This is a genomic window from Stutzerimonas frequens (assembly GCF_024448335.1).
GTDB lineage: Bacteria > Pseudomonadota > Gammaproteobacteria > Pseudomonadales > Pseudomonadaceae > Stutzerimonas > Stutzerimonas frequens.
Genome location: NZ_JAMOHM010000008.1, coordinates 1 through 56829, shown reverse-complemented (window position 1 = coordinate 56829; position 56829 = coordinate 1). Strand labels below are relative to the sequence as shown.

At 66.0% G+C, this 56829-nt stretch carries 52 protein-coding genes (1 of these 52 only partly in view); 35 read left to right on the top strand and 17 right to left on the bottom strand.

The features are described 5' to 3' along the window. Window positions 1-592 carry the 5' portion of a GGDEF domain-containing protein gene (locus NAO55_RS12715; RefSeq protein ID WP_102839157.1) on the bottom strand. The gene continues 407 nt to the left of window position 1, outside the view, so only the first 592 of its 999 coding nucleotides appear in the window; its start codon is at window positions 590-592; its stop codon lies off the left edge, out of view. 124 nt (window positions 593-716) lie between these two features. Continuing rightward, window positions 717-1907 carry a delta-9 fatty acid desaturase DesA gene (gene desA, locus NAO55_RS12710; RefSeq protein ID WP_102839156.1) on the bottom strand — a complete coding sequence of 397 codons (1191 nt, stop codon included), beginning with the start codon at window positions 1905-1907 and terminating at the stop codon, window positions 717-719. A gap of 317 nt (window positions 1908-2224) precedes the next feature. Between desA and NAO55_RS12705 the strand changes: the two genes are divergently transcribed. From NAO55_RS12705 to NAO55_RS12660, 10 genes are all read left to right on the top strand, one after another. Continuing rightward, a complete protein-coding gene (locus tag NAO55_RS12705) occupies window positions 2225-5188 on the top strand; it encodes a PAS domain S-box protein (RefSeq protein WP_102839155.1) in 2964 nt (987 codons plus the stop codon). Between the two features lie 46 nt (window positions 5189-5234). After that, window positions 5235-5621 carry a response regulator gene (locus NAO55_RS12700; protein WP_102839154.1) on the top strand — a complete coding sequence of 129 codons (387 nt, stop codon included), beginning with the start codon at window positions 5235-5237 and terminating at the stop codon, window positions 5619-5621. Window positions 5622-5695: 74 nt separating this feature from the next. Then, complete coding sequence (locus tag NAO55_RS12695; RefSeq protein ID WP_102839153.1) at window positions 5696-8107, top strand: ATP-binding protein; 2412 nt, start codon at window positions 5696-5698, stop codon at window positions 8105-8107. Next, window positions 8107-8493, top strand: coding sequence for a response regulator (locus NAO55_RS12690; RefSeq protein ID WP_102839152.1), 387 nt, complete (start codon window positions 8107-8109; stop codon window positions 8491-8493). The genes NAO55_RS12695 and NAO55_RS12690 overlap by 1 nt, the downstream gene beginning before the upstream one ends. Then, complete coding sequence (locus NAO55_RS12685) at window positions 8486-10123, top strand: diguanylate cyclase (RefSeq protein WP_102839151.1); 1638 nt, start codon at window positions 8486-8488, stop codon at window positions 10121-10123. The genes NAO55_RS12690 and NAO55_RS12685 overlap by 8 nt, the downstream gene beginning before the upstream one ends. Window positions 10124-10255: 132 nt before the next feature. Continuing rightward, the gene (locus tag NAO55_RS12680; protein ID WP_102839150.1) at window positions 10256-13135 is read left to right on the top strand and encodes a CHASE3 domain-containing protein; all 2880 of its coding nucleotides are present in this window, start codon (window positions 10256-10258) and stop codon (window positions 13133-13135) included. Beyond that, window positions 13132-13521, top strand: coding sequence for a response regulator transcription factor (locus NAO55_RS12675; protein WP_102839149.1), 390 nt, complete (start codon window positions 13132-13134; stop codon window positions 13519-13521). Before NAO55_RS12680 ends, NAO55_RS12675 begins: the two co-directional genes overlap by 4 nt. Then, entirely contained in the window at window positions 13518-14654 is a 1137-nt protein-coding gene (locus NAO55_RS12670; RefSeq protein WP_102839148.1) for a YaiO family outer membrane beta-barrel protein, read from the top strand. The genes NAO55_RS12675 and NAO55_RS12670 overlap by 4 nt, the downstream gene beginning before the upstream one ends. Then, a complete protein-coding gene (locus NAO55_RS12665) occupies window positions 14644-15768 on the top strand; it encodes a HEAT repeat domain-containing protein (RefSeq protein ID WP_102839147.1) in 1125 nt (374 codons plus the stop codon). The genes NAO55_RS12670 and NAO55_RS12665 overlap by 11 nt, the downstream gene beginning before the upstream one ends. Then, complete coding sequence (locus NAO55_RS12660) at window positions 15765-17168, top strand: glycosyltransferase family 2 protein (RefSeq protein WP_102839146.1); 1404 nt, start codon at window positions 15765-15767, stop codon at window positions 17166-17168. The genes NAO55_RS12665 and NAO55_RS12660 overlap by 4 nt, the downstream gene beginning before the upstream one ends. A gap of 101 nt (window positions 17169-17269) precedes the next feature. Here NAO55_RS12660 and NAO55_RS12655 read toward each other — a convergent pair whose 3' ends face one another. Further along, window positions 17270-18763 (bottom strand): aldehyde dehydrogenase, encoded by a 1494-nt coding sequence (locus tag NAO55_RS12655; RefSeq protein WP_102839145.1) that lies wholly within the window; start codon window positions 18761-18763, stop codon window positions 17270-17272. Between the two features lie 187 nt (window positions 18764-18950). Between NAO55_RS12655 and aptA the strand changes: the two genes are divergently transcribed. After that, a complete protein-coding gene (aptA, locus tag NAO55_RS12650; RefSeq protein ID WP_102839144.1) occupies window positions 18951-20276 on the top strand; it encodes an omega-aminotransferase AptA in 1326 nt (441 codons plus the stop codon). Between the two features lie 133 nt (window positions 20277-20409). Here the strand turns inward: aptA and NAO55_RS12645 are convergent, their stop codons facing one another. Further along, window positions 20410-21450 carry a zinc ABC transporter substrate-binding protein gene (locus NAO55_RS12645; protein WP_256070204.1) on the bottom strand — a complete coding sequence of 347 codons (1041 nt, stop codon included), beginning with the start codon at window positions 21448-21450 and terminating at the stop codon, window positions 20410-20412. Between the two features lie 64 nt (window positions 21451-21514). Here NAO55_RS12645 and zur point away from each other — a divergent pair, with 64 nt between their 5' ends. The 4 genes from zur to NAO55_RS12625 are packed head-to-tail and all read left to right on the top strand — an operon-like array spanning window position 21515 to window position 24062. Continuing rightward, entirely contained in the window at window positions 21515-22000 is a 486-nt protein-coding gene (gene zur, locus NAO55_RS12640; RefSeq protein ID WP_063540294.1) for a zinc uptake transcriptional repressor Zur, read from the top strand. After that, window positions 21997-22767 carry a zinc ABC transporter ATP-binding protein ZnuC gene (znuC, locus tag NAO55_RS12635; RefSeq protein ID WP_102839142.1) on the top strand — a complete coding sequence of 257 codons (771 nt, stop codon included), beginning with the start codon at window positions 21997-21999 and terminating at the stop codon, window positions 22765-22767. Before zur ends, znuC begins: the two co-directional genes overlap by 4 nt. Before the next feature lie 12 nt (window positions 22768-22779). Next, a complete protein-coding gene (znuB, locus tag NAO55_RS12630; protein WP_102839141.1) occupies window positions 22780-23565 on the top strand; it encodes a zinc ABC transporter permease subunit ZnuB in 786 nt (261 codons plus the stop codon). Beyond that, window positions 23565-24062 (top strand): YgjP-like metallopeptidase domain-containing protein, encoded by a 498-nt coding sequence (locus tag NAO55_RS12625; RefSeq protein WP_102839140.1) that lies wholly within the window; start codon window positions 23565-23567, stop codon window positions 24060-24062. Before znuB ends, NAO55_RS12625 begins: the two co-directional genes overlap by 1 nt. Before the next feature lie 240 nt (window positions 24063-24302). On the opposite strand, the gene katE is transcribed toward NAO55_RS12625, so the two are convergent. Beyond that, window positions 24303-26477, bottom strand: a complete 2175-nt coding sequence (gene katE, locus NAO55_RS12620) for a catalase HPII (protein WP_256070210.1) — start codon at window positions 26475-26477, stop codon at window positions 24303-24305. A 224-nt stretch (window positions 26478-26701) separates the two neighbouring features. Here katE and NAO55_RS12615 point away from each other — a divergent pair, with 224 nt between their 5' ends. The 3 genes from NAO55_RS12615 to NAO55_RS12605 are packed head-to-tail and all read left to right on the top strand — an operon-like array spanning window position 26702 to window position 29206. Further along, window positions 26702-27709, top strand: coding sequence for a methionine ABC transporter ATP-binding protein (locus tag NAO55_RS12615; protein WP_102839138.1), 1008 nt, complete (start codon window positions 26702-26704; stop codon window positions 27707-27709). Then, window positions 27709-28374 carry a methionine ABC transporter permease gene (locus tag NAO55_RS12610; protein ID WP_063540288.1) on the top strand — a complete coding sequence of 222 codons (666 nt, stop codon included), beginning with the start codon at window positions 27709-27711 and terminating at the stop codon, window positions 28372-28374. The genes NAO55_RS12615 and NAO55_RS12610 overlap by 1 nt, the downstream gene beginning before the upstream one ends. 58 nt (window positions 28375-28432) lie before the next feature. Beyond that, window positions 28433-29206, top strand: a complete 774-nt coding sequence (locus NAO55_RS12605; protein WP_102839137.1) for a MetQ/NlpA family ABC transporter substrate-binding protein — start codon at window positions 28433-28435, stop codon at window positions 29204-29206. Between the two features lie 64 nt (window positions 29207-29270). Here NAO55_RS12605 and NAO55_RS12600 read toward each other — a convergent pair whose 3' ends face one another. From NAO55_RS12600 to pbpG, 3 genes are all read right to left on the bottom strand, one after another. Next, window positions 29271-29888, bottom strand: coding sequence for an eCIS core domain-containing protein (locus NAO55_RS12600; protein WP_102839136.1), 618 nt, complete (start codon window positions 29886-29888; stop codon window positions 29271-29273). 83 nt (window positions 29889-29971) lie between these two features. Then, the gene (gene treS / locus NAO55_RS12595) at window positions 29972-32041 is read right to left on the bottom strand and encodes a maltose alpha-D-glucosyltransferase (protein ID WP_063540285.1); all 2070 of its coding nucleotides are present in this window, start codon (window positions 32039-32041) and stop codon (window positions 29972-29974) included. Window positions 32042-32457: 416 nt separating this feature from the next. Continuing rightward, on the bottom strand, window positions 32458-33396 hold the full coding sequence (gene pbpG / locus NAO55_RS12585) for a D-alanyl-D-alanine endopeptidase (RefSeq protein ID WP_102839135.1): 939 nt from the start codon (window positions 33394-33396) through the stop codon (window positions 32458-32460). 262 nt (window positions 33397-33658) lie between these two features. Here pbpG and NAO55_RS12580 point away from each other — a divergent pair, with 262 nt between their 5' ends. Both NAO55_RS12580 and NAO55_RS12575 read left to right on the top strand, forming a co-directional pair. Next, the gene (locus NAO55_RS12580; RefSeq protein WP_102839134.1) at window positions 33659-33964 is read left to right on the top strand and encodes an ElaB/YgaM/YqjD family protein; all 306 of its coding nucleotides are present in this window, start codon (window positions 33659-33661) and stop codon (window positions 33962-33964) included. Between the two features lie 13 nt (window positions 33965-33977). After that, window positions 33978-34589, top strand: coding sequence for an NAD(P)-dependent oxidoreductase (locus NAO55_RS12575; protein ID WP_102839133.1), 612 nt, complete (start codon window positions 33978-33980; stop codon window positions 34587-34589). Between the two features lie 78 nt (window positions 34590-34667). Here NAO55_RS12575 and aroE read toward each other — a convergent pair whose 3' ends face one another. Continuing rightward, the gene (aroE, locus tag NAO55_RS12570; protein ID WP_102839132.1) at window positions 34668-35480 is read right to left on the bottom strand and encodes a shikimate dehydrogenase; all 813 of its coding nucleotides are present in this window, start codon (window positions 35478-35480) and stop codon (window positions 34668-34670) included. Between the two features lie 42 nt (window positions 35481-35522). Next, window positions 35523-36440, bottom strand: a complete 918-nt coding sequence (hemF, locus tag NAO55_RS12565; RefSeq protein WP_102839131.1) for an oxygen-dependent coproporphyrinogen oxidase — start codon at window positions 36438-36440, stop codon at window positions 35523-35525. Window positions 36441-36593: 153 nt separating this feature from the next. Between hemF and NAO55_RS12560 the strand changes: the two genes are divergently transcribed. Continuing rightward, entirely contained in the window at window positions 36594-37571 is a 978-nt protein-coding gene (locus NAO55_RS12560) for an NADPH:quinone reductase (RefSeq protein ID WP_102839130.1), read from the top strand. A 54-nt stretch (window positions 37572-37625) separates the two neighbouring features. On the opposite strand, the gene tsaC is transcribed toward NAO55_RS12560, so the two are convergent. From tsaC to NAO55_RS12545, 3 genes are all read right to left on the bottom strand, one after another. Beyond that, entirely contained in the window at window positions 37626-38183 is a 558-nt protein-coding gene (gene tsaC / locus NAO55_RS12555) for an L-threonylcarbamoyladenylate synthase type 1 TsaC (RefSeq protein ID WP_102839129.1), read from the bottom strand. 150 nt (window positions 38184-38333) lie between these two features. Then, a complete protein-coding gene (gene dprA / locus NAO55_RS12550; protein ID WP_102839128.1) occupies window positions 38334-39428 on the bottom strand; it encodes a DNA-processing protein DprA in 1095 nt (364 codons plus the stop codon). A gap of 85 nt (window positions 39429-39513) precedes the next feature. Then, window positions 39514-40539, bottom strand: coding sequence for a LysM peptidoglycan-binding domain-containing protein (locus NAO55_RS12545; protein WP_063540276.1), 1026 nt, complete (start codon window positions 40537-40539; stop codon window positions 39514-39516). 148 nt (window positions 40540-40687) lie between these two features. Between NAO55_RS12545 and def the strand changes: the two genes are divergently transcribed. The 9 genes from def to NAO55_RS12500 all read left to right on the top strand — a co-directional run bounded on the left by def (window position 40688) and on the right by NAO55_RS12500 (window position 48888). Then, entirely contained in the window at window positions 40688-41194 is a 507-nt protein-coding gene (gene def / locus NAO55_RS12540) for a peptide deformylase (protein ID WP_102839127.1), read from the top strand. Between the two features lie 52 nt (window positions 41195-41246). After that, on the top strand, window positions 41247-42191 hold the full coding sequence (gene fmt / locus NAO55_RS12535; RefSeq protein ID WP_102839126.1) for a methionyl-tRNA formyltransferase: 945 nt from the start codon (window positions 41247-41249) through the stop codon (window positions 42189-42191). Then, on the top strand, window positions 42188-43510 hold the full coding sequence (rsmB, locus tag NAO55_RS12530; RefSeq protein ID WP_102839125.1) for a 16S rRNA (cytosine(967)-C(5))-methyltransferase RsmB: 1323 nt from the start codon (window positions 42188-42190) through the stop codon (window positions 43508-43510). The genes fmt and rsmB overlap by 4 nt, the downstream gene beginning before the upstream one ends. A gap of 75 nt (window positions 43511-43585) precedes the next feature. Beyond that, entirely contained in the window at window positions 43586-44959 is a 1374-nt protein-coding gene (gene trkA, locus NAO55_RS12525) for a Trk system potassium transporter TrkA (protein WP_102839124.1), read from the top strand. A 337-nt stretch (window positions 44960-45296) separates the two neighbouring features. Then, window positions 45297-46154 (top strand): ectoine/hydroxyectoine ABC transporter substrate-binding protein EhuB, encoded by an 858-nt coding sequence (ehuB, locus tag NAO55_RS12520; protein ID WP_063540272.1) that lies wholly within the window; start codon window positions 45297-45299, stop codon window positions 46152-46154. Between the two features lie 121 nt (window positions 46155-46275). Beyond that, window positions 46276-46935, top strand: coding sequence for an ectoine/hydroxyectoine ABC transporter permease subunit EhuC (ehuC, locus tag NAO55_RS12515; protein WP_102839123.1), 660 nt, complete (start codon window positions 46276-46278; stop codon window positions 46933-46935). Next, entirely contained in the window at window positions 46932-47591 is a 660-nt protein-coding gene (ehuD, locus tag NAO55_RS12510) for an ectoine/hydroxyectoine ABC transporter permease subunit EhuD (protein ID WP_102839122.1), read from the top strand. Before ehuC ends, ehuD begins: the two co-directional genes overlap by 4 nt. Then, window positions 47588-48424 (top strand): ectoine/hydroxyectoine ABC transporter ATP-binding protein EhuA, encoded by an 837-nt coding sequence (gene ehuA / locus NAO55_RS12505; RefSeq protein ID WP_102839121.1) that lies wholly within the window; start codon window positions 47588-47590, stop codon window positions 48422-48424. Before ehuD ends, ehuA begins: the two co-directional genes overlap by 4 nt. A 146-nt stretch (window positions 48425-48570) precedes the next feature. Next, complete coding sequence (locus NAO55_RS12500) at window positions 48571-48888, top strand: tetratricopeptide repeat protein (RefSeq protein WP_063540268.1); 318 nt, start codon at window positions 48571-48573, stop codon at window positions 48886-48888. Between the two features lie 7 nt (window positions 48889-48895). On the opposite strand, the gene NAO55_RS12495 is transcribed toward NAO55_RS12500, so the two are convergent. From NAO55_RS12495 to NAO55_RS12485, 3 genes are all read right to left on the bottom strand, one after another. Next, the gene (locus tag NAO55_RS12495) at window positions 48896-49162 is read right to left on the bottom strand and encodes a PilZ domain-containing protein (protein ID WP_063540267.1); all 267 of its coding nucleotides are present in this window, start codon (window positions 49160-49162) and stop codon (window positions 48896-48898) included. Between the two features lie 33 nt (window positions 49163-49195). Beyond that, window positions 49196-50083: a lysophospholipid acyltransferase gene (locus NAO55_RS12490; protein ID WP_102839120.1), complete on the bottom strand. Its 888-nt coding sequence runs from the start codon at window positions 50081-50083 to the stop codon at window positions 49196-49198. A gap of 108 nt (window positions 50084-50191) precedes the next feature. Then, a complete protein-coding gene (locus NAO55_RS12485; protein ID WP_102839119.1) occupies window positions 50192-50749 on the bottom strand; it encodes a DNA-3-methyladenine glycosylase I in 558 nt (185 codons plus the stop codon). Between the two features lie 108 nt (window positions 50750-50857). Between NAO55_RS12485 and glyQ the strand changes: the two genes are divergently transcribed. The 5 genes from glyQ to NAO55_RS12460 are packed head-to-tail and all read left to right on the top strand — an operon-like array spanning window position 50858 to window position 56567. Further along, window positions 50858-51805 (top strand): glycine--tRNA ligase subunit alpha, encoded by a 948-nt coding sequence (gene glyQ, locus NAO55_RS12480; protein WP_003284253.1) that lies wholly within the window; start codon window positions 50858-50860, stop codon window positions 51803-51805. Continuing rightward, window positions 51802-53856 carry a glycine--tRNA ligase subunit beta gene (gene glyS, locus NAO55_RS12475; RefSeq protein ID WP_063540264.1) on the top strand — a complete coding sequence of 685 codons (2055 nt, stop codon included), beginning with the start codon at window positions 51802-51804 and terminating at the stop codon, window positions 53854-53856. Before glyQ ends, glyS begins: the two co-directional genes overlap by 4 nt. A gap of 4 nt (window positions 53857-53860) precedes the next feature. Then, window positions 53861-54403 (top strand): D-glycero-beta-D-manno-heptose 1,7-bisphosphate 7-phosphatase, encoded by a 543-nt coding sequence (gene gmhB / locus NAO55_RS12470; protein ID WP_102839118.1) that lies wholly within the window; start codon window positions 53861-53863, stop codon window positions 54401-54403. Next, a complete protein-coding gene (locus NAO55_RS12465) occupies window positions 54400-55149 on the top strand; it encodes a lysophospholipid acyltransferase family protein (protein ID WP_102839117.1) in 750 nt (249 codons plus the stop codon). Before gmhB ends, NAO55_RS12465 begins: the two co-directional genes overlap by 4 nt. 47 nt (window positions 55150-55196) lie before the next feature. Then, entirely contained in the window at window positions 55197-56567 is a 1371-nt protein-coding gene (locus tag NAO55_RS12460) for a GGDEF domain-containing protein (protein WP_102839116.1), read from the top strand. Between the two features lie 67 nt (window positions 56568-56634). Here the strand turns inward: NAO55_RS12460 and NAO55_RS12455 are convergent. Then, the coding region (locus tag NAO55_RS12455; protein WP_256070202.1) for an FAD-dependent oxidoreductase at window positions 56635-56829 on the bottom strand (195 nt) is incomplete at its 5' end.

The following is a 56829-nucleotide window of genomic DNA, read 5'->3' as shown; positions in this document are numbered from 1 at the left end:
ACTGCCGGGCACGCTCGAACTCGGTTCGCGCGCACTCGAAGAAGTGCCGGCGGTTGCTGCTCTGGGTCAGTACGTCGGTCGTGGCCAGACGCTGCAGTTCGCCCTCGAGCTGCTTCTTCTCGGTGATGTCCTCGGCGATGCCGACGATGATCGGGCCGTGGCCATGCTCGGCGCGGCGGCCGAGGAAACACTTGTCGCTCAGCCAGCGCAGCTGACCGTCGCCGCGGATGATGCGGTACTCGCGTGTCTCCACGGCACCCTCATCGAGCACGGCAAGCATCGACTTCTGCGCATACTCGACATCGTCCGGGTAGATCGCGTTGCGCCACTCACCGTAGTCGGCCAGCAGCAGCGCTGGCGAGCGGCCGAAGATGCGCTCGTAGGCCGGGCTGACATAGATCATCCGCTGCGCCTGCCAGTCGAATGCCCAGAGCACCGCGTTGACGCCGCCCAGCAGCGTGCTGAACAACTGCTCTCGCTCGCCCAGACGCTCCGCCTCCGCGCGCGCGTGCATCAACGCCAGCAGCGTCTGCGCATCACTACCCGGCAGCATGCTCATTCTCGAATCACCCTGGTTGCTCGCCAGCTGCATAGCCTTCTTCCTGAAACGACCGCCACCCAGGTGGCGGTACTGCAATGTAAGAGTGCTGTTCAGAGAGCTTGCAGCAGGCAAAGTTCCGGGCGCCGCTACGCCCCGGGCTTGAGCCGATCGAAGGTCATGCCGGGACGACAGATGGCCGCAGCGAATAGGTCCGCAGGTGCTCGGCGAACTCACGCAGCGACTGGATGCCGCTGGCCTCGGCCTCGTGCACCCACTGCTTGATCGCGGCGAGCATGTCGTGGCCGTTGGCGCTGGTCTTGCTCCAGATCTGCTGCAGCGCCAGGCGCTTCTCGTAGATCACCTTGAGCGCCTGACTTTGCGCGAGCATGACATCGATATGCGCCTGCTGCTCCTGCTGCAGCAGGCTCGGCTCGCGGGTCAGCAGGCGCTTGGCACGGCGCAGCTGGTGCCGCAGCGTCGCGTCGGCTCGGCCGAGCTCCTGGCGCACCAGCGGCACGATCACCAGCTTGCGGTACTGCGCCATGATCTGGAAGCGGTTGTTGAGGATCGCCATGGCGCTGTCCATGTCCAGATGCCGCTTGCCTTCGACTCGATGGGCGATGGGTGCGGTACGGTTGACCTTGGCCAGACCGAGCATGCTGAACAGACGTATCCAGGCCCAGCCCATGTCGAACTCCCACTTGCGCACCGAGAGCTTGGCCGAGTTCGGGTAGGTGTGGTGGTTGTTGTGCAGTTCTTCGCCGCCGATGAGGATGCCCCAGGGTACGAGATTGGTCGCGGCGTCACGGCATTCGAAGTTGCGATAACCGACCGCGTGACCGAGACCGTTGACCACGCCGGCGGCCCAGAACGGGATCCAGATCATCTGCACGGCCCACACGGTGAGGCCGAGCGCGCCGAACAGCGCCAGGTCGATCAGCAGCATCAGCACGATGCCGGTATTGGGAAAGCGCGAATAGAGGTTGCGCTCGATCCAGTCGTCCGGACAGTTCTTGCCGTAGATGCGCAGGGTCTCCTCGTTCTTCGCCTCGGCCATGTACAGCTCGGCGCCCTTGCGCACGACGGTCAGCAGCCCCTTGTGCACCGGGCTGTGCGGGTCATCGGGGGTCTCGCATTTGGCGTGATGCTTGCGGTGGATGGCGGTCCACTCGCGGGTGTTCATCGCCGTGGTCAGCCATAGCCAGAAACGAAAGAAGTGTTTGAGCGACGGATGCAGTTCCAGCGAACGGTGCGCCGAGTAACGGTGCAGGTAGACCGTGACGCTAACGATGGTGACGTGAGTCAGCAGCAGCGTGGTCGCAATGAGTTGCCAGACCGACAGGTCGAGTAAACCGGTGTGCCACATAATAACGGGGTGCCTCTTGCATAACGGTGCGCCAGCGACCTCCGCTGGCGTCCACCTGCCTTCAGCCTAACACCAGGTGTCGGCGAGTCTAGGAAACGGCCCGACCGACCGTCTAAAAGCTGGTGATTTTTTAGCCAGATTCGGCTGCAATCGCTACGCTTTGGGCACGTAGCGCCATGCTGACGTGCATTCCCGAAAGACGCTATCGGCCATACTGGCATAGAGCTATCATTGTTTCTTTTTTGCCCTGGAAAGTTGCGGCTCATGCAAACGTCGTACGTCGAGCGCAGCACCTCGCGCCTCTGGCCGGCCCGCCGATGACGAACGCCGGCATCACCACACCCCACTGGATCTTCACGCTCGGCAGCCTGCTGCTCGTGCTGCTGTTCGGTAGCCTGGCATTCAATGACTACCGCGCGCGCGATGCCGCCTGGCACCTGGAAATCGACACCCACGGCGAACTGCAGAGCCTGGCACTGCAGAGCGCGCAGCTCAATCAGCGGCGGCAGGCCGACATGGTCGCCACGGCGCTGGCCGGCAATGCCGAAGTGCTGCGCCAGGTGCGCCAGATCGATACGGTGCTGCGCGATGGCCGGGCCATGGACGACGCGCGTATCGAACTGGCACGCCAGCGTCTGCGCGCCGCGTTGAGCCCGGCCTGGAGCGCCATGCAACGCCACGGCGCGCTGCAGTTGCAGATCTTCTGGAGCGACGCCGGGGTCGCCCTGCTGCGCATGCAGCAACCGGAGCGCTTCGGTGACGCAATGGCGGCGCAGCGCCCGATGCTGCGCCGCGCGATGAGCGAAGGCAGCATGCAGTACGGCATGGAGGTCAATGCGCTCGGCGCCAGCAGTCGCGCCATCGTTCCTTTGCGTGCCACCGACAGCGAGTCCGGCGAGATCATCGGCGCCCTGGAAGTCGGCTACAACGTGCTGCCGGAATTGCCCGAGCTGGGCGATCAGCTGGCTGCCGGACTGGCGCTGGTGGTCAATCGCCAGGCACTGCAGGCGGCAGACGTGGAAGCCCCCAGCGGCGTGCAACTGCGCAGCGACGGCGACTGGCTGCTGATCGAACATTCGGCGACACAGATTCTGCACTGGGCGCAGCAGAGCATGCTGCCCGAGCCGGAGAGCGGCCTGGCCTTGCGCCTGCTGAGTGCCGACGGCCGCACCTATATGCTCAATCAGATTCCCCTGCACAGCGACCGTCGGGCCCAGCCATCGGCGCCGCTGCTGGCAGCGGCGCTGGTCTGGCGCGACATCACCGCGATGCAGCAGGAGCACCAACAGGCCGAGCGCCGGCTGCTGATCAAATGGAGTCTGGCCTGGCTGATCGCCGAGGCGCTGCTGTTGACCCTGGCGGTACTGCTGCAACGGCGCATCGGCGCGCAGCTGCAGCATCAGTTCAGCCAGCAACAGCAGGGCCGACGCCGCCAGCGCCTGCTCGACCGCGCACAGAAGATCGCCAGCCTGCTGCCCGGTGTGGTTTTCCAGCTCAAGCGCTTCGCCAACGGCCGCTATGCCTTTCTCTATGCCAGCGAGGGCGCACGCGACCTCTACGGCATCGACCCGCAGCGGCTACTGGAAGATGCTTCCCAGGCCCTGGTGCACGTTCACCCGCAGGACCTGCCACGCCTGAAAGCCGCGCTGCTGCGTGTGGCTGCTGGGTCGACAACCGGCTCGGTGGAGTTCCGCATCCAGCATCCGCAACGCGGTCTGCTCTGGGCCGAGGGACGTGCCACCGCCGAGCGACGTCCTGACGGCACCGTGCTCTGGCACGGCTTCGTCACCGAGATCACCGAACTGATGGAAGCCACCCGCGCGCTGCAGAAGAGCGAGAGCCGTTACCGCGCCATGGTCAGCAACCTCCCGGGCGTGGTCTACCGCTGCCGCAACGACGGCCGCCGGCGCATGAGCTACCTGAGCGACGGCATCGAACGCCTGACCGGCTACCCGGCCAGCGATTTCGTCGGCGACCGCGTGCGCAGCTACGCCAGCCTGATCCACCCAGACGACCTCGAGCTGGCCCGGCAACACGCCGAGCAGGACACCTTCGAGGGCATCTACCGACTCACCAATGCCGAAGGCCGCACCGTCTACGTGCGGGAAAAAGCCCGCGTCCTGCACGAGCGTGACGACCCGGTGGGCTGGTGCGACGGTTTCATCTGGGATGTCACCGATCAGGCGCTGGCCAAGGAAGAGATGCAGGAGCGCGAGCGCTACCTGAGCATGCTGATCGACAACGTGATCGACGCCATCATCATCATCGACGCCCGCGGCATCATCGAAACCTTCAACCATGCCGCCGAACAGATCTTCGGCTACAGCGCCGCGGAGGTCATCGGCCGCAACCTGTCGATGCTCATGCCCGAACCGGACCGCTCCGCCCACGACGGCTATCTGGAGACCTACGAAAGACGCGGCATTCCTCGCGCGCTGGAACAGAACCGCGAACTCACCGCCCTGCGGCGTACCGGCGAAACCTTCACCATCGAGTTGCGCGTGTCGCAGATCAACCACCACGGCGAGCGCCGATTCATCGGCCTGGTGCGCGACATCACCGAACGCAAGCGCATCGAGCGGATGAAGAGCGAACTGGTGTCCATCGTCAGCCACGAGCTGCGTACGCCACTGACCTCGATCTCCGGTGCCCTCGGCCTGATCGTCGGCGGTGCCTTGGGCGAACCCTCGCCAAACATGGGCCAGATGATCAGCATCGCCCACCAGAACAGCCTGCGCCTGGGGCGCCTGGTGGACGACCTGCTGGACATGGACAAGCTGGTCGCCGGCAAGATGACCCTCGACCTGCGCGCGCATGCGCTGCCGACGCAGCTGCAACAGGCAATCGCCGCCAATCAGGGCTACGCCAGCAAGCATGGCGTCACGCTGGAGCTGCTGCCCGCGCAGGACGTGCAGCTGATGGCAGACGACGACCGGTTGCAGCAGGTACTGGCCAATCTCATCTCCAATGCGGTCAAATTCTCGCCGCAGGGTGGCACCGTTACGCTCGGCAGCGAGCGACGCGATGACTGGGTGCGAATCTCGGTACGAGATCAGGGACCGGGCATCGCCCCTGAATTCCACACACGAATCTTCCAGAAATTCTCCCAGGCCGATTCCTCCGACAGCCGCCAGAAGGAAGGCACCGGCCTGGGCCTGGCCATCAGCAAGGAACTGATCGAACACATGCACGGCCGGATCGGTTTCGATTCCGAGCCTGACGAAGGCGCCTGTTTCTGGTGCGAATTACCAGTCGCGCCGCTGGCGCAAGATCGATCCTGATGCTTCCGTTAAGCGGACGCGCACGCAAACGACCCCCGGAGGCACAATGGCCGAGCTAAGGCGCATCCTGCACGTTGAAGACGATCCGTCGATTCAGGCGGTGACCAAACTGGCCCTGGAGGCCGTTGGCGGATACGAGGTGCTGTCCTGCTCCTCTGGCGCACAGGCGCTGGAGGAAGTCGAAGCCTTCGCCCCCGACTTCATCCTGCTCGACGTGATGATGCCCGGCATGGACGGCCCGCAGACGCTGCTCAGGCTGCGCGAGCGAATCGACCTGGAGCGGATTCCGGTAACATTCATGACCGCCAAGGTGCAGCCGAGCGAGATCGAACACCTGCGCAAGCTCGGCGCCCGCGATGTGATCGTCAAGCCCTTCGACCCGATGCTGCTGGCCGAGCAGATTCGCAGCATCTGGCTGAGTGGCCGATACTAGGCAGAACTGCTTAATCCCCCGGTCGTGAAACGCTGCCGACCGGACGCCCCCCACCGAACCAGCAAGGCGCGACGATGGAGTCACCGCAACAAAGCACGACGCCGATGCCATCCACCGCCCAGCCGCGCGAGCTGTCACGCCTGGCAGCGTTGCTGCGCTACGAAATCCTCGACACCCCCGAAGACAGTGCATTCGATGACTTCACCGCGCTTGCCGCGCAGATGTGCGACACGCCTATCGCGCTGATCTCGCTGGTCGACGACCGCCGTCAGTGGTTCAAGAGCCGGGTCGGCCTCGACGTCAGCGAGACCTCGCGGGAGATCTCCTTCTGCACCTACACCATCGCCGGCGACGAGATCTTCGAGGTACCGGATACGCTGCAGGACCCGCGTTTTTGCAACAACCCGCTGGTGCTCGGCGACCCGCAGATCCGCTTCTACGCCGGCACGCCGCTGACCTCGCCTGATGGCTACAACCTCGGCACCCTGTGCGTGATCGACCGCCAGCCACGCCGCCTCAGCGCGGAGCAGCGCGAAACCCTGGAGCGCCTCGGACGCCAGGTGATCCGCCTGTTCGAGCAGCATCTGCTGGCGCACCGCCACGCCGAGCAGGCGGCACTGCAACAGGCCATCCTCGACAGCGCCTCCAGCGCCGTGCTGGTGACCCGCCCCGACGGCGTGGTCACCAGCGTCAACCCGACCGCCGAGCGTCTGCTCGGCTACAGCGAACAGGCGCTGGTCGGCCATCCGTTGACCGCCGCGCTGTTCCGCCCGGAGGCGCTGCAGCGCCGGGCACTGCTGCTTTCCAGCGAATTGCAGATGCCGGTCGAGGCCGATTTCTCGGTGCTGACCGCGCCGCTGCACCGCGGGCGGCGCGACATGTCCGAATGGCGCCTGCGCCACCAGAACGGCAACGAGGTGCCGGTGCTGCTGGGCATGACCGCGATCCATGACGAGCAGGAGCACCTGCGCGGCTACCTGGTCAACGCCTACGACCTGGCCTATCAGGAGCAGTTGCAACTGCGCCTGCAGCAGATCGCCGCGCAGGTCCCGGGCATGCTCTTCCAGTTCCATTGGCGCGCCGATGGACCGGCGTGCTTTCCCTATGTCAGTGAAGGGGTCGAGCAGATCTACGGGCTCAGCCCGGCGCAGCTGGCCAGCAGCTTTGCGCCGATCGTCGGCCGGGTCCACGGCCCCGACCGCAGCGCCCTGTTGCTCAGCATCCGCCAGGCGGCTCGTGAACTCACGCCCTGGCACAGCGAGCACCGTGTCGAGCACCCGCACAAGGGGCTGATCTGGGTCGAGGCGCGGGCAACCCCGCTGCAGCAGGTCGACGGCTCGGTGCTCTGGCACGGCTTCGTTACCGATATCACCGCGCGCAAGGCCGAGCAGCTGGAGCTGGACAAACAGCAGGAGATGAACCGGCGCCTGCTCGAGGCGCTGAGTGAAGCGGTGATCGCCTGCGATGCCGAAGGCAATCTGACCCTGTTCAACGAGAAGGCCAAGCAGTGGCATGGCGCCGATGTCGCCCCGTTATCGCCGAGCGAATGGGCCCGCCATTACCGGCTGTACCGCGCCGATGGCGTCACCCCGCTGGAACCCGAAGAGATTCCCCTGCGCCGCGCCCTCAATGGCGAGCACGTCATCGACCACGAGATGGTGCTGCTGAGCAATGGCGCACCGCGGCACGTACTGTCCAACGCCGACCCGCTGTACACCTCCGATGGCCAGCGAATGGGAGCGGTCGTCGTGCTGCACGACATCACCGAACGCATGCGCATCGAACGCCTGCAGCGCGAGTTCATCTCCACCGTCAGTCATGAGCTGCGCACGCCGCTGACGTCCATCACCGGCGCGCTGGCGCTGATCTGCTCGAATGTCATGGGCGAGGTCCCCGAGTCGATGCACGAACTGCTGGAGATCGCCCAGCAGAACAGCCAGCGCCTGAGCGCGCTGATCGACGACCTGCTGGACATGGACAAGCTGCACGCCGGCAAGATGCGCTTCGACATGCTCGAACAAGCGCTGCAACCCCAGCTGGAGCTGGCCCTGCGCAGCAACGGCAGCTACGCCGAACGGCATGGCGTGCAGCTGCACCTCGGCGCCTGCCCGGCAGTGAGCGTGACGGTCGATGCCATGCGCCTGCAGCAGGTATTGAGCAACCTGCTGTCCAATGCAGCGAAGTTTTCCCCTGCCGGAGAACGGGTCGATCTGTCGGCGCGGGTCAGTGACGGCAAGGTTCGGGTCAGCGTCCGAGACCAGGGCCCGGGAATTTCCGATGAATTTCGTGCGCGGGTATTCCAGAAGTTCGCCCAGGCAGACTCGTCCGACAGCCGCCAGCAAGGCGGAACCGGGCTGGGCCTGGCGATCACCAAGGAGCTGATCGAGCACATGGGCGGGCAGATCGGCTTCGAATCCGAGCCCGGCCAGGGCGCCTGCTTCTGGTTCGAACTACCCGCACAAGACCAGGCCAAGGAGAGCCCGTGATGAGACAGCTCAAGCGCATCCTGCACGTCGAAGACGTACCGTCCATCCAGGTGGTGACCCGCATTGCTCTGGAAAAGCTCGGCGGCTTCGAAGTGCTCAGCTGTCAGTCCGGCCAGGCCGCGCTCGACCAGGTGCAGGCCTTCGCTCCGGACCTGATCCTGCTCGATGTGATGCTGCCGCAGATGGACGGCATCGAGCTGGTTCGCCAACTGGCCGATCTGGTCGATCTGCAGCAGACGCCCGTGGTGTTTCTCACCGGCCACCTGCAGCCCGAACGGCTGCAGGAGCTGCGCCAGCTCGGCGTGCGCCAGGTGCTGGGCAAGCCCTTCGACCCGCTGCAACTTGCCACCCAGTTGCGGCAGATCTGGGAGGCCGAGCATGGATGATCGCACCCGCCTGGCGCTGCAAGAGCAGCTGGCGCAGCTGGAACAGCAGTTCGGCGAGCGCCTGCAGGCCGACCTGACCGACCTCGCCACGCTCGCCCAGGATCTGCAGCAGACCCGTGCCACCGCCAGCCGCCGGCTGGTGATGCTGAGCATCCGCGAGCGCCTGCATCGGCTGGCCGGCGCCGCCGGCACCTTCGGCTTCGCCAAGCTCGGGGAGCGCGCCAGGCAGTTGGAGCAGCGGGCTGACCGCTGGCTGGATTCGGCCAAGCCGGGCAGCCGCGCCGCCGAGGCCTTCGCCCGCGCGGTGCTGCAGTTGGCCGGCGAAACCCCTGGCCAGGAACGCGACGGCGCGGCGGAACTGCCGGAGCACCACGAGGAGCCTGCACCCGGCTGTCGCATCTACCTGATGAAGGCCGATCCGGTCGCGGGCGCCAGCATGGCGGTGACCCTGCGCAACTTCGGTTATCTGGTCAGCCAGTGGCCCAACTTCGCCGCACTGCAAGCGGCCGTGGCCGATGAACTGCCCGACGCGCTGATCGTCAGCGTGCAGCAGGACAGCGATTTCGACGCGCTCGCCGCTCTGCAGCAAGGCCTCGAGCAGCCACTGCCGCTGCTGGTCATCCATGACCGGGCCGATTTCGCCAGCCAGCTGGCCGCGGTGCGTGCCGGCGCCCAGGGCTTCTTCGTCCGCCCGCTGGATATCACCCAGCTGGAGAACAGCCTGGAGCGCTGCCTTGATCGGCAGCAGGGCGAACCCTTCCGCGTGCTGATCGTCGATGACGACGCCGAGCTGGCCGCACGCTACAGCCTGGTGCTGCGCAACGCGCAGATGCAGGTGCAGATCCTTACCGAACCGACCCGCGTACTGGAGACCATGCGCAGCTTCAACCCCGAGGTACTGCTGCTGGACGTCAACATGCCGGACTGCTCGGGGCCAGAGCTGGCGCAGATGATCCGCCTGCATGACGAATGGCTGCGGGTGACCATCATCTACCTGTCCGCCGAGACCGATACCCACCGGCAGATGGCGGCGCTGCTCAAGGCCGGCGACGATTTCATCACCAAGCCGATCAGCGATACCGCGCTGGTGGCCGCGGTGTATTCCCACGCCCAGCGTGCGCGCTCGCTGAGTACGGCGCTGGCCCGCGACAGCCTGACCGGCCTGCTCAAGCACGCCGATATCAAGGAACAGCTGGCGTTGGAAGTGCAGCGCACCACCCGCACCGGCAAACCCGCCAGCGTGGTGATGCTCGACCTCGATCATTTCAAGCAGATCAACGACACCTATGGGCATGCCGCCGGCGACAATGTGATCCGCGCCCTGGCCAACCTGCTGCGCCAGCGCTTGCGGCGTATCGACAGCCTCGGCCGCTACGGGGGCGAGGAGTTCGTCGCCGTGTTGCCCGAATGCTCGGCCCTGCAGGCCCGACGCATTTTCGACGAAATCCGCGTGCGCTTCGCTGCGCTGAGCTTCAATGCCGGCGACCAGGAGTTCCGCGTGACCTTCAGTGCCGGCATCTGCGAGACCGACAGCCACAGCGCCTCCGGCCTGCTGCTCGAGCATGCCGACCAGGCGCTGTACGTGGCCAAGCACAACGGCCGCAACCAGGTGCAGATCGCCCAGCGCTGAGCGCCCGGCCCTTTCGGCGGCGAACCGCTGTGGTTCGTGCAGGTCTGACTACACTGAGTTCATCCCGGTGACCACGCGGTAGCGAGGCAACTGGGGATTCTGTGCAGTCATCCCCGGCGGAAGGAGTCCGATTTGCCCGCAAGACTCGCGATCGGTTGGCATTCAGTCGCCTTTCTCGCTGCGTTCCTGCTGCTCGCCGCGCTTGGCTGGCAAGGCAAGCGCACGCAGGAAGCGCTGCTGCAGACCAATCGCTCGGTCAGTCACAGCTTGGAGATCATCACCTCGGTCCAGGCCATCCTTTCTTCCCTGCAGGACATCGAAACCGGTTCGCGCGGTTTTATCCTCACCAGCGACCCCACCTATCTCGAACCCTACGAGCGCGGTCTCAGGCAGCTGGAAGGCAACCGGCGCAGCCTGCAGCGCCAGGTCGAGGGTCGTGACTTTCCCGACCGGCGCTGGTTCCAGGCCCTCGATGCGACCATCGCCGACCGCCTCGAAGTTGCCGCCCGCAACATGCAGACCCGCCGCGAGGCCGGGCTGCAGGCTGCCGTGGAGCGTCTGCGCGAGGCCGGCGGGCACCTGCTGATGGACCGCCTGCGCGCACTGCTCAACGCCGTCGAGCAGCACGAGCGCAGCCAGCTGGCTGCTGCCAGCGAAGCGGTAGCACACACCACCGAACGCGCGCAGCAACTGGCACTGATCGGCACGCTGGTGGTGATCGGGCTGTTTCTGGCGGCCTTCTGGGCCTTGCAGCGGAATCTGCAGATTCGCCAGCAGCTCGCCCGCAGCGCCCAGGCCGGCGAAGCACGCCTCGGGGCGCTGCTGCAGGCCATCCCGGACCATCTCTACGCCGTCGATGAGCGGCAGCAGGTGTCGAGCATTTCGCGTGGCACCCCGCGCCGCGCGCCGCCACCGGAAGCGATCGAACCCTTGCTCATCGAGCTGCTCAACCAGACCGACGAGGGCGCGCTGCGGCAGAAAACCTGGTGCGAGGTGCAGACCCAGCGCACCTTCGAGGTTCGCCTGATGCCCACCGGCCTGGGTGACCATCTGGCGATCGCACGGGATGTCAGCGAACTGCAGCGCAGCCGCGACAGCTTGCACGACCAGCAGATGTTCCTGCGCCGAGTGGTCGATACCGACGACAACCTGATCTTCGTCCGTGACGTGCAGGGCCGCTTCCTGCTCTGCAATACCGCGCTGGCTTCGCTGCTCGGCGCCCGTCCGCAGGACATCGAACAGCGCCGCGCGGACGCGCTGCCGTCCTCGCAGCTGCTGCAGCCACTGCTTTCGGGTGATGAGGAACTCGCCGAGCTGGCGACCGGCAGCAGTGAGCTGCGCACCACCGAGGTCGCGTTGACCGACGCCCAGGGTGCGGAGCGCTGGTACCAGGTGGTCAAGCGGCCGCTGCGCATCTCGCCACGCACCTGCCATGTGGTGACGGTGGCCGTGGATATCTCGCTGCGCCGGCGCATGGAGCAGATGAAGACCGAGTTCATCTCCACCGTCAGCCACGAGCTGCGCACGCCGCTGACCGCCATTCGCGGCGCGCTCGGCATGCTGACTGGCGGCATCGGCGGGCAGATCAGCGACGAGGCCCGCCCGCTGCTCGGCATCGCGCACAAGAACAGCGAACGGCTGGTGCGCCTGATCAACGACATTCTCGACATCGAAAAGCTCGAAGCCGGCCGCCTGGCCTTCAACTTCGGTCGCCACGACGTACGCGCGCTGGTGCAGCAGGCGCTGTCGGACATCACGCCATACGGCCAGGACTACGGCGTCAGCCTGGAATTTCTGGATGATCCAGAGCTGCCGACCAGCGAGGCGACCCTGGACCCCGACCGCTTCGCCCAGGTGATGGCCAACCTGCTGTCCAATGCGATCAAGCACTCGCCAGCCGGCGGCTGCGTGACGGTGGAGCTGCGCCACAGCGGCGAAATGCTGGAGATTGGTGTGCAGGATCGCGGGCCGGGCATTCCGGAAGCCTTTCGCTCGCGCATCTTCGAGCGTTTCGCCCAGGCCGACTCCTCCGACGCCCGCCAACGCGGCGGCACCGGGCTGGGGCTGGCCATCACCCGCTCGCTGGTGCAACAGATGCACGGGCAGATCGGCTTCGACTCACAACCCGGTCAGGGCAGCCGCTTCTGGCTGCAACTGCCGCTGGAGAGCAACGAACAGGCGGCTCGGCCACAGGCCCCGGTTCAGCCAGTCGGCGCGGCGTCGCCAGCGGAGCAGGCCACGCTGATCCTGATTCTCGAACCCGACAGCCATGCCGCCGAGCAGCTGGCCGAGGCGCTGCACCAGCACGGCTATGCCACGCTGATCGCACACGCTGCCGCCGAAGCACGCGAGCTGCTCGATCGACACCGAGTGCAGGCGCTGACCCTCAGCCCGGCGCTGCACGACGAGAACAGCGTGGCCTTCCTGCAGAGCCTGCGCAGCCAGCACCACTACCGCAATCTGCCAGTGCTCATCGTCAGCCTGCAGCCGCAGCGCCGGGACGAGGATGACGGCCTGCTGCGCGGCGGTGCGGTGGGCATGATCGACTGGCTGCACAAGCCGATCGACCCGTCGCGGGTCATGGAAGTGATCCGCGCCTGCTTGCAGCTCGGCGGGTCGAAGCCGCGCATTCTGCACGTGGAGGATGACGACGATCTGCGCGTGCTGCTTGCTCGGCAAATCGCCATGCTGGACGTCGAGCTGGTCGGAGCGGCTACGCTGCATGAGGCCCGCCAGCTGATCGCAGCGCAGCCGTTCGATCTCGCGGTGATAGACCTGATGCTGCCGGATGGCGAGGGCACCGAACTGTTCGATCAACTGGCATCGAGCGTTCCGCCGCCCCCGGTCATCATCTTTTCTGCACTCGACACCCCGATTCAGGACAACCGCCTGGCGCTGCGCCAGCTGGTGAAATCCCGTCATGACGGCGACGAACTGGCCAGGCTGATCCAGCACCTGTTGCAACACTGGCCGCCGGGGCAAACTCACGAAACCGACGAGGCTCATCTATGAGCGAATCTGCCAGCAAACGCATTCTCATGGTGGAAGACGAAGAGGACATCGCCTTCCTCATCCGTTACATGCTCGAACGCCACGGCTTCGTCGTCGAGCATGCCGCCGATGGCCGCCAGGCCCTGGAGCACTTCGCCCAGGCCGAGCCGCCGGACCTGACCCTGATGGACATCATGCTGCCCTACCACGACGGCCTCGAGCTGATCGAACGGCTGCGGGCGCAACCCGGCTGGGACAGCGTGCCGGTGCTGATGCTGACTGCCAAGGCGCGCGAGGTGGACATCGTCCGCGCTTTGGAACTGGGCGCCGACGACTACGTGACCAAGCCCTTCCAGCCGGAGGAACTGCTGGCACGTATCCGTCGCCTGCTGAGGGGCCGCCGATGAAGCGAGCGGTCATGCTGCTTGCCCTGGCGCTGCCTTGCGGTACGGCGCTGGCGGATGTCGCCACCGCCGAGCGGCAGGTCCAGGCGCAGCAACTGGACGCGGCCGAAGCAACCCTGCGCGCGCACCTGGCGCAGCGCCCGGATGACGCCGAAGCACAGTTCCTGCTGGCCCGCGTGTTGAGCTGGCAGGGCCGGCCGGAACAAGCCTTGCCGATCTATCGGCGATTGCTGCGCCAGCAGCCGGACAATGCCGACTACCTGCTCGGCAAGGGTCAGGCGCTGCTTTGGGCCGGTCATCCGCAACGCGCGCTGGTCTCGCTGGAGCGTGCCGCGACGCTCGCGCCGGACTATGTCGAGGTGCAGCAGGTGATCCAGCAGGCCCGCGCCGCGCTGACCGTGCCCAGCACCGCGGCGGCGCCCGTGCCGGTGGTCGACGCCGCGACCAGGCGCCGTCACGAGCTGGAGATCTCGGCGCGTCAGGACTGGCTCGATAGCGGCTTCGACAACTGGCGCAGCCAGCGCCTGGACTACGCCTCGACGAAGCCGGAGAGCCTTGGCTGGTATGGTGCGCTCACCCGCGAGCAGCGTTTCGGCGAGTGGGACGAGGGCGTCGAAGCCGGTGCGGTGATTCCGCTCGACGACAACTGGACGCTGCAGCCAGAGGTCGGCTATCAGCCTTCACCCTATTTCCTGCCCGAGTGGCATGCCGATCTGCGCCTGCAACGGCGCCTGCCGGACGGCTACCTCGGTGCCGTCAGCGTTCGCCGCACCGAGTACGAGACCACCCGCGTCGACCGCCTTGCGCTGAGCGCCGAGCGTTACTGGAACGCCTGGCGCGCCGGCTACACCCTGAACGTGACCGACGTGGCCAACGCCGGCACGCCGATCGGCCACGACCTGGCGCTGGACTACTACTACCGAGGGCTGAGCTACGCCGGCCTGCGCCTGACCGTGGGCGAGGAAGAGGCGGTGGAAGAGCAGCAGCTGATCACCAGCGACGTGCGCGCCGTCAGCCTGCAGGGTCGTCACTGGTTCGACAGCCGCTGGGCGCTGAGCTGGGAAGTCGGCTATCACCAGCAGGGCAGCTACTACGACCGACAGTGGCTGCAGATCGGCCTGCGCCATGCGTTCTGACCTGCTGACCGGCTGCCCTCCCTGGCTGTGCGAGGCGCCCGCCCGGCTCTGGCTGCACGTCTGGCCTGAGGACCGCATGTTGCAGCTGGCGCTGTACTGCGCCTTCGGCCTCGGGGCGTTGACGCTGCTGGTGCTGCTGCAGGTGCTGCTGCTCGGCGAACTGTCGCGCCGGCGTGCGGTGCGCCGGCAGCAGTTCAACGAACAGTGGCGCCCCTACTTCGCCCTCTGCAGCCTCAGCGATGACGTGCCGACATCCCACGCGTCGCTGCCGCGGCGGCATCAGCTCTGGTTTCTGCTGCAGTGGAACCGCACCCAGCTGCAGTTGCGCGGCGCCGGCCGCGAGCGCATGAACCGCGCACTGGCCGCCCTGGGGATGGATCGTCAGGCGCTGCTCCTGTTACGGGGGCGGGTGCGCAGCAAGCTGATCGGCCTCACCTGCCTGCGCCATCTGGCCGACCCCACCCATTGGGACGCGGTGCAGCCGCTATTGCTCAGCCGCAACGCCATCGTCGCCCTGGCCGCCGCGCAGACGCTGGTGGCCATGGACCCGGCAAAGGCCATGCAGCTGATCCTGCCGGCGGCGGTGGAACGCCCCGACTGGGCGTTGCCGCGCCTGGTCAGCCTGTGCCAGCAGGCCGGTGAGCAGGCAGTGACCACGCCGCTACTGATCGTGCTGTCCAGCTCGCCAGACCCGCGCCGCGAGCGACTGGTCGGCCTGCTGGTGCATGGCGACCCGCGCCATGCCGCGCCCTGGGCGCGGGCACGGCTGGACCAGGGGGCGCCTGTCGAGCAGCTGCAGGTGGCGCTGCGCTGCCTCAGCGAGCTTGGCGACCCACGCGACCGCCCACGCCTGCTGCGCGCCCTCGGCCACGAGCAGGAGGGCGTGCGCCTGGCCGCCCTGCTGGCGCTGCACAAGCAGGCACGCCGGGAAGACAGCGAGCTGTTCCTGCCGCTGCTCGCCGACCGCAGCTGGTGGGTGCGCCAGGCCGCCGCCGATAGCCTGGCGACGTTGCCCGGCGCATCCCCGGACGCGCTGCAGCAGCTGCTCGAGCAGGTGCACGACCGCTACGGCAGGGACGCCCTGCGCCGGGCCATCGCGGAGGTGCGCCGGTGACGGTCGACTGGCTGTGGTGGCTGCAGGTCGCCTTCATCCTCTATTTCCTGCTGCTCAACGGCATGTACCTGCTGCTCAACCTGCTGTCGATGGGCAGCCTGATGGGTTACATCCGCCAGCGCGCAGAAACCGGCGAGCTGGCGCCTTATCTCGGCGTCGAACCGCCGGTGTCGGTGCTCATGCCGGCCTTCAACGAAGAGGCGACGATCCGCACCTCGGTGCGCTCGATGCTGCAGCTGCAGTACCCCGAATTCGAGATCGTGGTGATCAACGACGGTTCGAAGGACCGCACCCTGGCCGTGCTGATCGAGGAATTCGACCTGGTGCCGCACCCCGAGCCGTTGCGCCAGGCTGTCGCCCACCAACCGGTGCAGGCCATCTATCGCTCGCGGCGCTACGCCAACCTGCGCGTGGTCGACAAGGCCAACGGCGGCAAGGCCGATGCGTTGAATGCCGGTATCAATGCCGCGCGCTACGGCCTGTTCTGTGGCGTCGACGCCGACTCCATCCTGCAGCGCGACAGCCTGCTGCGCGTGGTCCAGCCCTTCCTCGAGGACGAGCGCACCATTGCCGCCGGCGGCACGGTGCGCATCGCCAATGGCTCGCAAGTGCGCGGCGGCTTCCTGATCCAGGCCGGGCTACCACGCAACTGGCTGGCGCGCTTCCAGATCGTCGAGTACCTGCGTGCCTTTCTGTTCGGCCGTCTCGGCTGGTCGCCGCTCAATGCCGTGCTGATCATCTCCGGCGCCTTTGGCCTGTTCGACCGCGAACGGGTGATGGCGGTCGGCGGCTATCGCACCGATACCGTTGGCGAGGACATGGAGCTGGTGGTGCGGCTGCACCGTTATCACCGCGAGAAGCGCATTCCCTACCGCATCCGCTACCTGCCGGACCCGATCTGCTGGACCGAATGCCCGGAAGACCTCGGCACCCTCGGCCGCCAGCGCAGCCGTTGGCAACGCGGCCTGGCGGAAAGCCTGAGCCGGCATGCACGGCTGGCCTTCAGCCTGCGTGGCGGCACGCCGGGCTGGCTGGCCTGGCCGTTCATGGCGCTGTTCGAATGGATCGGCCCGCTGATCGAACTGGTCGGCTACGGCTTCATGCTGGCGGGCTTCGCCTTCGGCGCGGTGTCCTACGCGGCGCTGGCGGCCTTCCTGCTGGTGGCGATCGGCATGGGCATCCTGCTGTCGGTCAACGGCCTGCTGCTGGAGACCATGTCCTTCCGCGTCTACAGCCGCCGGCGCGACATGCTGCAGCTGTTTCTGATGGCCGTGCTGGAGAACTTCGGCTACCGCCAGCTCAACACCCTCTGGCGCTGCCGCGGTCTCTGGCAGTGGTTCTCCCGGCGTAAACACCAGTGGGGGGTGATGCGCCGCAGCGGGCAGTGGGGGCAAAGCTAGCTGAACGCTCAAAAGACCGTAGGGTGGATCACGCTTCATCGGTCCACCATGGCTGTGCAACAAGGTGGATGTAAAAGGCGACATCCACCCTACGGATGCCGTTAGAGCTGAATCCAGGTCGCCTTGAGCTCGGTGTACTTGTCGAAGGCATGCAGTGACTTGTCACGACCGTTGCCGGACTGCTTGAAGCCGCCGAACGGCGCGGTCATGTCGCCGCCGTCGTACTGGTTGACCCACACACTGCCGGCGCGCAGCGCCCGCGCGGTGCGGTGCGCCTTGGACAGGTCGGCGGTCCACACCGCGGCAGCGAGGCCGTAGGGCGTGTCGTTGGCGATCGCCACCGCTTCCTCGGCGCTGTCGAAGCTGATCACCGAGAGCACCGGGCCAAAGATTTCCTCCTGAGCGATCTTCATCGCATTGTCGACGCCATCGAAGATGGTCGGCTCGACGTACAGCCCGCCGGTTTCCTCCAGCGTCCGCTGGCCGCCGATCAGCACCTGCGCGCCGGCCTGGCGCCCGGCGTCGATGTAGCCCAGCACGGTATTGAGCTGCTGGGTGTCCACCAGGGCGCCGACGTTGGTCGAAGGGTCCAGCGGGTTGCCCGGCTTCCAGCCCTTGAGCGCCTCCACCACCATGGGCAGGAAGCGCTCCTTGATCGATCGCTCCACCAGCAGCCGCGAACCGGCAGTGCAGACCTCGCCCTGATTGAAGGCGATCGCACCAGCCGCCGCCTGGGCAGCCGCCTGCAGGTCGGGCGCATCGGCGAAGACGATGTTCGGGCTCTTGCCGCCCGCCTCCAGCCAGACGCGCTTCATGTTCGACTCGCCGGCGTAGATCATCAGCTGCTTGGCCACCCGCGTGGAGCCGGTAAAGACCAGGGTGTCGACGTCCATGTGCAGCGCCAGCGCCTTGCCGACGGTGTGGCCGTAGCCTGGCAGGACATTGAGCACGCCGGCCGGAATGCCGGCGTCGATCGCCAGCTGGGCGATGCGGATGGCGGTCAGCGGCGACTTCTCGGACGGCTTGAGCACCACCGAGTTGCCTGTGGCCAGTGCCGGGCCGAGCTTCCAGCAGGCCATCATCAGCGGGAAATTCCACGGCACGATGGCCGCCACCACGCCGACCGGCTCGCGGGTGACCAGGCCCAGCTGGTCGTGGGGCGTTGCCGCCACCTCGTCGTAGATCTTGTCTATCGCCTCGCCGCTCCAGCGCAGCGCCCGCGCGGCGCCTGGGATGTCCACCGTCAGCGAGTCGCCGATCGGTTTGCCCATGTCGAGGGTTTCCAGCAGGGCCAGTTCTTCGCGGTTGGCTTCCAGCAGGTCGGCGAAGCGGATCAGCACTGCCTTGCGCTTGGCCGGTGCCAGGCGCGCCCAGCTGCCGGCCTCGAATGCGGCACGGGCACTGGCCACCGCCCGCTCGGCGTCGGCCTGGTCGCAGCTCGCGACCTGCGCCAGCACCCGCCCGTCCACCGGGCTGATGCAGTCGAAACGGTCGCCAGCCTGCGCCTCGGTGTATTCGCCCTGAATGAAAGCGCGACCTTCGATACGCAGGTCACGGGCACGCTGTTGCCAATCGGCGAAAGTCAGGCTGGGCATGGTGCTTCCTCTCTCTCAGGTCTTCGGGTTGTGGAAAAGGCACCCTAAACCAGCGGCGCGGACCCTATCAATATTTTTTACGAACGGCCGGTAAATCGCCTTGTTTTGTTCGTTTTATTAAACATAGACTCGAGCAAAACGCTGCGGCGCCGCTGCAGCATAGTCGCTCGCCGCCGGAGCCAGCCCCATGTCACAGGATTTCCATCCCAACGCCTCGCCTGATCACTTCTGGATGCCCTTCACCGCCAACCGCCAGTTCAAGGCCACCCCGCGCCTGCTGGAGAGTGCCGAAGGCATGTACTACACGGCGAGCGACGGCCGCCAGGTGCTCGACGGCACCGCCGGCCTCTGGTGCTGCAACGCCGGCCATGGGCGACGCGAGATCAGCGAAGCGGTGAGCAAGCAGATCGCCAAGATGGATTTTGCTCCGACCTTTCAGATGGGCCACCCGCTGCCCTTTGAACTGGCGGAAAAACTCGCCGCCATCAGCCCCGAAGGCCTGAACCGGGTGTTCTTCACCAACTCCGGATCGGAGTCGGCGGATACCGCGCTGAAGATCGCCCTGGCCTACCAGCGCGCCATCGGTCAGGGCTCACGCACGCGGCTGATTGGCCGCGAGCTGGCCTATCACGGCGTCGGTTTCGGCGGCATGTCGGTCGGCGGCATGGCCAACAACCGTCGCGCCTTCGGCCCGATGCTGCCAGGTGTCGATCACCTGCCGCACACCCTCGATCTGCAGCGCAATGCCTTCAGCCGCGGCCTGCCGGAGCACGGCGTGGAGCGCGCCGATGAACTGGAACGGCTGGTGACGCTGCATGGTGCGGAGAACATCGCTGCGGTGATCGTCGAGCCGATGTCCGGCTCGGCCGGGGTGATCCTGCCGCCGGTGGGCTATCTGCAACGGCTGCGCGAGATTACCGCCTGGCACGGCATCCTGCTGATCTTCGACGAGGTCATCACCGGCTTCGGTCGCGTCGGCGAGGCCTTCGCCGCGCAGCGCTGGGGCGTCACGCCGGACATCCTGACCTGCGCCAAGGGCCTGACCAACGGCGCGATCCCCATGGGTGCGGTGCTGGTCGCCGATCGACTGTACGACGCGTTCATGAAAGGGCCGGAAAGCGTCATCGAGTTCTTCCACGGCTACACCTACTCAGGGCATCCGGTGGCCTGCGCGGCGGCACTGGCGACCCAGCAGATCTATCAGCAGGAAAACCTGTTCCAGAAGGCCATCGATCTGGAGCCCTACTGGCAGGAAGCACTGTTCAGCCTCAGGGACCTGCCCAACGTGATCGACATCCGCACGGTCGGGCTGGTCGCGGGTATCCAGTTCGCCGCCCATGCCGATGGCGTCGGCAAGCGCGGTTACGAAGTGTTCCGCGAGTGTTTCGAGAAGGGCCTGCTGGTACGCGCCAGCGGCGACACCATTGCGCTGTCGCCGGCGCTGATCGTCGAGAAGGCCGAGATCGACCAGATGATGGAGTTGCTCGCCGACGGTATACGTAAGGCCGGCTGAGGCTTATCCGGCCTGACGGGCCGTTCTCGCCGTATTTGCAGGGAAAACCGGTGGGCTGAAGCCCACCCTACAGGGGCGGCGGTGGCGTTCGGTAGGGTGGGCTTCAGCCCACCAATGCCATTGCGGCCCGGTCTCAGAGCGATTCCAGGCAGTCGGCCAGGGTATCACCGAGACCTTCCAGCAGCTTCTCGTAGCCCTGCGCATCGGTCGCCAGGCCTACGCCCAGCACGTCCAGTTCCGCCATCTTCACCGGCAAGCCGGCGGTCAGCGTCTCGACCAGACGCGGACGCGCCGGCGGTTCGCTGAACACGCAGCTCGGACCAGCCTGCTGCAGGCGCTCGCGCATGGCCGCCACATGCCGCGCGCCGGGTTGCGACTCGCCACCGGCACTGAACACGCCGGCATGGCGCAGGCCGTAGGCCGCCTCGAAGTAGTCATAGGCCTCGTGGAAAACGAAGAACGGCTTGTTCTGCACCTTGCTGAAGCGCTGCTTGAGGCGGGCGTCGAGCGCCTCGATGCGCTGGGCGAAGGCCGCCGAGTTGGCCTGGTAGCGCTGTGCGTTGGCCGGGTCGGCGGCGGCCAGGTCAGCGGCCATGCGCTCGGCGATAATCAGGGCGTTGGCCGGCAGCAGCCACAGGTGCGCATCGAGCGTGCCCGGGCGATGGTCGTGGTCGTGCTCGTCGGCATGGGCAGGCTCGTGCGCGGCCTCGTCATGCTCATGAGCATCATGGTCATGGCCGTCGTGATCGTCGTGATCGTCGTGATCGTCGTGATCGTCGTGATCGTCGTGATCGTCGTGATCGTGATGTTCAGCCTCGTCGTGCGCGTGCGCATCACCAAAACGACGCAGCGTCAGCTTCGGCAGGTCCTGCACCGCCACGGTCGTGCCTTCGCGAGCGCTCAGTGCGCGCGGCAGGAAGCTCTCCAGATCCGGACCGATCCAGTAGAACAGCTGCGCATCGCGGATACGCCGTACATCGGACGGACGCAGCGAATAATGATGCGCCGAAGCGCTGGCCGGCAGCAGCACATCGGGTTGGCCGACGCCATCCTGCACCGCCGCGGCGATCAGCTGCAGCGGCTTGATGCTGGTCAGAACGCGCACTTCGGCCTGGGCGGACGCAGCGACAGCGAGCAGCGCCGCCAGCAACGGAAGGGAGAAAAGACGATTCACGGGCATCACTCGAAGGGGTTGAATTGGTACATAATAACGTCTCTCCCCCAACACGTCGCCGCCCATGTCCAAGACCCCGCTGGCCTGTACGCCTCACGATCACGACCACTGCGTCAGCCACGCGCTGGCCGAAGCCGACAGCCTCTGCGCGCGCCAGGGTGTGCGCCTGACCGCACTGCGCAAGCGCGTGCTGGAGCTGGTCTGGCAGAGCCACAAGCCGCTCGGCGCCTATGACATCCTCGCCGTGCTGAGCGAGCAGGACGGCCGCCGCGCCGCGCCACCCACCGTCTATCGTGCGCTGGACTTCCTCTTGGAGAACGGCCTGGTCCACCGCATCGCCTCGCTCAATGCCTTCGTTGGCTGCAATCATCCGGAGCATCCGCACCAGGGCCAGTTCCTCATCTGCCGTCTCTGCCACACCGCCATCGAACTGGAGCGTCCGGCCATCGCCGAGGCCATCGACAGCGCCGCCAGTAGTGTCGGCTTCACCGTCGAAGGTCAGACCGTGGAAGTCGTCGGGCTCTGCTCGAACTGCCGGAACGCCGCATGAGCGAGGTACTGCTGCGGCTGGATGACATCCACGTGCGCTTCGCCAACCAGAATGTGCTGGAAGGCGCGCACTTGCAGGTGCATCGCGGCGAGATCGTCACCCTGATCGGCCCCAACGGTGCCGGCAAGACCACCCTGGTGCGCGCCGTGCTCGGCCTGCTCAAGCCCGATCGCGGCCAGGTCTGGCGCAAGCCGAAGCTGCGCGTCGGCTACATGCCGCAGAAGCTGCACGTCGACCCCACCCTGCCCTTGTCGGTGCTGCGCTTCCTGCGCCTGGTACCCGGTGTCGACCGCGCCCGTGCCCTCGCAGCGCTGGGTGAAGTCGGTGCCGAGCATGTCATCGACAGCCCGCTGCAGAAGATTTCCGGCGGCGAGATGCAGCGCGTGCTGCTCGCCCGCGCGCTGCTGCGCGAGCCGGAGTTGCTGGTACTCGACGAGCCGGTGCAGGGCGTCGACGTCGCCGGCCAAGCCGAGCTGTACCGGTTGATCGGTGTATTGCGCGACCGCTACGGCTGCGGCGTGCTGATGGTCTCCCACGACCTGCATCTGGTGATGAGTGCCACCGATCAGGTGGTCTGCCTGAACCGCCACGTCTGCTGCTCGGGGCATCCGGAACAGGTCAGCAGCGACCCGGCCTTCGTCGAGCTGTTCGGCCAGGATGCGCGCAGCCTGGCGATCTACCACCACCAGCACGATCACAGCCACGACCTGCACGGCAGCGTGGTGATCGGCAAACCCCACGTCCACGGCCCGGACTGCAAGCACTAGACAGAGCATCAGATGCCCGATTTCCTTCTCAACGCCCTGCTCGCCGGCCTGGCCCTGGCGCTGGTCGCCGGCCCGCTCGGCTCCTTCGTCGTCTGGCGGCGCATGGCCTATTTTGGCGACACGCTGTCCCACGCCGCGCTGTTCGGCGTCGCCCTCGGGCTGATGCTGGACGTCAACCTGACGCTGGCGGTGGCCGTCGGCTGCGTGCTGCTCGCCCTGCTGCTGGTGACCCTGCAACAGCGCCAGCCGCTGGCCTCCGACACCCTGCTCGGCATCCTCGCGCACAGCACGCTGTCGCTCGGCCTGGTGTCGCTGAGCTTCATGGATGACGTGCGCATCGACCTGATGGGCTATCTGTTCGGCGATCTGCTCGCCGTCGGGCCGAGCGATCTGGCCTGGATCATCGGCGGCAGCGCCCTGGTGCTGCTGATGCTGATTCCGCTGTGGCGGCCGCTGCTGGCGATCACCGTGCACGAGGAGCTGGCCAAGGTCGAAGGCCTGCCAGTGGCCGGCATCCGCCTGGCGCTGATGCTGCTGATCGCCGTGGTGATCGCCGTGGCGATGAAGATCGTCGGCGTGCTGCTGATCACCTCGCTGCTGATCATTCCCGCCGCCGCGGCCCAGCGCCATGCGCGCACGCCGGAGCAGATGGCCCTTGGCGCCAGCGTGCTGGGTATCGTCGCGGTATGCCTGGGCCTGACGCTGTCCTGGTACGAAGACACCCCGGCTGGGCCGTCCATCGTGGTCAGCGCCGCCGCGCTTTTCCTGCTCAGCTTCGCCTGGCCGAAACGCGCCTGATGACCGATCTCAAGTACCTGCGCGGCTACCCCGAGCCGCTGCTGGCTCAGGTGCGCCAGCTGATCGCCGAGGACCGTCTGGGCGATTACCTGCAGCGGCGCTATCCCGGCCGGCATCAGGTGCAGAGCGACAAGGCGCTGTACGGCTACGTGCAGACGCTCAAGCAGGAGTACCTGAAAAGCACGCCGCCGATCGACAAGGTGCTCTACGACAATCGGCTGGACCTGACCCATCGCGCGCTGGGCCTGCATACCGCGGTGTCACGGGTGCAGGGCGGCAAGCTCAAGGCAAAGAAGGAAATCCGCGTCGCCGCACTGTTTCGCGAGGCGGCGCCGGAGTTTCTGCAGATGATCGTGGTGCACGAGCTCGCCCATCTGCGTGAAAGCGAGCACAACCGTGCCTTCTACAAGCTCTGCGAGCACATGCTGCCGGGTTACGGGCAGATCGAGTTCGACCTGCGGCTGTTCCTGCATTGGCGGGAGCTGCAGAGCGGCTGACGAGGCGCCCGGCGTGGATGGCTGCGGCCATCCACCCTGCGTATGACCCGGATTGGTCGTATGCGGAGCACAGACAGGCCGGCGATCTGACCGAAAACCGCGCCACGCTGGGCTGAAGCCGCCCTACAGGTGCAGCCCTCGACCGTAGGGTGCGCTTCAGCCCACCACCCCCGCTGCCACGCCAGGCGACGTACCCGGCACCGAGTGGATGGCTTCGGCCATCCACCCTACGCTGATCCTTTACGCCGGGATCGTTGCCGCTGCGGCCTCGCGGGCCCAGACCCGATGCTGGCCGAGCGCCTGGGCGAAGTTGCCGAACACCCCATCCACATCATCGCCTTCCAGCAACCCGGCATCCGGAGTGAGGTTCAGCGACGCCAGTAGCGGCCGTGCCGCACCGAGCACCACGATGGGTTTCAGATGCTTGTAGGTCTCCAGCAGGTAATGCTTGGCCTCGCCGGACTTGGCCATGGCCGCCGCCGCATCGGCACCCCCGGGGACGAACACCGCGTCGAACATCACCGACGGCATGCCATCCATCGCGGCATCGACCGGCAGCATCTGGCCGTCCGCGGTTTTTACCGGGGCCGGCGACGGGCCGATGACCTTGGCCAGCGCGCCCTGCTCGGCCAGCTTGGCCTTGAACGCATCGATCGCCGCACCATCGACGCCGTTGGCCACCAGGATCGCCACCTTGCGCGACTTGATATTGCCCGGTACGTGATTCATCAGGCTCAGCGCCGGCGAACTCTGCGGGGTTGGCGTCTTCGGCGTCACGGTCGGCGCGCTCGGCACCGGCAGGCCGAGGTTCTCGGCGACGCGGCGGGCCAGCTCCAGGTCGATGTTGGCGAGGATTTCATTGACCTGCCGCTCGCGGATGAACACCCGCTCCACCTTGCCCAGCTCGAAAGTGTAGGCGCCGATGATGTGCTCCTTCTCCGGCTCGCTCATGCTATTCCAGAACAGCGTGGCCTGGGAGAAATGGTCGCCGAAGGATTCGCTGCGGTTGCGGATCTTGTGCCCCTCGACCCGCTCGGGATAGCTCTCGAAGCCGCCGCCCTGGGCCGCCGGCGGGGTTTCCTTGGGCCAGCCGCTGTCGATCGAGTTGGGCTCGTAGTTGGCGCGGCCCTTGTTGATCGTCTGGCGATGGAAGGCGTCGCGCTGGTTGTTGTGGAACGGGCACAGCGGGCGGTTGATCGGGATCTCGTGGAAGTTCGGCCCACCGAGACGCAGCAGCTGGGTGTCGGTGTAGGAGAACAGCCGGCCCTGCAGCAGCGGGTCATTGGTGAAGTCGATGCCCGGCACGATATGGCCGATGTGGAAGGCGGCCTGCTCGGTCTCGGCGAAGAAGTTGTCCGGATTACGGTTGAGGGTCATCTTGCCGAGCTTCTGCACCGGCACCAGCTCCTCGGGGATGATCTTGGTCGGGTCGAGCAGGTCGAAGTCGAACTTGTGCTCGTCGGCCTCCTCGACCACCTGCACGCCCAGCTCCCACTCGAAGTAGTCGCCCATCTCGATGGACTCCCACATGTCGCGGCGGTTGAAGTCCGGGTCCTTGCCGGCGATCTTCAGCGTCTCGTCCCAGACCAGCGAGAAGGCGCCGGCCACCGGCTTCCAGTGGAACTTGACGAAGCGGCTGACGCCCTCGGCATTGATCAGGCGGAAGGTGTGCACGCCGAAGCCTTCCATCGCCCGATAGCTGCGCGGCAGGGCGCGGTCGGACATGGTCCAGAGCACCATGTGTGCGGACTCAGGCGTCAGCGAGACGAAATCCCAGAAGCTGTCGTGGGCCGATTGCGCCTGCGGGATCTCGTTGTGCGGCTCGGGTTTGACCGCATGGACGAAGTCCGGAAACTTGATCGCGTCCTGAATGAAGAACACCGGCATGTTGTTGCCGACCAGGTCGAAATTGCCCTCGTCGGTGTAGAACTTGGTGGCGAAGCCGCGCACGTCGCGCACGGTGTCCGCCGAGCCGCGCGAGCCCTGCACGGTGGAGAAGCGCACGAATACCGGCGTCTCCTTGCCTTCGGCAGCGAGAAAAGAGGCCTTGGTCAGCCAGCTGTGGTCGGCGTAGCTCTGGAACACGCCGTGCGCCGCGGCACCGCGCGCGTGCACGATGCGCTCGGGAATGCGCTCGTGGTCGAAGTGGGTGAGCTTCTCGCGCATGATGAAGTCTTCGAGCAGCGAGGGCCCACGGCCGCCGGCCTTGAGTGTGTTCTGGTTGTCGGCGATCTTCACGCCCTGATTGGTGCGCAGCGCCTCGCCAGAGGCGTCGCTGCGAAACGCTTCCAGCTGGTCGAGCTTGGCATTGTGATTGGCGCGGTCGACGGTGTCGGTACCGGCCAGCTCGCTCTGTTGCGGGGTCTTGTCGGTCATGGTGGGCCTCCGTTTGCGGTGAGCGGTACCGCGAACGATCGGCCCGGAACGCGGGCAGACACATGATCGATTCACGGCGTACCGGTTAGTGACCCCATTGATCGCTGCAAGGTTGCCGCCTGCGACGATTTGCTTTGCCTATCAGCGCCATGGATTTGCTCAATCGCAGCGGCGCAGGCGAGCGACGTCGCCGGCAAACGGGTAGAATGCCGGGCTTTCGCCGATCATCCCGGCAACAAACGTCGCACCCACAAGGTTCGCCCGTGATCGAATTCCATCAAGTCCATAAAACCTATCGGACCGCCGGCCGCGATATTCCCGCGCTGCAACCGACGCAGCTGGAAATCGCCTCCGGTGAAGTGTTCGGTCTGATCGGCCATTCCGGCGCCGGCAAGAGCACGCTGCTGCGCCTGATCAACCGCCTCGAGGAGCCCTCCGGCGGACGCATCCTGGTCAACGGCGAGGACGTCACCGCGCTGGATGCCGACGGCCTGCGGCGCTTCCGCCAGCGCGTCGGGATGATCTTTCAGCACTTCAACCTGCTGATGTCCAAGACGGTGGCCGACAACGTCGCCATGCCGCTGCGCCTGGCCGGCGTCCGCTCGCGCAGCGAGATCGACGCCCGCGTCGCCAGCCTGCTCGAACGCGTCGGGCTCAAGGACCATGCACGCAAGTACCCGGCACAGCTCTCCGGCGGCCAGAAGCAGCGCGTCGGCATCGCCCGCGCGCTGGCCACCGAGCCGAGCATCCTGCTCTGCGACGAGGCCACCAGCGCGCTGGACCCGCAGACCACTGCCTCGGTGCTGCAACTGCTGGCCGAGATCAACCGCGAGCTGAAGCTGACCATCGTGCTGATCACCCACGAGATGGACGTGATCCGCCGCGTCTGCGACCGCGTGGCGGTGATGGATGCCGGTGCCATCGTCGAACAGGGGCCGGTCACTGAGGTGTTCCTGCACCCGAAGCACCCGACCACCCAGCGCTTCGTGCTGGAAGACGAGGCGATGGACGAAGGCGAGTTGCACGACGATTTCGCCCATGTGCCGGGCCGCATCCTGCGCCTGACCTTCCAGGGCGACGCCACCTACAAGCCGCTGCTAGGCACCGTCGCCCGTGAAACCGGGGTCGACTACAGCATCCTGTCCGGGCGCATCGACCGCATCAAGGACACCCCCTACGGCCAGCTCACCCTGGCGCTGATCGGCGGTGACATGAGCGCGGCGATGAGCCGCCTGCAGGCGGCCGACGTGCACGTGGAGGTACTGCGCTGATGGATGCTCTGTTCACCAACGTAGATTGGTACGAAATCTGGCTGGCCACGCTGGACACCCTGCTGATGCTCGGCGGCTCGCTGCTGTTCACCATTCTGCTCGGCCTGCCGCTGGGCGTGCTGCTGTTTCTCAGCGGTCCGCGCCAGCTGTTCGAGAACGGCCCGCTGTACGCCGCGCTGTCGTTCGTGGTCAACGTGCTGCGCTCGCTGCCGTTCATCATTCTGCTGATCGTGATGATTCCCTTCACCGTGCTGATCACTGGCACCTCGCTGGGCGTGGCCGGAGCCATCCCGCCGCTGGTGGTAGGTGCCGCGCCGTTCTTCGCGCGGCTGGTGGAGACCGCGCTGCGCGAGGTCGACCGCGGCATCATCGAGGCGACCCAGGCGATGGGCGCGACGACGCGGCAGATCATCTTCAGCGCATTGCTGCCGGAAGCGCGTCCGGGCATCATCGCCGCCATTACCGTCACGGCCATCACCCTGGTGTCCTACACCGCGATGGCCGGTGTGGTGGGTGCCGGCGGCCTCGGCGATCTGGCCATCCGCTTCGGCTACCAGCGTTTCCAGACCGACGTGATGGTGGTCACCGTGGTCCTGCTGCTGGTACTGGTGCAGGTGCTGCAAAGCGTCGGCGACAGGCTGGTCACCCACTTTTCGCGCAAATGAACCGCAACCAGGGCGAGCGAACCTTCGCACCCCGCTCAACTCCTGAAGGAACCGAACGATGAAGAAACTGATTGCCGCCCTGGCCACCGTCGCCGCATTTTCCGCCCAGGCCGCCGAAACCCTGACCGTCGCCGCCACCGCCGTGCCGCACGCCGAGCTGCTGGAATTCGTCAAGCCGCAGCTGGCCGAGCAGGGCGTCGAACTGAACGTGAAGGTCTTCACCGACTACGTGCAGCCAAACATCCAGGTCGCCGAGAAACGTCTGGACGCCAACTTCTTCCAGCACCAGCCGTATCTGGATGAGTTCAACAAGGGCAAGGGCACCAATCTGGTCAGCGTCGCTGGCGTGCACATCGAGCCCTTCGGCGCCTACTCGAGCAAGGTCAAGTCGCTGGACGAGCTGGCCAACGGCGCCACCGTAGTCATCCCCAACGACGCCACCAACGGCGGTCGCGCCCTGCTGCTGCTGGCCAAGGCCGGCGTGATCACGCTGAAAGACGGCGCCGGCATCACCGCCACGCCGAAGGACATCGCCGAGAACCCGAAGAACATCAAGATCCGCGAACTGGAAGCCGCGACCCTGCCGCGCGTGCTGACCCAGGTCGACCTGGCGCTGATCAACACCAACTACGCGCTGGAAGCCAAGTTGAATCCGACCCAGGACGCCCTGGTCATCGAAGGCAGCGACTCGCCGTACGTGAACATCCTGGTCGCCCGTCCGGACAACAAGGACAGCGATGCCATGCAGAAGCTGGCCGCCGCGCTGCATAGCGAGCAAGTGCGCCAGTTCATCAAGGAGAAGTACAAGGGCGCCGTCGTCCCGGCGTTCTGAGCCTGACCGCGCAAGCTGCGTCAGAAACCCCGCCTCGGCGGGGTTTTTCATTTCCGGACGGATGTTATTGCTGGGGTGAGCGCCGCGCTCCCGACTCGCGCAAGGCCTCTTCCACCTCACGCTCCAGCGCATAGGCCGGGCGCTCCACGGCACGGAAATCCTGCGTATAGCGCCGGGCGAATTCGGCGACGCCCCAGTCCAGATATTGCTCGACGTGCTTGAGCTCATGGGCCCAGAGCGCGACGTTGTCCCGGGCATCTTCCTCGTGGCGGAAGACGATGACGTCGATCAGTGTCACGGCATTGACGTCCGGGTTGCGCAGCAGGGTGTTGCCGGCATTCAGCACCACCTCATCGCCGACGCGAAAATGCGCACTCTCCAGCACGGCAAGATCGAAATACGGCTCGAGCTGCGAGCGGATGTGCAGCGGTATCGGCTCGACACCACCGGCCACCAGGCGGTCGCGCGACTGCTGGATCCAGCTCTGCAGGCCCAGCGTGGCCATGCGCTGCACCCGGTCGTAGACGGCCTGAGGATCGCTGGCGGCGGCGGGCATGCAGAGGCAGGCGCCGCTCAGGCAGATTGGCTGCTGCCCGGGCGGGCAAGCGGTTTGTGCCCATACGGGCAGGGCAAGCAGCGCCAACTGCAGCAGCGCAAGGCGCAAAAGCGAAGTGAACGACACGGAATGGTCTCGGCGGCGAGGGCGATGCGCGCCCCAGGCGCTGCGCACTATAGCCGTGCGGCCGGGGCACGCGAAGAGGGCGCTCAGATCACCGGCGGCGCGGCGCTCACCACACGCAGGGCGAGGCCCTCGTACGGGTCGAGATTGATCTGCAGCTCGCAATCGTCGCTGAGGTCACCCTCCACGCTCTCATGGATGATGTCCACCACCGCGCCGGGCGCCACGCCGGGCAGGCAGATGGTCTCGCTGATCGGCTCGGCGCCGAAGTTCAGCGCGGTGAGCTGTACGCCCCTGCCGGCAGGCAGCTCGTGAACCATCACCAGGAGTCCTGGTGCCTGCACATCGGGAATCAGGATCTGCTTGCTGGCAGCGATGTCGTAGGCCTGGCGCACGCTGAGGATGCGCTTGAGCTGGCAGGCGAAGGAGCCTGGCCGCTGCAGCTGCTCGGCCAGGCTGCCGTACAGCGAGCGGGCCTTGGGCAGGCCTTCGGCGGAGACCGACGCCTCCGGCGCCAGATCGGCGAGGTCATAGCCGCCGCGATTGATCCAGCGGGTATCGCCGTCGCCCATCAGGTGTTCGACCTGCTCGGGCGCCAGCGGCAGGGCGCCGACCAGGTCCCAGCCGGAAAGGGCGAACACGCCGGGCTGCATGGCATTGAACATCACCAGCAGGATGTGCAGACGCTGGATCTGCTCCACCTCGGCCGGGCCGATGGCGTCCAGGTCGCGAATGTTCAGCGCCGCGGCGATCACGCTGGCGGTGGTGCAGGAAACCCCGTTGGTGACGAACTTGAGGTTGTACGGCGCGTGCTCGCCGGTCAGCCGCTCGTACATTTCCTCGCGGATATGTTCGCGCAGGTGGCCGCCGGGCAGGGTCTGGCCCTTGTAGTGGTAATGGTCGTAGGCGTGCAGCGTCCAGAAGTGCACCAGCTCCAGGGTCAGTTCGTCATGGTTCTGCAGCGCATGGATCAGCGACGCCGGGTCGATGCCGAAGGCGTGCACCTCGCGCAGCATCATGCGCAGGAATTCGGTATCGCCGGTGAGCAGCGCGTGGTGATAGGCCGGGCGGGTGATGAAGTCATAGGACAGATCGGCCCCGCCGTGGGACATGGCGGCGATGTCGTCGATGGTCAGGTTCAGCTCCTGGAAGCTGAAGCCGCCGGCCTTGCGGATCGCCCCGGCAAGCAGCTGGTTGCCGGTGACGGACAGCGGGTGGCCCTCCGACCAGGCAGTGCCCTCGGCACGCCGCTCGACGCCAAGGAAACCGTTGGCATCCAGGCGCAGCACCCGCGCCCCAGCGACGTCGATGGCATGCAGCGCATCGCCGATGATCAGCTGCTGGGCGGCGAAGGTCGGGTCGAGCCAGTTCAGCGACGGCTGGCCCTCCTTGAAGTAGTGCAGATAGACCCAGCGACGCACCTTGCCGTCGACCCCGGTGACCTCGCCGGTGACGCTCCAGTCGGTGTCCTTGATGCCCGGCTCGAAGAAGATCACTCGCTGCAGCTGGCCGACGATGTAGTGCTTTTCCTTGAGCCGGTCGACCACCGGCGGCAGCAGGTTGACCGAATCACGCCCGGCCGGCACCTCGGGCAGCAGCTCCCAGTCCTCCTCGCGGATTTCCACCATGTGGTACAGCCCGGGGTAGTCGCCATAGGCCATTTCCGCGAGGCGAAAGTCGGCACCCTTGCCGGTGTGTGCCGGCACGATGTCGTCGATGACGATGGCGTTGTGCGCCGCGGCCACCCGGCTGAGCTGCAGCATCTGCTCCTCGGTCCCCAGGCTCGGGTCGATATCGAAGCTGATGCGGTCGAAGTTGCCGTCGATGGTCGGGGTGAACTCGCGTCCGCGCAGGCCACCGGAACGCTTCATCGGCCCGTTGTGGATGCCCTGCACGCCGAGTTCGGAGAGCGCACTCCAGAGGCGATCGTCACCGAGGGCCTCGAGTACCGTGCCGCCTTCCGGCGTGATGATGGCCGCCGGATAGGCGGTGAACCACACCGAGGCGATGGCGCTGGCATCGCGCGGGCGGGCCTGGGCGTAGGGCCGCTGCCAGAGCCGCGCCTGGCCGGCGTAATGGCGCGACCGCTCGCGCGCCGCGTGCAGCATGGACTGGTCCACCAGCCATTGGATATAGCTATCGTCTGGGGTGCTCATTCGACGTCGGTTCCCACTCTGCTAAGGGAAATGTAGTCGTTTGAGTCAGCTGCACCGTCATCGTTGCATCGGATCGTCTGTCGAGGCTATTCGCTCCAGCTGGGACGGCCGGGCATTCCGCGCGACCCGTGACCTGACGCGCCGTGGCCGAGCACGCAGGCGCCGCCAGCCCGGCAGCACACCACTGAAGGCAATTACCAGCAGGCCGGCGCTGAACGCCAGCAGCAGTGCTGACCAGGCGGGGAACGACGGCATCGTCATCGGCGACCCGATCAGGCGCAGGTGCGAATGGCGTTCATGACAGGAACGACGCTCAGCAAAAAAGAGTTGAGCAAACTCAAGAATGCTCGCCGATCGTCAGGTCAGTCGGTCAGGTTCGCTGCGCGACGCCATCGTCACGCAGCGAACGGCGGACCTCAGCGGGCGTCGAGCAGCGCCTGCGCCGCATCGGCGGGCTGGCCGGCCAGCTGGCGCTGCGCCTGCTTCTGCTGCTTGTAGGCCAGCGCCGCGGCAGGTACCGGCGTCACGGTGCCGGTTTCCAGCCACTTCTTCAGCCGGTTGGCGTCGGCCATGTGGGTGTACTTGCCGAACGCGTCGAGCACCACGAAGGCCACCGGGCGCTGCTTCATGGTGGTGTTCATCACCAGGCAATGGCCGGCAGCATTGGTGAAGCCGGTCTTGCTCAGCTGGATGTCCCAGTTGTTCTTGCGCACCAGGGCGTTGGTGTTGCGAAAGCCCAGGGTGTAGTTGGGCTTACGGAAAGCCACGGTCTTCTCGCCGGTGGTGCTGAACTGCTGGATCAGCGGGTACTGGCGGCTGGCGCGGATCAGCTTGACCAGGTCGTTGGCACTGGAGACATTGCGTTCGGAAAGGCCGGTGGGCTCGACGTAGTGCGTGCGGGTCATGCCCAGCGCCCGCGCCTTGGCATTCATCGCCTGGATGAAGGCCGAGTAGCCGCCCGGGTAGTGGTGGGCGAGGCTCGCCGCCGCGCGGTTCTCGGAGGACATCAGGGTCAGCAGCAGCATTTCGCGGCGGCTGATCTCGCTGCCGATGCGCACGCGCGAGAACACGCCCTGCATTTCCTTGGCCTCGCGGATGGTCACCGGCAACTCCTGGTCCAGCGGCAGCTTGGCATCGAGCACGACCATGGCGGTCATCAGCTTGGTCACCGAGGCGATCGGCACAACCATGTCCGGATTGCTGGAATAGAGCACTTCGTTGGTCTTCAGATCGACCAGCAGGGCGCTGCCGGAAGCGAGCTCCTGCATGGCCGGCTTGGCGGCCTGGACATGGGCGAGCGGCAACGTGGCCAGGCAGGTGAACAACAGGCTGGCCAACGTACGATGAAATTTCACGATTGGTTTCCCCGCGATGAAGGGGCACGGGACGCGGAATGCGCCGCAGTAGACGACCCCCTGTGGACAATGTGACGCAGTATAGGGAATCGCCTGGCGACTCGCCTGCAGCCGATGAACGATTCGTCGGAAGCAGTACCGGTGTAACGGCCGAACCGAGACACCTTGTCGCGCCATTCGGGCTGCCGGGCCAAGGTCCCGGGCCGCACCTCTGCGGATTCTCGAGGTCAAACGCTCACACTTACCGAGGGGAGGTCCCGCCATGTTCAGCCACAAGCCCACCACCCGAGAAGAAGTCCAACGCGAGATCGACAGCCTGATGCGTGCGCTCGACGAGCTCAAGCACGATGCCAGCCGCGACTCCCGTCATCGCCTCAACACCCTGCGCTCGCGCGCCGAGTCGCTCTGGCACGACCAGCACTGGGACGAGCACTATGCCGACCTGTCCCGGCGCACCCGTGAAGCCAGCCGCGCCGCGCGCGACTGTGCCAAGGAGCATCCGCTGGGCACCCTGGCCCTGGCCGCTGGCGCCTTCGCCCTGATCGGCTACCTAGTCAGCCGCCGCTGACCGGCCACGCGCCATGCTCAACGCCGAAACGCCACGGCTCAAGTTCGCCGTCTACGGTGCGCATGACAATCTCGGCAGCGCGCTGCTGGTCGAGCTGCTCAGCCGCCAGCACGAGGCCGTGGCGCTATTGGACGATCTCAACTCCTTATCCGCCCGGCCGGGTCTGCGGACCAAGCCGGGCGACCTGTTCGATCCACTGAGCGTCAGCGAAAGCGTGGCAGGGATGGATGCGGTGATCTGCCTGTACCACACGCCGCGCCTGCCCAGCACCGATGCCATCACCGGCGAGTCGCCGCGGCGCGATTTCTACCAGGCGGTGGAGGCATTACTGCTCGGGCTGCAGCGGGTCGGCGTCGAGCGGCTGCTGCTGATCGCCGACTTTCCGGCCATCGAGCGGCAACCGGAAGTCGAGGCCGCCCTGCAGCGACTCGCTGCCCACCCCCTCGACTGGACACTGGTGGATGCGCCGCCGGCCGGCAACCAGCTGACCGTCGAGGCACTAGCCGAGGCCGCTGGCAAGGGCGAGGCCAATCCCTACCGCGACTTGCAGCGCATCGCCGCCGGCATCGTCGACGAGCTGGAACGTCCGCAGCACCTGCACCAGCGCATCCATTTCCGCAGCTAGCGGCCGTTCTGTCAGTTGCTCATGGTCCAGGATTGAGCAGCGCAACGGTCAGCGAGACGTGACCGCGCCAAAAGTTCTTCAGCCCAACTGCCGCCGTAGTTCGGCCAGTACCGGCGAGGTATTCGGGCGCACGCCACGCCAGAGCTCGAAGGCTTCCGCCGCCTGCTCCACCAGCATGCCCAACCCGTCGCGGGTGGTCGCGCCCAGCGCCGCGGCCCAGCGGCAGAACGGCGTCGGCTCGGCGCTGTACATCATGTCGTAACAGAAGGTCCGGCCGGTATTGATCAGGCTGTCGGCCAGCGGTGGCAGCTCGCCGCCAAGGCTGGCCGACGTGCCGTTGACGATCAAATCGACCGGTTCGGCAAGTTCGGTGAAGCCGCGGGCGGACAACGGCCCGAGTTCGGCGAACTCCTGCACCAGCTGCTCGGCCTTGCTCGTCGTGCGGTTGGCAATGATCAATTCAGCCGGCCGATGCGCCAGCAGCGGTGCCAGCACGCCGCGCACCGCTCCACCGGCGCCGAGCAGCAGGATGCGCTGCCCGCTCAGGGCCAGGCCGGCATTGAGCAGGTCGGCGACCAGCCCGGCGCCATCGGTGTTGTCTCCGAGCAGGCGCCCATCCTCCAGCTTCTTCAGGGTGTTCACCGCACCGGCGCGGCGGGCGCGCTCGGTCAGCTCATCGGCCATGCGATAGGCCTGCTCCTTGAACGGTACGGTCACGTTAGCGCCCAAACCGTCGCGAAAGAACGCCCGAGCGTACGCCGGGAAGTCATCTAGCGGCGCCAGCAGCGGCTCATAGCTCAGCTCCTGGCCGGTCTGCGCGGCGAACAGCGTGTGAATCTGCGGTGACTTGCTGTGGCCGATGGGGTTGCCGAAGACGCCGTAGCGGTCCATGGGTGAATCCTTGCTGTGTGGGGTGCAGGTAGCAGTCGAAGGTCAGGGCTGCTCGGCCAGCCAGTCGCGGTCCTTGAGGAAATACTCGGTCAGCCGCGCTTCCGGCGAACCCGGCTCGGGGTGCTTGTCATAGCCCCAGGCCACCTGCGGCGGCAACGACATCAGGATGGATTCGGTGCGCCCGCCGGACTGCAGGCCGAACAGCGTGCCGCGGTCGTAGACCAGGTTGTATTCGACGTAGCGGCCGCGGCGCAGCAGCTGGAACTGTCGCTCGCGCTCGCCGAACGGCGTGGCCTTGCGCCGCTGGACGATGGGCAGGTAGGCGTCGAGATAGGCATCACCGACCGCGCGCATGAAGGCGAAGCTGGTGTCGAAATCCCACTGGTTCAGGTCGTCGAAGAACAACCCGCCGACGCCGCGCGGCTCATGGCGGTGCTTGATGTGGAAATAGCGATCGCACCATTCCTTGTAGCGCGGATAGACATCCGCACCGAACGGCGCGCAGGCGTCCCGCGCGACCCGGTGCCAGTGCACGCAGTCTTCTTCGGCGCCGTAGTAGGGCGTCAGGTCGAAGCCACCGCCGAACCACCAGACAGGTTCCTCGCCTTCCTTCTCGGCGATGAAGAAGCGCACGTTGGCATGGGACGTGGGCACATACGGATTGTGCGGGTGGATCACCAGCGACACACCAAGCGCCTCGAAGCCGCGCCCGGCCAGCTCCGGGCGATGGGCACTGGCCGAAGGCGGCAGGCTGTCGCCATGCACATGGGAGAAGTTCACTCCGCCTTTCTCGATCAGCGCGCCATTCTCGATCACCCGCGTCCGGCCGCCACCGCCACCAGGCCGCGTCCAGGCATCCTCGACGAAGCGCGCACCACCGTCTTCGGCCTCCAGGGCGGCACAGATTCGGTCCTGCAGATCGAGCAGATAGGCTTTGACGGCTTCGGTCCTGTCGTTCACGAAATCACCTTGCGAATGACCGCACGCAGCCAGCGGCGCATGGCTGAGCGGTGCTTGAAACGGGGGTCGGCCGGCAAGCATAGCATCAGCCCGATTGACGAACGCAGCCCCGGCGGGTTGGATAGGCGCTCTTTCAACGTCCAGGAGCCAGACATGTCCCAGCGCATCCAATTCAGCCAGCACGGCGGTCCCGAAGTCCTGGAACAGGTCGATGTGCCTCTCGGCGCGCCGGCTGCGGGCGAGGTACGGGTGCGCAATCACGCCATCGGCCTGAACTTCATCGACACCTATTTCCGCAGCGGCCTGTACCAGCCGCCGAGCCTGCCGTCCGGCCTGGGCACCGAGGGTGCCGGCGTGGTCGACGCGGTGGGCGAGGGCGTGCAGCACCTGCAGCCCGGCGACCGGGTCGCCTATGCCACCGGCCCGCTGGGTGCCTATGGCGAGTACCACACGCTGCCGGCTCGGCACCTGGTCAAACTGCCGGACGCAATCAGCTACGAGCAGGCGGCCGCGGCCATGCTCAAGGGCCTGACCTGCCAGTATCTGCTGCGCCAGGTTCACCCGCTGCAGGCCGGCGAGACCGTGCTGTTCCATGCCGCCGCTGGCGGGGTCGGCTCCATCGCTTGCCAATGGGCGCGTGCCCTCGGGGCCCGGCTGATCGGCGTAGTGGGTTCCGCGGAGAAGGCCGAGCGAGCCAAGGCCCTCGGCGCCTGGGCCACCATCGACCGCAGCCGCGAGGACGTGGTGCAGCGCGTGCTGGAGCTGACCGAAGGCAGGAAGTGCCCGGTGGTCTACGACTCGGTGGGCAAGGACAGCTGGGAAATCTCCCTGGACTGCGTCGCCCCCCGCGGCCTGCTGGTCAGCTTCGGCAACGCCTCCGGGGCCGTCACCGGGGTGAACCTGGGTGTGCTGGCGCAGAAGGGCTCGCTGTTCGTCACCCGGCCGATCCTGGCCGGCTACGCCGACACCCCGGAACGCCTGCAGGCCATGGCCGATGAACTGTTCGAGATGATCGGCGGCGGCAAGATCCAGGTCGAGATCGGCCAGCGCTATCCGCTCAGCGAAGCGGCCGAAGCCCAGCGCAAACTGGCGGCGGGGGAAACCACCGGATCGACCATTCTGCTGCCCTGACGCCGCGCCGGCTGCCCTTATAGGGGCAGCCGCTCAGCGGGTTTCAGCGCCGGTTCAGGCCGGACGAATCACCTCGCCGGTGCGCAGATCGCGAATGACGCTGGGGTTGCGCCGTCCACCCAGCGGGCCGCTGAACACGGCATCGAGCTGACGCGGGAAATATTGCTCGACCCGCAGCCGCGAGCGCGCCGCGGGCCGACCGGCCGGGTTGGCCGAGGTCGACACCAGCGGACCGGTCAGCGCGCAGAGACGCTTGACCAGCGGATGATCGGTAACGCGAAGGGCGACGCTGTCATGCCGCCCGGTGATCCACTCGGGCAAGCGGCCACGATGCGGTACCAACCAGGTATTCGGCCCCGGCCAGGTTCCGGCCAGGCGATCGAGCCAACGCTCGGGTAGATCGTCCAGCAAGAAATCGAACTGCTCGACGGTATCGGCGATCAGGATCAGGCCTTTCTCCACCGGCCGCTCCTTGAGCGCCAGCAAGCGCAGCACGGCGTCTTCGTCCCAGGGATCACAACCCACACCCCAGACCGCTTCGGTCGGGTAGGCGATCACCCCGCCGGCCCGCACCACCCGCGCCACCTGCTGCACACGCCAATCGCCAATCATGCCGACCTCTGCCTGGATGAAAAGCCGGCAGTGTACCCAACGCGCCTTGTACCGAGCAGGGGGCGCCTGAACTGTTTCGCAACAAGCTGCAACTGGCAGGCCGCACCTGAACCAGCAAATGGATCAGGCCGCACCCATCGCTACGAAGGGTTAGTGCACAAGCACTGACCAGAGGCCGTTGTCGCAAGCGACCCGGCCTTCCACCTCGAGTTCGGTCAGCTGCGCCAGCAACTGGCCCAGCGGCTGATCGAGCGCCATGGCCAATGCTTCGCTGCTACGCGGCGCGGCCAGTAGCTCGCGTAACAGCGGGTTGTCCGGTGTCGGCGCTGGGTCTGCGGCGGCAGGCAACTCGACGCGCTGCCAGCCACGCAGGGCTTCGAGCACATCGTCGACCGACTCTACCAGCGCGGCACCCTGGCGGATCAGCTGATGGCAACCACGGGCGCCGGGATGATGGATCGAACCGGGAATCGCATAGACTTCACGGCCCTGCTCGGCAGCGAGCCGCGCGGTGATCAGCGAACCACTGGACGGACTCGCCTCGACCACCAGCACACCCAGCGAAAGGCCGCTGATGATGCGATTGCGCCGCGGAAAGTTGCTTGCCTGCGGTGGGCAGTCCAGCGGCAACTCGGACACCAGCGCACCACCTCCGTCGAGGATCTGCTGGGCAAGGCCGACGTGACGCTGCGGATACAGCCGTTCGAGGCCGGTACCGAGCACCGCGACGGTCTTGCCGCCCGCTTCCAGCGCGCCCTGGTGCGCGGCGCCGTCGATGCCCAGCGCCAGACCGCTGGTGATGACGAAGCCACCAGCAGCCAGACTGCGTGCGAACGCCCGGGCATTGTCCAGACCGTGGCGCGAGGCGCGACGACTACCCACCATCGCCAGCTGTGGCCGATCGAGCAATGCCGCATGTCCGGCGATGAACAGCAGGGGTGGCGCATCCGGCAATTCAGCCAGCAGGGCAGGGTAGTTGGGATCGTCCCAACAGAGCAGATGCTGGTCCGGCTGCTCCAGCCAGGCGAGGGCGGCACTGGCGCGCTCGCGAATCTCACTGCTGCGGCGCGGTTCGGCGCAGCTGGCCGGCAGGCCCAGCGAGCGCCAGGCGCTAGCCGGTGCGCTGAGTGCCGAAGCGGCATCGGGAAAGGCGCTCAGCAACTTGCGCAAACGACGCGGTCCCAGCTCGGGCAGCAGATGCAGACGCAGCCGAGCTTCCAGCTCGGCAGGGGATATGGCAGGCATGGTGAACACTCCTTGTCTCGTTGCACCGCATCCATGCGGTGTTGGCACAGCATGAAAAAGCCCCGCTTTCGCGGGGCTCTCTTGTTCAGGGGTTACGAACCTTGTCGCTCACCGCCAGTGAGCGGGTGGCCTGCAATATCAGGCCGTAGCTGAGCTTGTCGTAGGTGCGGAACACCATCAGCAGACCGGAACGCTCGTCCGGAATCTTCACGTTTTCGCCGGTCACGCGATCGCGCACGGTTTCGCCGGTCTTGTACACCGCCAGCACGTTGCCGTCCTGCAGACCGTCACGAGCACCCTTGTTCAGCGTGACCACGTCGAACTGGCCGATCTGGGTGACGCCACGCGGTACATCGAGAATTACACCTTCGACCTGGGTGGACGGGGCGCTCGGCATGAAGGTGGAGTTGACCGCACGCTCCTCGCCGGGGAACAGGCGATCACCGATGCGCGCTTCCTGGGTGGTACGGGTCAGCTGCATGGTGGCGATGTCGCCTTCGATCTCGAGGATCTCGACGGAGCCGACATCGTCGGCGTTGATGCCGAGGAACTCGCCGGTTTCCGGATCGAGGTAGGTCTTGCCCTGGCGGAAGATGCCGTAGGCCGGCATGTTCGCCTCGAATGCGCCGCGGCCGTAGATGCGATCACCGGCACCGCTGATCACCCGCTCGGCATTGCCGGCGACGATGTACGGCGCGCCCTGGAACTGCTCGGCAGTGTCGACGATGCGGTTGCTCAGCAGGAAGCTGTTGATCGCCTCCAGTGGAATGGTCGGGATGGCTTCGGCCATTGGCGTGGTGCGCACGGTGGGCGACAGTTTGATGGTGCCGCGCGAGGCGCCGCGGTCCAGAACCAGTCGCGGCTGGCCGTCAACGTAGACCAGGCTCAGGGTGTCGCCGGGATAGATCAGATGAGGGTTGGCGATCTGCGGGTTGGCATGCCACAGCTCTGGCCATTTCCACGGCTCGCGCAGGAAGCGGCCGGAGATGTCCCAGAGTGTGTCGCCCTTCACCACGGTATAGCGCTCCGGATGATTGTCCTTGAGCTGCACCGCGGCCTGCGCGAGCCCGCCGACGGCCACCAGGAGCAGGGCGAGTAGTGATTTCCTCATGTGGTGAATCCCTTTATTATGTGCCTTCACGTAAAGCGCCCTAGCGCCGCGGAACCCTTGTGGATCGCGGCATTAAGCCGTTTTCCATGCTGCTCGGCATCTTAGCAGCGGCTTTTGACTTTATTCCATAAGTGCATCACAAACGCATATGGCCATTCTGAACATCCTTGAATTTCCCGATCCGCGGCTGCGCACCATCGCCAAACCGGTGGATGTGGTCGATGACGAGATCCGTCAGCTGATCGATGACATGTTCGAGACCATGTACGAGGCTCCGGGCATCGGCCTGGCCGCGACGCAGGTCAATGTGCACAAGCGCGTGGTGGTGATGGACCTGTCCGAAGACCGGTCCGAGCCGCGGGTTTTCATCAATCCCGAATTCGAATCGCTGACCGACGAGATGGACCAGTATCAGGAAGGCTGTCTGTCGGTCCCGGGCTTCTACGAGAACGTCGATCGTCCGCAGAAGGTGCGCATCAAGGCACTGGATCGCGACGGCAAGCCCTACGAGCTGGCCGCCGAAGGCCTGCTTGCGGTGTGCATCCAGCACGAATGCGATCACCTCAACGGCAAACTGTTCGTCGACTACCTGTCCAGCCTCAAGCGCGACCGGATCAAGAAGAAGCTGGAAAAGATCCACCGCCAGCAGGCTTGATTCCCGAACCTCGAAGGCTTGCTACGGCAAGCCTTTTTCTTAGCGAGCCTCCATGACCCAGCCCTTGCGCATCGTTTTCGCCGGCACCCCGGAATTCGCCGCCCAGCACCTGCAGGCCCTGCTCGATGCGGGCAAGTCGATCGTTGCCGTCTACACCCAGCCGGATCGCCCCGCCGGTCGCGGCCAGAAGCTGATGCCCAGCCCGGTCAAGCAGCTCGCGGTGCAGCACGACATCCCGGTATTCCAGCCGCAGACGCTGCGTGACCCGGCTGCGCAGGCACAGCTGGCAACCCTGCAGGCGGACCTGATGGTGGTGGTCGCCTACGGCCTGATCCTGCCGCAGGCGGTGCTCGACCTGCCGCGCCTGGGCTGCATCAACAGCCATGCCTCGCTGTTGCCGCGCTGGCGTGGTGCCGCGCCGATCCAGCGCGCCATCGAGACCGGTGACAGCGAATCCGGCGTCACCGTGATGCAGATGGAAGCGGGCCTGGACACCGGTCCGATGCTGCTCAAGGTCAGCACGCCGATCGGTGACGACGACACCGGCGGCTCGCTGCACGACCGTCTCGCCTTGCTCGGCTCGCAAGCCGTGGTGCAGGCCGTCGACGCCCTGGCCGCTGGCACCCTGACGCCCGACGTACAGGACGACAGTCTGGCCACCTATGCGCACAAGCTGAGCAAGGACGAGGCGCGCATCGACTGGACGCGCCCGGCCGTCGAGCTGGAGCGGCTGATCCGCGCCTTTCATCCCTGGCCGATCTGCCACAGCACGCTGGCCGGCGAAACGCTGAAGATTCACGCGGCGCGGCTCGGCGAAGGCCGCGGCGAGCCCGGCCGCATCCTCGAAGCGAGCAAGGAAGGACTGACGGTTGCCTGCGGCAGCGGCGCCCTGCGCCTGACCCGCCTGCAGCTGCCTGGCGGCAAACCGCTAGGCTTCGCCGACCTGTACAACAGCCGCCGCGAGCAGTTCGCCGCCGGCCAGGTCCTCGGCCAATGAATCCGCGCCTGGCGGCGGCCCGTGCGCTGAGCGTCGTGCTGTCGGGCAAGGCCTCGCTGGGCAGCAGCCTGCCCGAGGTGCTCGGCAAGGTCGATGCGCGCGATCGCGGCCTGACCCAGGAGCTGGCCTTCGGCACTGCACGCTGGCAACTGCGGCTGGCCGGGCTGGCCAACAAGCTGTTGCAGAAGCCGTTCAAGGCCGCCGACCGCGATGTCGAAGCATTGCTGCTGGTCGGCCTCTATCAGCTGTTGCATACCCGCATCCCAGCCCATGCCGCCATCGGCGAAACCGTCGGTTGCGTCGACAAGCTGAAGAAGCCCTGGGCCAAGGGCCTGCTCAATGCCGTGCTGCGCCGCGCGCAGCGCGAAGGCGAAGCGCTGCTGGTAGAACTGGAACACGACCCGGTGATTCGCGTCGCCCATCCGCGCTGGTTGCAGAAGGCGCTCAAGGCGCACTGGCCCGAGCACTGGGAAGCCATCTGCGCGGCCAATAACGCGCACCCGCCGATGATGCTGCGGGTCAATCGCCGGCAGGTCAGCCGGGACGCCTATCTGGCTGAATTGCAGGCCGCTGGAATCGAGGCCCATTCGTGCGAGTTCAGTGAGGACGGCATCCGTCTGGCCGCGCCGTGCGATGTACACCAACTGCCGGGCTTCGCCGAAGGACGGGTCAGCGTGCAGGACGAGGCCGCCCAGCTGGCCGCCGGGCTGCTCGATCTGGCGCCCGGCCAGCGCGTGCTGGACGCCTGCTGCGCGCCGGGCGGCAAGACCTGCCACCTGCTTGAGCGCGAGCCGCAGTTGGCCGGACTGATCGCTCTGGATCTCGAGCCCAAGCGTCTGGCACGGGTGCAGGAGAATCTCGCGCGCCTGCAGCTCGATGCCGAGCTGGTCGCCGCCGATGCCCGCGCTACCGCGCAGTGGTGGGATGGCAAGCCATTCCAGCGCATCCTGCTCGATGCGCCGTGCTCGGCCACCGGCGTGATCCGCCGACATCCGGATATCAAGCTGACCCGCCAGGCCGAGGACATCGCCCCGCTGGCCGCCCTGCAGGGCGAGATGCTCGATGCGCTGTGGCCGACGTTGGAGGTCGGCGGCGTGCTGCTCTACGCCACCTGCTCGGTGCTGCCGACCGAGAACCGCGAGGTGATCGGCGCCTTCCTCGAGCGCACACCGGGCGCGCGCGAGCTGGATCTGCCGCCTGGCTTCGGCCTGACGCAGCCGCACGGCCGCCAGCTGCTGCCGCAGCAGGACGGCCACGATGGCTTCTACTATGCCAAGCTGATCAAGATCGCGGCGCAGCCACGTGGCGTCAGTGGCTGAGTCGAAACCCCAGCGCATTGCGCGCGGGCCAAACATGGAAGCGGCGGCAAGCATCCGCCTCTCAGGAGTGATCGCGTGAAGATCATCATTCTCGGCGCCGGCCAGGTCGGCGGTACCCTCGCCGAGCACCTCGCCAGCGAAGCCAACGACATCACCGTGGTGGACACCGACGGCGATCGCCTGCGCGATCTCGGCGACCGCCTGGACATCCGTACCATCCAGGGCCGCGGCTCTTTTCCCACCGTGCTGCGCCAGGCCGGTGCCGACGACGCCGACATGCTGGTGGCGGTGACCAACAGCGACGAAACCAACATGGTCGCCTGTCAGGTCGCCTACACCCTGTTCCATACGCCGACCAAAATCGCCCGGGTGCGCGAGGCGGCCTATCTGGTGCGCTCTGGCCTGTTCAACAACGAAGCGATCCCGGTCGACGTGCTGATCAGTCCCGAACAGGTGGTCACCAACTACATCAAGCGGCTGATCGAACACCCCGGCTCGCTGCAGGTGATCGACTTCGCTGAAGGCAAGGCGCAACTGGTTGCCGTGCGGGCGTACTACGGCGGACCACTGGTTGGCCAGGAGCTGCGCCAGCTGCGTCGCCACATGCCCAATGTCGATACCCGTGTGGCCGCCATCTTCCGTCGCAACCACGCGATCCTGCCGCAGGGCGACACGGTGATCGAGGCCGATGACGAGGTGTTCTTCATCGCCGCCCGCGGCCACATTCGCGCGGTCATGAGCGAGATGCGCCGGCTCGACGAGAACTACAAGCGCATCGTCATCGCTGGCGGCGGGCACATCGGCGAACGCCTGGCCGAGGCCATCGAGAGCCGCTACCAGGTCAAGATCATCGAGATGAACCCGGCGCGCTGCCGCTACCTCTCCGACACCCTGGACAGCACCATCATCCTGCAGGGCAGCGCCTCGGACCGCGACCTGCTGGTGGAAGAGAACATCAACGAAGCGGATGTGTTCCTCGCCCTGACCAACGACGACGAGGCCAACATCATGTCCTCGCTACTGGCCAAGCGCCTCGGTGCGCGCAAGGTCATGTGCATCATCAACAACCCGGCCTACGTCGACCTGGTGCAGGGCGGCGAGATCGACATCGCCATCAGCCCGCAGCTCGCCACCATCGGCACCCTGCTGACCCACGTGCGCCGTGGCGATATCGTCAGCGCCCACTCGCTGCGCCGCGGCGCGGCCGAAGCCATCGAGGTGATCGCCCATGGCGACTCGCGTTCGAGCAAGGTCGTCGGCCGTCCCGTCAGCAAGATCGCCCTGCCACCCGGCGCCACCATTGGCGCGGTGATCCGTGATGAGCAGGTTCTGATCGCTCACGACAACACGGTGATCGAGTCGGGCGACCACGTCATCCTGTTCCTGGTCGACAAGAAGCACATCCGCGACGTCGAGCGCCTGTTCCAGGCTGGCCTGACGTTCTTCTGACCTTCCTATCTCCGATCGAACGGCCCGCCACCTGGCGGGCCGTTTTGTTTTCTCAATCGACAACGCTTTCGGACGAAACTCGGCTCGGCAACAGCTTTCTATTCAATCGAGCCAATTCGAGCCAGATAGGCTCAGATTTCCATTTTATGTCCAGCTTTTGTACCCTCCGGACTGGTTGCCAGATGCTTCGCTCGATTGATGCAGACTATCGATGCGCAAATACCTGCGGCACCTTGGCGCTTCGCAGGCGTCCTTAACTACGGTCCATGCAGTTACCACTCCTAGACAGATAACGATCCGATTCCTCGGGTCTCTACAAGGAACAGGAGAAACTCCCATGAGGAACAGCACCATCACGACACACTCCCGCCGGCTGCTGATCAGCTGTGCCGCCCTGGCCAGCATCGGTCTCGCCGGCCTCACCCAGGCCGATACCCTGGAAAAGATCAAGGACAGCAGCAGCGTACGCATCGGCTACGCCAACGAGACGCCGTTCGCCTATACCGCACTGGATGGCAGCGTCACCGGCGAATCGCCGGAAATCGTGCGCAAGGTCTTCGAGCGCATGGAGATCGACACCATCAAGCCGGTACTGACCGAGTGGGGCTCGCTGATTCCTGGTTTGCGTGCCGGTCGCTTCGACCTAATCGCCGCCGGCATGTACATCACCCCCGAACGCTGCAAGCAGGTGCTGTTCACCGACCCGCACTACCGCCTGCTCGACACCCTACTGGTGGCCGAGGGCAACCCGAAGAATCTGCGCAGCTACGAGGACATCGCCGGCAATCCCGAGGTGAAGATCGCCATCATGTCCGGCACGGTGAACCTGGGCTACGCGCGCAAGGCCGGCATCAAGGATTCGCAGATCCTCCAGGTGCCCGATACCACCTCGCAGCTGCAGGCGGTGCGCAGCGGCCGCGCCGACGCCGCCATCGGCACCCAGCTGACCATGCGCGGGCTTGCGCAGAAGGCCGGTGACGATGTCGAAGCCATCGATGACTTCCAGGACGATCCGTCGCGGGCCGGCTATGGCGCTCTGGCATTCCGTCCGCAGGACGAAGCGCTAAGGGATGCGGTCAACGCCGAGTTGAAGAAATGGCTGGGCAGCGACGAGCACCTCGAGACCATCGAGCCGTTCGGTTTCGATCGCTCCAATCTGACCGACAAGACCGCCGCCGAGCTCTGCGGCGCCTGAAGCCCGTCGGGGCGGCTGGTTGGCGCGGCTGACCCGCTGTCCCGCCTGTGAACGCTGACCAAGGCTTCGTAGCACGCTGCGCAGCCTCGGTCAGCGCTCCGGAAAACCGGATAGCGCCATCATGATCGAACTGCTTCCTCTGCTCTGGCAGGGTGCCTGGGTCACCGTGAAGGTGACGTTCTTTGGCTCCCTGCTGGCCATTGCCTGTGCGCTGATTGCCGCGCTGGCCCGACTCTCGCCACTGGCGCCATTGCGCTGGCTGGCCATCACCTACATCGAGGTCTTCCGCGGCTCTTCGCTGCTGGTGCAGCTGTTCTGGCTTTACTTCGTGCTGCCGATGCCACCGTTCAATGTCGAAATGAGCGCCTTCGCCGTGGCCGTGGTCGGCCTGGGCCTGAACATCGGCGCCTATGGCGCCGAGGTGCTGCGCGGTGCAATACGCTCGGTACACCAGGGCCAGCATGAGGCCTGTCAGGCGCTGAACATGACGCCGCTGACGCGCATGCGCCGAATCATCCTGCCGCAGGCACTGCTCGCGGCGATTCCGCCCGGCACCAACCTGCTGATCGAATTGCTGAAGAACACCTCGCTGGTATCGCTGATCACCCTGTCGGATCTGGCCTTCCGTGCCCGTCAGCTGGATCAGGCGACGCTGATGACGCTGGAGATATTCGGCCTGGCGCTGGTCATCTATTTCATCCTGGCACAGGCGATCAACTTCGGCATGCGCCAGCTGGAACGTCGGCTGGCCCGCGGACGGATGCGTGGAGGCCTGTCATGAACTTCTTCGACTGGCAGTTCGCCCGCGAGATCCTGCCGCGTCTGCTGGACGCCTCGCTGACTACCATCGGCATTGCCCTGGCCGGTTTCGCCATTGCCGTGGTGCTCGGCCTGTTTCTCGCCATCGCCCGCCGCAGCCGCCAACGCTGGCTGTCCTGGCCGATCACCGGGCTGATCGAGTTCATTCGCAGCACCCCGCTGCTGATCCAGGTGTATTTCCTGTTCTACGTCTTCCCCAACTATGGCCTCAATCTCAGCGCCATGCAGGCGGGGATCATCGGCATCGCGCTGCATTACGCCTGCTACACCGCCGAGGTCTACCGCGCCGGTCTGGATGCGGTGCCACGCTCGCAGTGGGAAGCCGTCACCGCGCTGAACATGAAGCCCTGGACCGCCTACCGCGATGTGATCCTGCCGCAGGCGCTGCGCCCGGTGCTGCCGGCGCTGGGCAACTACCTGATCTCGATCCTCAAGGACACGCCGGTGCTTTCGGCGATCACCGTGGTCGAAATCATGCAGCGGGCCAAGAACATCGGTTCCGAAAGTTTCCGCTACCTGGAGCCGATCACCATGGTCGGCGTGTTCTTCCTCATTCTCAGCCTCGGCCTCGCCTGGTGCGTGCGCCGCCTGGAAAACCGCATGGAGCTGGCCCGATGAATACGCCAATGCCTGCCACAGAACAACCGAACACCGCTGCCGAACCAGCCGAGGCAGCGCAACCGATGGTGCGCTTCGCCGGCGTGAGCAAGCACTACGGCGAGCTGACCGTGCTCGATGGGCTCGATCTGGAGATTCGCGAGGGCGAGAAGGTCGCGATCATCGGCCCCAGCGGCTCGGGCAAGTCGACACTGCTGCGGGTGCTGATGACACTGGAAGGGATCGACGACGGGCTGATCGAGGTGGACGGCGAACCCCTGACCCACATGCCCGATGGCCATGGTCGTCTGGTGCCGGCCAATGCCCGCCATCTGCGTCGGGTGCGCGGCAAGGTCGGCATGGTGTTCCAGAGCTTCAACCTGTTTCCGCACATGAACGCGCTGCAGAACGTCATGGAGGCACCGGTGCAGGTGCTCGGGCTGAGCAAGGCCGAAGCCCGCGAAAGGGCAGAGGAGTTGCTGGCGATGGTCGGCCTGGAGGACAAGCTGGAGCACTTCCCGGCGCAGCTCTCCGGCGGACAGCAACAGCGCGTGGCCATCGCCCGCGCACTGGCGATGCGGCCGAAAGTGATGCTCTTCGACGAGGTGACTTCGGCGCTCGACCCGGAGCTTTGCGGCGAGGTGCTGAATGTGATCCGTCGTCTCGGCGACGCGCATAACCTGACCATGCTCATGGTCACCCACCAGATGGGGTTCGCCCGTGAGTTCGCCGATCGGGTGTGCTTCTTCCACCAGGGCCGGATCCACGAGCAGGGCAGCCCGGACGAGCTGTTCAACAACCCGCGCGAGGAACGCACCCGGGAATTCCTCAGTGCGGTCAACGAAGCGCACTGACGTGTCGCACTGCTGTCACGCTCGGCGTGCAATATCCGGCGCGACAACTAAGACCATTGGCCTATGCCGCTGCTCTTGCCCGGCCAACGCTTTGCACTACAGTGAGAAGATTCCTTCCGGCGCCGCGCGCCAATCAAGGTCCGAACATGCTCGAATCGCTGGAAAAGATGCTCTCCCAAGGCATGGACAATCCGATGCTGCGCTTCGGTCTAGGCAAAGGCTATCTAGATGCCGGGCAACCAGGCAGGGCGGCCGAACATCTGCGCCGCTGCGTCGAACTCGACCCGAAGTATTCAGCCGCCTGGAAGCTATTGGGCAAGGCCCTGCAGGCCGACGGCGACAAGCCCGGCGCCCATCAGGCGTGGGAACGTGGTATCGCCGCGGCGAACGCCCAGGGCGACAAGCAGGCGGAAAAGGAAATGACCGTATTCCTGCGCCGTCTCGACCGGCTGACGCCCGACTGACGCGCGCTCAGTCTTCGCGCAGAAACCGCAGGCCGACTCCTTCGGCATCCACCCGCATCACCACCATCCGCAGCTCTGGCGCCGGAATCGGCAGGTCCTGCACCTGGCCGGTCACCTCGTCGCCGGGATGCAGCACCACCAGCTCCGGATGTCGGACATAGACACCGCCATCAGATAGATCACGGGTCTGCGCAAAGACCTCGCCAAAGGCTGGATGCGTGATGCGGATGCGGCACTTCATGTTGGTACGCGGATGCTGTCTCTGGTTTTGCATGCGCTCGTCCCTGTCGTTGTTGTTTGAGCCTGATCAGTACCAGCGCTTCTCGCCGGCGGGGCGTTTCTTGAAGCGCTTCATGGTCCACATGTACTGGCTGGGATAGGCGCGCACGTACTTCTCGATCATTGCGCTCATCGCCGCTACGCCAGTTTCCGCATCTTCGCTGTACATCCCTTCGGGCGCGGCCTCGAGGACGACCTTGTAGCCGGAACCATCCTCCAGACGCAACGCATGAAGGAACACCCCAACCGCCTTGCCGCCGGCGAGCATGCCGGGCACGAACTTGCTGGTCAGCGCCTGGGTGGCGAAGAAGGGCACGAAGATACCACTGCCTTCGCTTGGCTCGGGGTCGGCCGGAATGCCCACCGCACCGCCACGGCGGACTTCCTTGATCACGCTGAGAATGCCCTCGCGGGTCGACGGCGCGACCCGGTTGCCCAGCTGCACGCGCTGCTGTTGCAGCAACTCGTCCACTGCCTTCAGCTTCGGCGGGCGGTAGAAGATGATCGGTTTGCATTGCGCGCAATAGAAGTGGTTCAGCACTTCCCAGTTGCCCAGGTGGCTGGTAATGCCGACCACGCCCTTGCCCGAGGCCAGCGCCGCCTGCAGCACCTCGAGACCCTCGACCTCACGAACCAGTCTCAGGGTCTTTTCCGCCGGCCAGATCCAGGCGCAGGCGCTTTCGGTGAAGGTCATGCCGGTTTCACGCAGGGTGCGGCCGAGCAGGGCATCGAGTTCCGCCGGCTCGAGCTCGGGAAAGCACTTGTGCAGGTTGATGCGCGCCACCTCGCGCGAGCGGTTCGGCAGCTTCCACATCAGCCAGCCGATCGCCGAGCCCAGGCCCTGGACCATGCGCCAGGGCAGTCGAGCGAAGAGTCGCAGGGAGCCGACGACCAAGGCACCTTTGAGCTTTTCCACACCGCACTCCGAAATTTTCAGGTCGCCTAGTCTACCTGCAACCGTCGCCGGCTTTCAGGCGCAGCGGCGGCAACGACGCACATCCTGGCAGCTCAGGCGTGCAGTGTTTCAAACGTCGCCGGCCAGCTCGGCGTGGCGCTCGCAATCGGTCAGGTGGTCCATGACCATGCCGCAGGCCTGCATGTAGGCGTAGCAGATGGTCGGGCCGACGAAGCTGAAGCCGGCCTTCTTCAAGGCGCGGCTCATCGCCTCGGCCTCGGGCGAGACCGCCGGCACCTGATCGATGCGCTCGAAGCGGTTGATCTTCGGCTCGCCGCCGACGAACGACCAGACGAAACCCACCGGGTCCTCCAGCTGCAACCAGGCACGCGCGTTGCTGCGCGCCGCCTCGAGCTTGCGCCGGTTGCGGATGATGCCAGGGTCCAGCATGCGCTCATCGATCTCGGCATCGCTCATGCTCGCCAGCCGCTCGGCATCGAAACCGAACAGCACCTGCCGGTAGCGCTCGCGCTTGCGCAGCACGGTGATCCAGGACAGCCCGGCCTGGAAGGCTTCAAGCAGCAGAAATTCGAACAGCACCTGCGGATCGCGGGCCGGTACGCCCCATTCGCGATCGTGGTAGTCGATGTACAGCGGGTCCGTGCCGCACCAGGCGCAACGTGGCATGTGGTCTCCTTGTGCAGACCACGTCTGGCTGGCCGAAACCATCGCAAGCGCAGCCATGCGGGGGGTATACTCCGAGGCTTTCTGTCGAAGCCCAGCACAGGTGAAATTTTGAGCCAGACTACGCCTGCCGTGCGCACCTTCCAAGACCTGATCCTCGCCCTGCAAAGCTACTGGGCCGAGCAGGGTTGCGTGGTCCTGCAGCCCTATGACATGGAAATGGGCGCCGGTACATTCCACACCGCCACCTTCCTGCGCGCCATCGGTCCCGAGACCTGGAACGCCGCCTACGTCCAGCCTTCGCGGCGCCCGGCCGACGGCCGCTACGGCGAAAACCCCAACCGCCTGCAGCACTACTACCAGTTCCAAGTGGTGTTGAAGCCCAACCCGGACAACATCCAGGACCTGTACCTCGAATCGCTGCGTCGCATCGGCGTCGACACCTCGGTGCACGACGTGCGTTTCGTCGAGGACAACTGGGAATCGCCGACCCTCGGCGCCTGGGGCCTGGGCTGGGAGGTGTGGCTCAACGGCATGGAAGTCACCCAGTTCACCTACTTCCAGCAGGTCGGCGGCGTCGAGTGCTACCCGGTCACCGGTGAGATCACCTACGGTCTCGAGCGCCTGGCCATGTACCTGCAGGGCGTCGACTCGGTCTACGACCTGATCTGGGCCGACGGCCCGTTCGGCACCGTGACCTATGGCGACGTGTTCCACCAGAACGAGGTGGAACAGTCGACCTACAACTTCGAGCACGCCAACGTGCCGAAGCTGTTCGAATTGTTCGACTTCTACGAGAGCGAAGCCAACCGGCTGATGGCCGCCGAGCTGCCGCTGCCGGCCTACGAGATGGTGGTCAAGGCCTCGCACACCTTCAACCTGCTCGATGCCCGTCGCGCCATTTCGGTCACCGCGCGCCAGCAGTACATCCTGCGCGTGCGCAGCCTGGCGCGTTCGATCGCCCAGAGCTACCTGCTGGCCCGGGCCAAACTCGGCTTCCCCATGGCCACCCCCGAACTGCGTGACGAAGTGCTGGCCAAGCTGGAGGCTGCAGAATGAGTGCACTGGATTTCCTCGTCGAACTGGGTACCGAAGAACTGCCACCGAAGGCACTAGCCAAGCTGGCCGAAGCCTTCTGCGCCGGTATCGAGAAGGGCCTGAAGGACGCCGGCCTGAACTTCGCCAAAGCGCAGGCCTACGCCGCGCCGCGCCGTCTGGCGGTGCTGGTCGAGCAGCTGGCGACCCAGCAGCCGGATCGCAGCATCAACCTCGACGGCCCACCGCTGCAGGCCGCCTTCGACGCCGAAGGTGAGCCGACCCAGGCTGCTCTGGGTTTCGCCCGCAAGTGTGGCGTGGATCTGGCCGAGATCGATCGCAGCGGGCCGAAGCTCAAGTTCAGCCGCACCATCGAGGGCCAGCCTGCCGCCCAGCTGCTGCCAGGCATCGTCGAGGCCTCGCTGAACGATCTGCCGATCCCCAAGCGCATGCGCTGGGCTGCACGCAAGGAAGAGTTCGTCCGCCCGACCCAGTGGTTGGTGATGCTGTTCGGTGAGCAGGTGATCGATTGCGAGATCCTCGCCCAGCGCGCCGGTCGCGAATCCCGCGGCCACCGCTTCCACAGCCCAGGCCAGGTGCACATTTCCAAGCCGTCCAGCTATCTGGAAGACCTGCGGGGCGCCCATGTGATCGCCGACTTCGCCGAGCGCCGCGAGCTGATCGCCAAGCGCGTCGAGCAGCTGGCTGGCGAGCAGAACGGCACGGCCATTGTGCCGCCGGCGCTGCTCGATGAAGTGACCGCGCTGGTCGAGTGGCCGGTGCCGCTGGTCTGCTCGTTCGAGGAACGCTTCCTCGAAGTGCCTCAGGAAGCGCTGATCACCACCATGCAGGACAACCAGAAGTACTTCTGCCTGCTGGACGCCAACGGCAAGCTGCTGCCGCGCTTCATCACCGTGGCCAACATCGAATCGAAGGACCCGGCGCAGATCGTCGCCGGCAACGAGAAGGTCGTGCGTCCGCGCCTGACCGACGCCGAGTTCTTCTTCAAGCAGGACAAGAAGCAGAAGCTCGACAGCTTCAACGATCGCCTGAAAAACGTGGTGTTCCAGGCCCAGCTCGGCACCGTGTATGACAAGGCCGAGCGCGTCTCGCGCCTGGCCGGGCTGATCGCCGAACGTACCGGTGGCGACAAGCAGCGCGCCGCGCGCGCCGGCCTGCTCTGCAAGTGCGACCTGGCCACCGAAATGGTTGGCGAGTTCCCGGAAATGCAAGGCATCGCCGGCTACTACTACGCGCTCAACGACGGCGAGCCGGAAGACGTGGCGCTGGCATTGAACGAGCAGTACATGCCGCGCGGCGCGGGCGGCGAACTGCCGAGCACACTCACTGGCGCGGCCGTGGCCGTGGCCGACAAGCTCGACACCCTGGTCGGGATCTTCGGTATCGGCATGCTACCGACCGGCTCCAAGGACCCCTACGCCCTGCGCCGTGCCGCCCTCGGCGTGCTGCGCATCCTCATCGAGAAGCAACTGGATCTGGACTTGGTCGAAGCGGTGAACTTCGCCATTGGCCAGTTCGGTACGCAGGTCAAGTCAGCCGGGCTCGCCGATCAGGTGCTGGAGTTCATCTTCGACCGCCTGCGTGCGCGCTACGAGGACGAGGGTGTCGACGTTGCTGCCTACCTCTCGGTGCGTGCCGTGCAGCCCGGTTCGGCGCTGGACTTCGATCAGCGCGTGCAGGCGGTGCAGGCCTTCCGCACATTGCCGGAAGCCGAGGCGCTGGCCGCGGCGAACAAGCGCGTCTCCAACCTGCTGGCCAAGTTCGAGGCCAAGCTGCCGGAAGCGGTCGAGCCGCGCTGGTTCGACAACGCCACCGAGTTCTCGCTGTATTCGGCGATCCAGCAGGCCGAACAGGCCGTGCAGCCGCTGGCCGCCGCACGCCAGTACCGTGAGGCTCTGGAGCGTCTGGCGCACCTGCGTGGTCCGGTGGATGCCTTCTTCGAGGCGGTGCTGGTGAACGCCGAAGACGCTTCGGTACGCGCCAACCGTTACGCCTTGCTGGCCCGGCTGAGAGGATTGTTCCTTGGCGTTGCCGATATTTCCGCACTTGGCTAAGCCCGTGAAGCTGATCGTGCTGGACCGCGACGGAGTGATCAACGAGGACTCCGACGAGTACGTCAAGTCGGTGGACGAGTGGATTCCCATCCCAGGCTCGCTGCAGGCGATCGCACGGCTGTGCAAGGCCGGCTGGACGGTGGCGGTGGCCACCAACCAGTCCGGCGTCGCGCGCGGCAAGTTCGACCTGAACACCCTCGGCGACATGCATTTCAAGATGCAGCAGCTGGTGATGGAGCAGGGCGGGCGCATCGACCTGATCGTGCATTGCCCGCACGGTCCGGATGACGCTTGCGACTGCCGCAAGCCCAAGCCCGGAATGTTCCGCACCATCGCCGAGCACTTCGGCCTGGCGGACCTCAGGGGCGTGCCAGTAGTGGGCGACAGCCATCGCGACCTGCACGCTGGCATGCTGCTGGGCGGCGTGCCGTACCTGGTCAGGACCGGCAAGGGCCTGCGTACTCTGGAAGGCAGCTTGCCGCCCGGTACACAGGTCTTCGATGACCTCGCCGCCGTAGTCGATCATCTACTCGAGAGTTCTCGATGAGCCTCCTGTTCCCCCTTCGCATTGTGCTGTTCTATTTCCTGCTGGCCTTCACCGCGTTCGCCTGGTGCCTGGTCAGCCTGGTGTTCGCGCCCTTCATGGCGTTTCGTGCCCGCTATCGCTTCGTGGTGCAGAACTGGTGTCGCTGCGCCGTCTGGCTCGGCAAGACCCTGGCCGGCCTGCGCTACGAGGTGCATGGCGCGGAGAACGTACCGGCGCGTCCCTGCGTGATCCTGGCCAAGCATCAGAGCACCTGGGAAACCTTCTTTCTTTCGGCGTACTTCGAGCCGCTGACCCAGGTACTCAAGCGCGAGCTGCTGCGCGTGCCGTTCTTCGGCTGGGCGATCATGCTGCTCAAGCCCATCGCCATCGACCGTGACAACCCCAAGGCGGCGCTGCGCCAGGTCGCCAAGCAGGGTCACGAGCGGCTGGAGCAGGGCGCCTGGGTGCTGATCTTCCCGGAGGGCACCCGCACGCCGGTCGGCCAACCAGCGAAGTTTTCCCGTAGCGGTGCGGCACTGGCAGTCAACGCCGGGCTGCCGGTGCTGCCGATCGCCCACAATGCCGGCATGTTCTGGCCCAAGGCTGGTTGGGGTAAGCGCCCCGGCACCATCCAGGTGGTCATCGGCCCACCGATGCTGGCCGAAAGCGAAGGCCCGCGCGCGGTGGCCGAACTCAACCAGCGCGCCGAAGACTGGGTCAACGCGCAGGTCAGTCAGCTCGAAGCACAGGGTCGCCCGACCCCCTGATCAACACCGGGGCCGGCAGGGACGCCCGCCCATCCTAGCGAGTCCCTATGCAGCAAATACCCAACCATCAGCTGGTCGCCGAATGGCTGCGCCTGCTGGACGGCTATCCCGCCGAAGCTGCCGCCGCATTGCAGGCGGTGTCGGCCGAGAAGAGCCAGGAACTGGCCGAGCACTTCTATTCGCAGATGCTCGCCGATCCCCATTCGGCCAGTTTTCTCAGCCATGAACAGGTCAAGACCCGTCTCGGCCAGTCCATGCAGAAATGGATCGTCACGGTCTGTTCTTCGACAGCCCACAACGACCTCGACGCGGTAGTCGACCTGCAGCGCAAGGTCGGCGATATCCACGCGCGCATCGAGATACCGGTCAGCCTGGTGCTGCGCGGTTCCAGGCTGCTCAAGGGGCGCCTGCGCCAGCTGCTGGAACAGCGTGAACTCGACGAGCCAGTCAGGCGCAAGGCCGCGCGCATGGGCGCCGATCTGATCGATCTGGCGGTGGAGATCATCTGCTTCGCCTATTCACAGTCCCACGACCGCAATTCGCGCGCGGAAGAGGCCTATCGGCTGTTTTCGGTTTCGCAGAACATCGGCGTCGAGAAGGAGCGCCAGCGCGCAGCACTGCTGGATTGGGAAAACCAGCTGATGTTCGATCTGGCCATCGGCAACCTCACCGGTGCACTGCCGCAGCTGGCCGGTTCCGAATTCGGCCTGTGGTTTCGCCACAAGGCTTCCCATGCCTTCCAGGGTTCGCCGGAAAGCGCGAGCATCCTCGATTACATCGCGCAGATCGACGAAGAGCTCAAGTCCATCGCCACGCTGGAAGATGCCGCCGGACGCCTGACCAAGCTGCACCAGATCCGCGAGCAGACGCGATCGATCAAGTTCCTGCTCGACAGCCTGTTCGAGCAGGCCAACGACCTGGAGGCCGGCCGTGACGTGCTGACGCGTCTACTCAACCGCAAGTTCCTGCCGGTGGTGATGGCCAAGGAAGTGCTCTACGCGCGTCAGTCGAACAACACCTTCGGTGTGCTGGCGATCGACGTCGATCACTTCAAGCGCATCAACGACACGCATGGCCACGACGCCGGCGACCAGATCCTGCAGCAGGTTGGCGCGCTGCTGGCGAGCAACACCCGCGGCGGCGACTATGCCTTCCGCCTGGGCGGCGAGGAATTCCTGCTGGTGCTGGTGGACATCGATGCCAACAAGGCACTGGCGGCGGCGGAGAAGCTGCGCGAGCGCATCGCCCGCGAGCACTTCCGTCTGTCCGGCGGCGACGTGCTGCAGGTGACGGTCAGCATCGGCATGGCCGTCCATGATGGTCATCCGGACTATGAGCGCCTGCTGCAACAGGCCGATCAGGCGCTTTATCAGGCCAAGCACGGCGGGCGCGATCGCTGCGTGCTGCACGCCGGCTGAAAGCAGACCCCCGTAAAAACAAAAGGGGAACAACCTCGCGGTTGCTCCCCTTCTTTTTGCGCTTCGATCAGGCCGGAGCGGAGGCACGGATCAGGTGATCGAAGGCGCTCAGCGAGGCCTTGGCGCCTTCGCCGACGGCGATCACGATCTGCTTGTACGGCACCGTGGTCACGTCACCGGCAGCGAACACGCCGGGGATGCTGGTCTGGCCCTTGGCATCGACGATGATTTCGCCGAAGCGCGACAGCTCCAGGGTGCCTTT

What these genes read in the sequence shown, in the direction of transcription:
- desA (WP_102839156.1), bottom strand. Translation starts at nt 1,907, where the DNA reads ATGTGGCACACCGGTTTACTCGACCTGTCGGTCTGGCAACTCATTGCG.
- NAO55_RS12705 (WP_102839155.1), top strand. Translation starts at nt 2,225, where the DNA reads ATGACGAACGCCGGCATCACCACACCCCACTGGATCTTCACGCTCGGC.
- NAO55_RS12700 (WP_102839154.1), top strand. Translation starts at nt 5,235, where the DNA reads ATGGCCGAGCTAAGGCGCATCCTGCACGTTGAAGACGATCCGTCGATT.
- NAO55_RS12695 (WP_102839153.1), top strand. Translation starts at nt 5,696, where the DNA reads ATGGAGTCACCGCAACAAAGCACGACGCCGATGCCATCCACCGCCCAG.
- NAO55_RS12690 (WP_102839152.1), top strand. Translation starts at nt 8,107, where the DNA reads ATGAGACAGCTCAAGCGCATCCTGCACGTCGAAGACGTACCGTCCATC.
- NAO55_RS12685 (WP_102839151.1), top strand. Translation starts at nt 8,486, where the DNA reads ATGGATGATCGCACCCGCCTGGCGCTGCAAGAGCAGCTGGCGCAGCTG.
- NAO55_RS12675 (WP_102839149.1), top strand. Translation starts at nt 13,132, where the DNA reads ATGAGCGAATCTGCCAGCAAACGCATTCTCATGGTGGAAGACGAAGAG.
- NAO55_RS12670 (WP_102839148.1), top strand. Translation starts at nt 13,518, where the DNA reads ATGAAGCGAGCGGTCATGCTGCTTGCCCTGGCGCTGCCTTGCGGTACG.
- NAO55_RS12665 (WP_102839147.1), top strand. Translation starts at nt 14,644, where the DNA reads ATGCGTTCTGACCTGCTGACCGGCTGCCCTCCCTGGCTGTGCGAGGCG.
- NAO55_RS12655 (WP_102839145.1), bottom strand. Translation starts at nt 18,763, where the DNA reads ATGCCCAGCCTGACTTTCGCCGATTGGCAACAGCGTGCCCGTGACCTG.
- aptA (WP_102839144.1), top strand. Translation starts at nt 18,951, where the DNA reads ATGTCACAGGATTTCCATCCCAACGCCTCGCCTGATCACTTCTGGATG.
- zur (WP_063540294.1), top strand. Translation starts at nt 21,515, where the DNA reads ATGTCCAAGACCCCGCTGGCCTGTACGCCTCACGATCACGACCACTGC.
- znuC (WP_102839142.1), top strand. Translation starts at nt 21,997, where the DNA reads ATGAGCGAGGTACTGCTGCGGCTGGATGACATCCACGTGCGCTTCGCC.
- znuB (WP_102839141.1), top strand. Translation starts at nt 22,780, where the DNA reads ATGCCCGATTTCCTTCTCAACGCCCTGCTCGCCGGCCTGGCCCTGGCG.
- NAO55_RS12625 (WP_102839140.1), top strand. Translation starts at nt 23,565, where the DNA reads ATGACCGATCTCAAGTACCTGCGCGGCTACCCCGAGCCGCTGCTGGCT.
- NAO55_RS12610 (WP_063540288.1), top strand. Translation starts at nt 27,709, where the DNA reads ATGGATGCTCTGTTCACCAACGTAGATTGGTACGAAATCTGGCTGGCC.
- NAO55_RS12605 (WP_102839137.1), top strand. Translation starts at nt 28,433, where the DNA reads ATGAAGAAACTGATTGCCGCCCTGGCCACCGTCGCCGCATTTTCCGCC.
- treS (WP_063540285.1), bottom strand. Translation starts at nt 32,041, where the DNA reads ATGAGCACCCCAGACGATAGCTATATCCAATGGCTGGTGGACCAGTCC.
- NAO55_RS12580 (WP_102839134.1), top strand. Translation starts at nt 33,659, where the DNA reads ATGTTCAGCCACAAGCCCACCACCCGAGAAGAAGTCCAACGCGAGATC.
- NAO55_RS12575 (WP_102839133.1), top strand. Translation starts at nt 33,978, where the DNA reads ATGCTCAACGCCGAAACGCCACGGCTCAAGTTCGCCGTCTACGGTGCG.
- aroE (WP_102839132.1), bottom strand. Translation starts at nt 35,480, where the DNA reads ATGGACCGCTACGGCGTCTTCGGCAACCCCATCGGCCACAGCAAGTCA.
- NAO55_RS12560 (WP_102839130.1), top strand. Translation starts at nt 36,594, where the DNA reads ATGTCCCAGCGCATCCAATTCAGCCAGCACGGCGGTCCCGAAGTCCTG.
- tsaC (WP_102839129.1), bottom strand. Translation starts at nt 38,183, where the DNA reads ATGATTGGCGATTGGCGTGTGCAGCAGGTGGCGCGGGTGGTGCGGGCC.
- dprA (WP_102839128.1), bottom strand. Translation starts at nt 39,428, where the DNA reads ATGCCTGCCATATCCCCTGCCGAGCTGGAAGCTCGGCTGCGTCTGCAT.
- NAO55_RS12545 (WP_063540276.1), bottom strand. Translation starts at nt 40,539, where the DNA reads ATGAGGAAATCACTACTCGCCCTGCTCCTGGTGGCCGTCGGCGGGCTC.
- def (WP_102839127.1), top strand. Translation starts at nt 40,688, where the DNA reads ATGGCCATTCTGAACATCCTTGAATTTCCCGATCCGCGGCTGCGCACC.
- fmt (WP_102839126.1), top strand. Translation starts at nt 41,247, where the DNA reads ATGACCCAGCCCTTGCGCATCGTTTTCGCCGGCACCCCGGAATTCGCC.
- rsmB (WP_102839125.1), top strand. Translation starts at nt 42,188, where the DNA reads ATGAATCCGCGCCTGGCGGCGGCCCGTGCGCTGAGCGTCGTGCTGTCG.
- ehuB (WP_063540272.1), top strand. Translation starts at nt 45,297, where the DNA reads ATGAGGAACAGCACCATCACGACACACTCCCGCCGGCTGCTGATCAGC.
- ehuC (WP_102839123.1), top strand. Translation starts at nt 46,276, where the DNA reads ATGATCGAACTGCTTCCTCTGCTCTGGCAGGGTGCCTGGGTCACCGTG.
- ehuD (WP_102839122.1), top strand. Translation starts at nt 46,932, where the DNA reads ATGAACTTCTTCGACTGGCAGTTCGCCCGCGAGATCCTGCCGCGTCTG.
- ehuA (WP_102839121.1), top strand. Translation starts at nt 47,588, where the DNA reads ATGAATACGCCAATGCCTGCCACAGAACAACCGAACACCGCTGCCGAA.
- NAO55_RS12500 (WP_063540268.1), top strand. Translation starts at nt 48,571, where the DNA reads ATGCTCGAATCGCTGGAAAAGATGCTCTCCCAAGGCATGGACAATCCG.
- NAO55_RS12495 (WP_063540267.1), bottom strand. Translation starts at nt 49,162, where the DNA reads ATGCAAAACCAGAGACAGCATCCGCGTACCAACATGAAGTGCCGCATC.
- NAO55_RS12485 (WP_102839119.1), bottom strand. Translation starts at nt 50,749, where the DNA reads ATGCCACGTTGCGCCTGGTGCGGCACGGACCCGCTGTACATCGACTAC.
- glyS (WP_063540264.1), top strand. Translation starts at nt 51,802, where the DNA reads ATGAGTGCACTGGATTTCCTCGTCGAACTGGGTACCGAAGAACTGCCA.
- NAO55_RS12465 (WP_102839117.1), top strand. Translation starts at nt 54,400, where the DNA reads ATGAGCCTCCTGTTCCCCCTTCGCATTGTGCTGTTCTATTTCCTGCTG.
- NAO55_RS12460 (WP_102839116.1), top strand. Translation starts at nt 55,197, where the DNA reads ATGCAGCAAATACCCAACCATCAGCTGGTCGCCGAATGGCTGCGCCTG.